This is a genomic window from Microbispora sp. H11081 (assembly GCF_012999535.1).
Classification (GTDB): Bacteria; Actinomycetota; Actinomycetes; order Streptosporangiales; family Streptosporangiaceae; genus Microbispora.
Window position 1 is genome coordinate 226,946 of sequence record NZ_JABBWV010000008.1, and the last position, 57,006, is coordinate 283,951.

General features: G+C 72.1%; 49 protein-coding genes and 4 pseudogenes. 18 read left to right on the plus strand and 35 right to left on the minus strand.

Going from position 1 to position 57,006, the window contains the following annotated elements:
• Positions 1-354 precede the first annotated feature (354 nt).
• The gene (locus HHX31_RS21665; RefSeq protein WP_169950140.1) at positions 355-1,353 is read right to left on the minus strand and encodes a phosphotransferase enzyme family protein; all 999 of its coding nucleotides are present in this window, start codon (positions 1,351-1,353) and stop codon (positions 355-357) included.
• Positions 1,354-1,544: 191 nt separating this feature from the next.
• Here HHX31_RS21665 and HHX31_RS21670 point away from each other — a divergent pair, with 191 nt between their 5' ends.
• The 3 genes from HHX31_RS21670 to HHX31_RS21680 are packed head-to-tail and all read left to right on the plus strand — an operon-like array spanning position 1,545 to position 4,755.
• A complete protein-coding gene (locus HHX31_RS21670; protein ID WP_169950141.1) occupies positions 1,545-2,087 on the plus strand; it encodes a PadR family transcriptional regulator in 543 nt (180 codons plus the stop codon).
• Positions 2,084-2,977 (plus strand): ABC transporter ATP-binding protein, encoded by an 894-nt coding sequence (locus tag HHX31_RS21675; protein WP_169950142.1) that lies wholly within the window; start codon positions 2,084-2,086, stop codon positions 2,975-2,977. The genes HHX31_RS21670 and HHX31_RS21675 overlap by 4 nt, the downstream gene beginning before the upstream one ends.
• Before the next feature lie 2 nt (positions 2,978-2,979).
• On the plus strand, positions 2,980-4,755 hold the full coding sequence (locus HHX31_RS21680) for an FtsX-like permease family protein (RefSeq protein WP_169950143.1): 1,776 nt from the start codon (positions 2,980-2,982) through the stop codon (positions 4,753-4,755).
• A 161-nt stretch (positions 4,756-4,916) separates the two neighbouring features.
• Here the strand turns inward: HHX31_RS21680 and HHX31_RS21685 are convergent, their stop codons facing one another.
• Complete coding sequence (locus tag HHX31_RS21685; protein WP_169950144.1) at positions 4,917-6,332, minus strand: cell wall metabolism sensor histidine kinase WalK; 1,416 nt, start codon at positions 6,330-6,332, stop codon at positions 4,917-4,919.
• Positions 6,329-7,894 (minus strand): cell wall metabolism sensor histidine kinase WalK, encoded by a 1,566-nt coding sequence (locus HHX31_RS21690; protein WP_169950145.1) that lies wholly within the window; start codon positions 7,892-7,894, stop codon positions 6,329-6,331. Before HHX31_RS21690 ends, HHX31_RS21685 begins: the two co-directional genes overlap by 4 nt.
• Positions 7,895-8,224: 330 nt before the next feature.
• On the opposite strand from HHX31_RS21690, the gene HHX31_RS21695 reads away from it, so the two are divergent.
• Entirely contained in the window at positions 8,225-11,080 is a 2,856-nt protein-coding gene (locus HHX31_RS21695) for an AAA family ATPase (protein ID WP_169950146.1), read from the plus strand.
• A gap of 158 nt (positions 11,081-11,238) precedes the next feature.
• Positions 11,239-12,114, plus strand: coding sequence for a sirohydrochlorin chelatase (locus HHX31_RS21700; protein WP_169950147.1), 876 nt, complete (start codon positions 11,239-11,241; stop codon positions 12,112-12,114).
• Positions 12,115-12,149: 35 nt separating this feature from the next.
• Here the strand turns inward: HHX31_RS21700 and HHX31_RS21705 are convergent, their stop codons facing one another.
• From HHX31_RS21705 to HHX31_RS21715, 3 genes are read right to left on the minus strand one after another with little or no spacing between them, the layout of a single operon-like run.
• Positions 12,150-12,512, minus strand: a complete 363-nt coding sequence (locus tag HHX31_RS21705; protein ID WP_169950148.1) for a DUF2203 domain-containing protein — start codon at positions 12,510-12,512, stop codon at positions 12,150-12,152.
• A gap of 34 nt (positions 12,513-12,546) precedes the next feature.
• The gene (locus HHX31_RS21710) at positions 12,547-12,918 is read right to left on the minus strand and encodes a VOC family protein (protein WP_169950149.1); all 372 of its coding nucleotides are present in this window, start codon (positions 12,916-12,918) and stop codon (positions 12,547-12,549) included.
• Positions 12,919-12,928: 10 nt separating this feature from the next.
• The gene (locus HHX31_RS21715; RefSeq protein ID WP_169950150.1) at positions 12,929-13,816 is read right to left on the minus strand and encodes a helix-turn-helix domain-containing protein; all 888 of its coding nucleotides are present in this window, start codon (positions 13,814-13,816) and stop codon (positions 12,929-12,931) included.
• 102 nt (positions 13,817-13,918) lie between these two features.
• On the opposite strand from HHX31_RS21715, the gene HHX31_RS21720 reads away from it, so the two are divergent.
• Positions 13,919-15,319, plus strand: coding sequence for an MFS transporter (locus HHX31_RS21720; RefSeq protein ID WP_169950151.1), 1,401 nt, complete (start codon positions 13,919-13,921; stop codon positions 15,317-15,319).
• Positions 15,320-15,359: 40 nt separating this feature from the next.
• Here the strand turns inward: HHX31_RS21720 and gdhA are convergent, their stop codons facing one another.
• From gdhA to HHX31_RS21735, 3 genes are all read right to left on the minus strand, one after another.
• Positions 15,360-16,703 (minus strand): NADP-specific glutamate dehydrogenase, encoded by a 1,344-nt coding sequence (gene gdhA / locus HHX31_RS21725; protein WP_169950152.1) that lies wholly within the window; start codon positions 16,701-16,703, stop codon positions 15,360-15,362.
• A gap of 66 nt (positions 16,704-16,769) precedes the next feature.
• Positions 16,770-17,702 (minus strand): GNAT family N-acetyltransferase, encoded by a 933-nt coding sequence (locus tag HHX31_RS21730; RefSeq protein ID WP_169950153.1) that lies wholly within the window; start codon positions 17,700-17,702, stop codon positions 16,770-16,772.
• 200 nt (positions 17,703-17,902) lie between these two features.
• Entirely contained in the window at positions 17,903-18,688 is a 786-nt protein-coding gene (locus tag HHX31_RS21735) for a hypothetical protein (protein WP_211590123.1), read from the minus strand.
• Positions 18,689-19,031: 343 nt separating this feature from the next.
• Here HHX31_RS21735 and HHX31_RS21740 point away from each other — a divergent pair, with 343 nt between their 5' ends.
• The gene (locus HHX31_RS21740) at positions 19,032-20,879 is read left to right on the plus strand and encodes a PQQ-dependent sugar dehydrogenase (protein ID WP_169950154.1); all 1,848 of its coding nucleotides are present in this window, start codon (positions 19,032-19,034) and stop codon (positions 20,877-20,879) included.
• 116 nt (positions 20,880-20,995) lie between these two features.
• Entirely contained in the window at positions 20,996-22,534 is a 1,539-nt protein-coding gene (locus HHX31_RS21745) for a PQQ-dependent sugar dehydrogenase (protein ID WP_169950155.1), read from the plus strand.
• Between the two features lie 12 nt (positions 22,535-22,546).
• Here the strand turns inward: HHX31_RS21745 and HHX31_RS21750 are convergent, their stop codons facing one another.
• From HHX31_RS21750 to HHX31_RS21760, 3 genes are all read right to left on the minus strand, one after another.
• The gene (locus HHX31_RS21750) at positions 22,547-23,320 is read right to left on the minus strand and encodes a thioesterase family protein (protein WP_169950156.1); all 774 of its coding nucleotides are present in this window, start codon (positions 23,318-23,320) and stop codon (positions 22,547-22,549) included.
• Between the two features lie 83 nt (positions 23,321-23,403).
• Positions 23,404-24,786 (minus strand): DEAD/DEAH box helicase, encoded by a 1,383-nt coding sequence (locus HHX31_RS21755; protein ID WP_396711435.1) that lies wholly within the window; start codon positions 24,784-24,786, stop codon positions 23,404-23,406.
• A gap of 387 nt (positions 24,787-25,173) precedes the next feature.
• Entirely contained in the window at positions 25,174-25,380 is a 207-nt protein-coding gene (locus HHX31_RS21760; protein WP_169950158.1) for a cold-shock protein, read from the minus strand.
• Between the two features lie 317 nt (positions 25,381-25,697).
• On the opposite strand from HHX31_RS21760, the gene HHX31_RS21765 reads away from it, so the two are divergent.
• The gene (locus HHX31_RS21765) at positions 25,698-26,669 is read left to right on the plus strand and encodes an aldo/keto reductase (RefSeq protein WP_169950159.1); all 972 of its coding nucleotides are present in this window, start codon (positions 25,698-25,700) and stop codon (positions 26,667-26,669) included.
• Positions 26,670-26,778: 109 nt separating this feature from the next.
• Here HHX31_RS21765 and HHX31_RS21770 read toward each other — a convergent pair whose 3' ends face one another.
• Positions 26,779-28,077, minus strand: a complete 1,299-nt coding sequence (locus HHX31_RS21770; protein ID WP_311932152.1) for a TIGR04013 family B12-binding domain/radical SAM domain-containing protein — start codon at positions 28,075-28,077, stop codon at positions 26,779-26,781.
• Positions 28,078-28,178: 101 nt separating this feature from the next.
• On the opposite strand from HHX31_RS21770, the gene HHX31_RS21775 reads away from it, so the two are divergent.
• The 4 genes from HHX31_RS21775 (at position 28,179) to HHX31_RS21790 (ending at position 33,218) form a co-directional block, all read left to right on the plus strand.
• On the plus strand, positions 28,179-28,727 hold the full coding sequence (locus tag HHX31_RS21775) for a GNAT family N-acetyltransferase (protein WP_169950160.1): 549 nt from the start codon (positions 28,179-28,181) through the stop codon (positions 28,725-28,727).
• A 21-nt stretch (positions 28,728-28,748) separates the two neighbouring features.
• Positions 28,749-29,672 carry an alpha/beta hydrolase family protein gene (locus tag HHX31_RS21780; RefSeq protein ID WP_169950161.1) on the plus strand — a complete coding sequence of 308 codons (924 nt, stop codon included), beginning with the start codon at positions 28,749-28,751 and terminating at the stop codon, positions 29,670-29,672.
• Between the two features lie 5 nt (positions 29,673-29,677).
• On the plus strand, positions 29,678-31,363 hold the full coding sequence (gene polX / locus HHX31_RS21785; RefSeq protein WP_169950162.1) for a DNA polymerase/3'-5' exonuclease PolX: 1,686 nt from the start codon (positions 29,678-29,680) through the stop codon (positions 31,361-31,363).
• Between the two features lie 289 nt (positions 31,364-31,652).
• Positions 31,653-33,218 carry a wax ester/triacylglycerol synthase family O-acyltransferase gene (locus tag HHX31_RS21790; protein ID WP_169950163.1) on the plus strand — a complete coding sequence of 522 codons (1,566 nt, stop codon included), beginning with the start codon at positions 31,653-31,655 and terminating at the stop codon, positions 33,216-33,218.
• 39 nt (positions 33,219-33,257) lie between these two features.
• Here HHX31_RS21790 and HHX31_RS21795 read toward each other — a convergent pair whose 3' ends face one another.
• The 15 genes from HHX31_RS21795 to HHX31_RS21865 all read right to left on the minus strand — a co-directional run bounded on the left by HHX31_RS21795 (position 33,258) and on the right by HHX31_RS21865 (position 46,587).
• Positions 33,258-33,863 (minus strand): TetR/AcrR family transcriptional regulator, encoded by a 606-nt coding sequence (locus HHX31_RS21795; protein WP_169950164.1) that lies wholly within the window; start codon positions 33,861-33,863, stop codon positions 33,258-33,260.
• A gap of 190 nt (positions 33,864-34,053) precedes the next feature.
• On the minus strand, positions 34,054-35,664 hold the full coding sequence (locus tag HHX31_RS21800) for a cation acetate symporter (RefSeq protein WP_169950165.1): 1,611 nt from the start codon (positions 35,662-35,664) through the stop codon (positions 34,054-34,056).
• Positions 35,661-36,005, minus strand: a complete 345-nt coding sequence (locus HHX31_RS21805; RefSeq protein WP_169950166.1) for a DUF485 domain-containing protein — start codon at positions 36,003-36,005, stop codon at positions 35,661-35,663. Before HHX31_RS21805 ends, HHX31_RS21800 begins: the two co-directional genes overlap by 4 nt.
• Before the next feature lie 207 nt (positions 36,006-36,212).
• A complete protein-coding gene (locus HHX31_RS21810; protein WP_311932153.1) occupies positions 36,213-37,688 on the minus strand; it encodes a cation acetate symporter in 1,476 nt (491 codons plus the stop codon).
• Positions 37,689-37,701: 13 nt separating this feature from the next.
• Positions 37,702-38,136, minus strand: coding sequence for a hypothetical protein (locus HHX31_RS21815; protein ID WP_249346234.1), 435 nt, complete (start codon positions 38,134-38,136; stop codon positions 37,702-37,704).
• A 16-nt stretch (positions 38,137-38,152) separates the two neighbouring features.
• Entirely contained in the window at positions 38,153-38,902 is a 750-nt protein-coding gene (locus HHX31_RS21820; RefSeq protein WP_169950167.1) for a LytTR family DNA-binding domain-containing protein, read from the minus strand.
• 109 nt (positions 38,903-39,011) lie between these two features.
• A complete protein-coding gene (locus HHX31_RS21825; RefSeq protein ID WP_169950168.1) occupies positions 39,012-39,605 on the minus strand; it encodes a Uma2 family endonuclease in 594 nt (197 codons plus the stop codon).
• A gap of 111 nt (positions 39,606-39,716) precedes the next feature.
• Entirely contained in the window at positions 39,717-40,895 is a 1,179-nt protein-coding gene (locus HHX31_RS21830) for a sensor histidine kinase (RefSeq protein ID WP_169950169.1), read from the minus strand.
• A 110-nt stretch (positions 40,896-41,005) separates the two neighbouring features.
• Positions 41,006-41,908, minus strand: a complete 903-nt coding sequence (locus HHX31_RS21835) for a haloalkane dehalogenase (protein ID WP_169950170.1) — start codon at positions 41,906-41,908, stop codon at positions 41,006-41,008.
• Positions 41,909-41,984: 76 nt separating this feature from the next.
• Positions 41,985-42,428, minus strand: coding sequence for an HIT family protein (locus HHX31_RS21840; protein ID WP_311932154.1), 444 nt, complete (start codon positions 42,426-42,428; stop codon positions 41,985-41,987).
• Positions 42,425-43,585: an acyl-CoA dehydrogenase family protein gene (locus tag HHX31_RS21845; protein WP_169950171.1), complete on the minus strand. Its 1,161-nt coding sequence runs from the start codon at positions 43,583-43,585 to the stop codon at positions 42,425-42,427. Before HHX31_RS21845 ends, HHX31_RS21840 begins: the two co-directional genes overlap by 4 nt.
• Positions 43,585-44,103 (minus strand): MaoC family dehydratase, encoded by a 519-nt coding sequence (locus tag HHX31_RS21850; protein ID WP_169950172.1) that lies wholly within the window; start codon positions 44,101-44,103, stop codon positions 43,585-43,587. The genes HHX31_RS21845 and HHX31_RS21850 overlap by 1 nt, the downstream gene beginning before the upstream one ends.
• 35 nt (positions 44,104-44,138) lie before the next feature.
• Positions 44,139-45,113 carry a YihY/virulence factor BrkB family protein gene (locus HHX31_RS21855; RefSeq protein ID WP_169950173.1) on the minus strand — a complete coding sequence of 325 codons (975 nt, stop codon included), beginning with the start codon at positions 45,111-45,113 and terminating at the stop codon, positions 44,139-44,141.
• Complete coding sequence (locus HHX31_RS21860) at positions 45,110-46,192, minus strand: DUF3618 domain-containing protein (RefSeq protein WP_169950174.1); 1,083 nt, start codon at positions 46,190-46,192, stop codon at positions 45,110-45,112. The genes HHX31_RS21855 and HHX31_RS21860 overlap by 4 nt, the downstream gene beginning before the upstream one ends.
• Positions 46,189-46,587 carry a phage holin family protein gene (locus HHX31_RS21865; RefSeq protein ID WP_169950175.1) on the minus strand — a complete coding sequence of 133 codons (399 nt, stop codon included), beginning with the start codon at positions 46,585-46,587 and terminating at the stop codon, positions 46,189-46,191. The genes HHX31_RS21860 and HHX31_RS21865 overlap by 4 nt, the downstream gene beginning before the upstream one ends.
• A 422-nt stretch (positions 46,588-47,009) precedes the next feature.
• Between HHX31_RS21865 and HHX31_RS21870 the strand changes: the two genes are divergently transcribed.
• Complete coding sequence (locus HHX31_RS21870; RefSeq protein WP_169950176.1) at positions 47,010-49,463, plus strand: glycoside hydrolase family 48 protein; 2,454 nt, start codon at positions 47,010-47,012, stop codon at positions 49,461-49,463.
• A gap of 153 nt (positions 49,464-49,616) precedes the next feature.
• A pseudogene (locus HHX31_RS21875) lies at positions 49,617-51,305 on the plus strand (glycoside hydrolase family 9 protein); the annotation flags it as partial.
• A gap of 11 nt (positions 51,306-51,316) precedes the next feature.
• On the opposite strand, the gene HHX31_RS35985 reads toward HHX31_RS21875, so the two are convergent.
• On the minus strand, positions 51,317-51,850 hold the full coding sequence (locus tag HHX31_RS35985; RefSeq protein WP_396711437.1) for a hypothetical protein: 534 nt from the start codon (positions 51,848-51,850) through the stop codon (positions 51,317-51,319).
• On the opposite strand from HHX31_RS35985, the pseudogene HHX31_RS35990 reads away from it, so the two are divergent.
• A pseudogene (locus HHX31_RS35990) lies at positions 51,732-52,013 on the plus strand (cellulose binding domain-containing protein); the annotation flags it as partial. The gene HHX31_RS35985 and the pseudogene HHX31_RS35990 overlap by 119 nt on opposite strands.
• Positions 52,014-52,192: 179 nt before the next feature.
• Here HHX31_RS35990 and HHX31_RS21880 read toward each other — a convergent pair.
• On the minus strand, positions 52,193-52,456 hold the full coding sequence (locus tag HHX31_RS21880; protein ID WP_169950178.1) for a hypothetical protein: 264 nt from the start codon (positions 52,454-52,456) through the stop codon (positions 52,193-52,195).
• Between the two features lie 824 nt (positions 52,457-53,280).
• On the opposite strand from HHX31_RS21880, the gene HHX31_RS21885 reads away from it, so the two are divergent.
• Positions 53,281-54,003, plus strand: a complete 723-nt coding sequence (locus HHX31_RS21885) for an ABC transporter substrate-binding protein (RefSeq protein ID WP_283244590.1) — start codon at positions 53,281-53,283, stop codon at positions 54,001-54,003.
• A 108-nt stretch (positions 54,004-54,111) separates the two neighbouring features.
• Positions 54,112-54,939, plus strand: coding sequence for an IclR family transcriptional regulator (locus tag HHX31_RS21890; protein ID WP_169950180.1), 828 nt, complete (start codon positions 54,112-54,114; stop codon positions 54,937-54,939).
• Here the strand turns inward: HHX31_RS21890 and HHX31_RS21895 are convergent.
• The 5 genes and pseudogenes from HHX31_RS21895 to HHX31_RS21905 all read right to left on the minus strand — a co-directional run.
• Entirely contained in the window at positions 54,869-55,246 is a 378-nt protein-coding gene (locus HHX31_RS21895) for a Zn-ribbon domain-containing OB-fold protein (protein WP_169950181.1), read from the minus strand. The two genes, HHX31_RS21890 and HHX31_RS21895, sit on opposite strands and share 71 nt — an antisense overlap.
• A gap of 11 nt (positions 55,247-55,257) precedes the next feature.
• Positions 55,258-55,584: a thiolase C-terminal domain-containing protein gene (locus HHX31_RS33755; RefSeq protein WP_211590129.1), complete on the minus strand. Its 327-nt coding sequence runs from the start codon at positions 55,582-55,584 to the stop codon at positions 55,258-55,260.
• A gap of 55 nt (positions 55,585-55,639) precedes the next feature.
• Positions 55,640-55,822, minus strand: a pseudogene (locus HHX31_RS35995) (thiolase); the annotation flags it as partial.
• Positions 55,749-56,408 (minus strand): hypothetical protein, encoded by a 660-nt coding sequence (locus HHX31_RS33760; RefSeq protein ID WP_211590131.1) that lies wholly within the window; start codon positions 56,406-56,408, stop codon positions 55,749-55,751. The gene HHX31_RS33760 and the pseudogene HHX31_RS35995, both read right to left, overlap by 74 nt.
• A pseudogene (locus HHX31_RS21905) lies at positions 56,401-57,006 on the minus strand (AMP-binding protein); the annotation flags it as partial. The gene HHX31_RS33760 and the pseudogene HHX31_RS21905, both read right to left, overlap by 8 nt.

Here is a 57,006-nt window from a genome sequence, read left to right on the forward strand (position 1 = left end):
CCAATGATCGCCTCACGCCGCCCCTCGCGCCGACCCCCCGACGCGCGCGGCGTACGCGGGCCAGTCGCCGTCGGGCAGGGACGGCCGGGCGTCGGGGGGCATGCCGGGACGGGCGAACCGTTCGGGCCGGTCTGGGCACGCGAGCGTGGGCCGCGGGTCGGCCGTCCACGCCTCCCCCGACTCCCCCGCCGCCCGCCCGTCCCGTTTCGCCTCCCGAGCCGTCGGACCCGGCGCAACACATCGCGTCGCGGACGGCGGCGAACACGTCGAGGGCGGCGTCGAGGGTGGCCAGGTCCTCGCGGAAGCCGTCCGAGTCGCCGTAGGGGAGGCCCACCCACCCGCCCGCCCGCGCCGTCATGATCCGCTGAGATAGCGCTCGGCCAGCTCGCAGCTGCCCAGGGTGTAACCGGCGCCGAGCTCCCCGGCGATGGCGGCGGCCGGATGGGAGCCGATCCAGGCGACGAGGAGAAGGCGGCGGAACATGATGAACGTCCAGATCTCGGCCTCGTCCTCCTTCGGCAGGCCGAGCACGGACCGGTAGCCGCGCACCCACGACTCCGCCATGTGCGGCACCTCGGGACGGTGCTCGATGAAGCTCAGGGCGGCGCCGAGGTCGTAGAGGTACCAGCCGAGGCCGCAGTCGTCGAAGTCGATGACGCCGATCCCCGCCTCGCCGTCCACGAGCAGGTTGGCCAGGCGGAGGTCGGCGTGGATGAGCCCGTACCGGTCCCGGCCTCTGCCGAACCGCTCCAGCCTGCGGCGCAGCTCGGCCTCCAGCCGGGCGAGCACGGCGTGCGCCTCCTTGTCCACTCCCACGCCGTCCTGCCACCTGCCCCACCGCGCCCGCGGGCCGAAGGCGGCGTCCAGGTCCCAGTGGAACCGGGTGAAGGACGCCGGCCTCCTCCAGGCGCGGGCGTGGCGGTGCATGCGGGCGGTGAGCGCGCCCAGCCGCTCGAACTCCTCCACCAGCCGGTCCTCGGCCGGCTCGGCGCCGGGCAGGAACTCGAACATCACGCAGTGGCGCGGCTCGAAGCCGGGGTCCTCCACCACGACGACCCGCGACCCGTCCGGGGCCGGCAAGACGCGGGGCGTGACGACGCCCGCCTCGTCGCGCAGCGCCTCCAGCCAGGAGAGCTCGCTGGCGATGGCCTCCGGCGAGTGGTAGCCGAGCCGGTGGACCCGCAGGATCGCCGTCGCGCCGTCGTCGTCGACCCTGAAGGTGGCGTTCTCCGACACGTTGAGCAGCGTCACGGAGGCGTCCGGGGACAGGCCGTACCGCTCCGCGGCGCGGCGGGCGACCCCCTCGACGCGGGTGAGGACGTCGCCGCCCCCGGACAGGTCGTGGACCCGCATGCGTTCTCCCAAAAGCCCTGTGCACGTGTCCGTCAGATCTTCCCCCGCGGTGTTCCCCGCACGGCCCATCGGGGTGCTCACGTCCGCCGGCCGGGCCCGTTCCTCTCGCGAACCGGGTCCGGGTGCACGGGGCCGGTTGACGCCCAATTGGCTAACCGCTATCTATTGGGGGTCGCAGAGGAGGGTGGCCCGTGCAGGACGTGGTGCTGGCGCTGCTCACCAAGGAGCCGTCGCACGGCTACGACCTGCGCCAGCGGCTGGCGGCAGCGCTCGGACCGCTGGGGGACGCGCTGAACGCGGGGCAGATCTATGTGACGCTCACGCGGCTGGAGAAGGCGGGTCTGGTCCTCCAGGAGCGTGAGGACGCGCCGGTGCGCGGCCCGCGGCGCAAGGTGTACGCGCTGACCGCGGCAGGGCAGCAGCGGGTGGCCGCGTGGATGGCCGAGAGCGCCGGGCCCAGAGCGGATGTGACGGAGTTTCATCTGAAGCTGGTGGCCGCCGCGGAGTCGGGCCTGACCGACCCGCTCGCGCTCGTGGACGCGCGGCGGCGGGAGCTGATGCGCAGCCTCGCCGAGGCCCAGCGCGCTGCCCTCGCTTACGACACGGTCTCGGAGGCCGGACTGCTTCTGGAGGGCATCACGCTCCGGCTGCAGGCCGATCTGCGCTGGTTGGAGGCGTGCGAGCGGACCTGGTCCGCCCGCGCCCCACGCGGGGAAGGCGAAGGAAACGGATGAAGACAGTCGTGCCTAGGGGCAGCGGCAGGAACAGGGGCAGGGGCAGGTCGTCGCGGAGTGAGACGGGCGACAGCCCGCGCTCGGGACCGGCCGGCCGCCGGCCCGCCGAGCCTGCCGGGCCGGCGTTGCGGGCCGTCGGCCTGACGCGCGTGTACGGAGAGGACGAGAGCCTGGTGTGGGCCGTCGACGGGGTCGACCTCGATGTCCCCGCGGGGCAGACGCTCGCCGTGACCGGGCCCAGCGGCTGCGGCAAGTCCACGCTGCTCCAGCTTCTCGGCGGGCTCGACCGGCCCAGTGAGGGCGAAGTGTGGCTCGGCGGCCTGCGCATCGATCACCTCGGCGAACGGGCGCTGGCCCGGCTGCGGCGCCGCTCCGTGGGGTTCGTCTTCCAGGCCTACCACCTGATGCACGAGCTGAGCGCGGCGCAGAACGTCGAGCTGCCCGCGCTGCTCGCCGGCGCCTCACCGCGGGCCGCCCGCCGCCGCGCCGCCGAACTGCTCCAGCAGGTCGGGCTCGCCGGCCGCGCCCGGCATCTGCCCTCCGAGCTCTCCGGCGGGCAGCGGCAGCGGGTCGCGGTCGCCCGCGCCCTCGCCAACGATCCGCTGGTCGTCCTCGCCGACGAGCCCACCGGCAACCTCGACAGCGCCGCGACCCACGACATCCTCCGGCTCTTCGACGAGCTGCGCGCCGCCGGCCAGACCCTGGTCATGGTCACCCACGACGAGCGCGTCGCCGCCACCGCGGACCGCGTCGTCTCCATGCGCGACGGGGCCGTGGCGGACGACACCCGCCTGGACGGCGACGGCCGCGGCACGAGGCACACCCACGGCTACGGCGGCGGCCACGGCGGCGGCACGGGGCTCGGCGCGCTGCTGCGCTGGGAGGACTGAGCATGGGACGCCTGTTGCTGACCTGGCGTCTGATCCGGCACGACCTGCGCCGCCGCCCCGACGAGGCCCTCGTGTTCCTGATCGCCGTCACCCTCGCCATCGCCTCCCTGACGCTCGGACTGACGGCCCGCAACGCCCTGGCCACGGCGTACCTGAAGACCCGCGCGGCCACCGCCGGTCCCGACATCACCGCCATCACGACGGACACGGACCCGTCCGGCCTGGCCGGACGTCTCGCGGACACGCCCGGCGTGGCCACGCAGGCCGACCCGATCTTCGCGTTCGACACCACCATCCGGGCACACGGCCAGGCCGCGCACTCCTCGGTCGAGGGACGTGGCAACGCACCGTCCGCCGTGGACCGGCCGCTGGTGACCTCCGGGACCTGGGTGCGTCCCGGCGGCGCCGTGGTCGAGCGCGGCTTCGCGCAGGCACTCGGCGTGCGCGTCGGCGACCGTGTCACCATCGTCAAACGCAGCTATCCGGTCGTCGGGATCGCGATCAGCGCGGCCACCCCGGTGTATCCGTGGAGCGACTGGGCCCAGGGGCCCGGGCCGTCCGACTACGGCGGCAGGATCTGGCTCACCACGGCCGACGCCCACGCGGCGGCGGGCCACACCCCCGGTGTCCACCTGATCCACCTGAAGCTGACCGACCCCACGGATCCCCACCGGTGGAGCGCCACCGTGTTCACCGACGACCGCAGGGGCGACTCCTGGGTGAACACCCACAACTGGCAGACCGTCCTCAATACGGACGCCGTAATGATCAGGAACATGCAGCCCGCCCTGGTCGTCGGCGGCTGGCTGCTCGCCGCGGCCGCGCTCGTCACCCTCGCCGCGCTCGCCACCGCGCGCGCCGCCCGCGACAACCGGCGTGCCGCACTGCTCAAGGCCGTCGGCGCCGGCCCGGGCACCGTCACCGCCGTACTGCTGGCGCCACACCTGCTGCTGACCTTCCTGTCCACCGCGCTCGGACTGACCGCGGGGACGCTGGCCGCGCCCCACCTGATCGATCCCAGCGCCGGGCTGCTCGACACCGCCGGCCCTCCGGACTCCGTCACCGTCTTCGCCGCGGTCTTCCTCGCCGTCGTGGTCGCCGTGACCGGTGCGCTCGGTCCCGCCGTACGCGCCGCCAGGGGCAGCACCGTCCAGACCCTGGCCGACCCGGCGCACACGCTCACGCGCCGCCCGCGCCTGAACGCCGTGACGGCCTACCTGCCCACCTCGCTGCTGCTCGGCGTCCGGCTGCTCGCCCGCCGGCCCGGCCGCGCCGTCCTGGCCTCCGCCGGCACGGCCGCCACCACCGTCATGGTCACCGCGCTGCTCACCTTCCACGCCGAACTCGACGCGACCCCCGCCGTCAGGCGGTTCGGCCCTCTCGAAGTGCGGACCGACCAGACCGGCCAGGTGCTGCTCGCCGTCACCTTCGCGCTGGTTGCGCTGTCCACGCTCAACACCCTGCTGCTCAGCTGGGGCACCGCCGTGCAGGCCCGGCGCGCCCTGACCATCACCCGCACCCTCGGCGCCACTCCCGGCCAGATCGTCGCCGCGCACTGCGTCACGCAACTCCTGCCCGCGGCGCCCGGAGTGGCGGCGGGCATTCCGGTCGGGCTCGGCCTGTACTGGTTCTTCGCCACACCGATCACGCCCCCGGGATCGTGGTTGCTCACCGCCGCGCTCGCCATCCTGCTGGCCGTCGCGGTGCTGACCGCGCTCCCCGCGTGGGCCCACACCCGCGTGCCCGCGGGACGCGTCCTCACCATGGAAGCCGCGTGACCGCCCTCCGGTCCTCACCCGGCGGGCCCGGCGGCCACCGCGGCCGAACGCGGGTCCTGGGGCGTCGGCGGCTCCTGGTCGTGGGCCGACGCCCTGGTGGACGCGGCGCTCCGGGCGGCGCATGACGACGGGCAGGTAGGAGCGGCGAGGCGCGGCCCGCGTCAGGTGGCCGGGGCGTCCGTCTCCGTAGTCACCGCCACCCCGGGCTGGGAGTCCAGTGGGAGGCGTACGACGAAGCGGGCGCCTTGGTCGCTGTCCCGTATGGTCAGCGTGCCCTCGTGGCGTTCGGCGATCAGACGGGCGATGGGGAGGCCGAGGCCGATTCCTCCGGCGTCCCTGCTGCGTGCGCTGTCCAGCCGCGTGAAGCGCTCGAACACCGTCTCGCGCTGGTCGGCGGCGATCCCGGCGCCGTCGTCGAGGACCTCCAGTGCCGCGACTCCCTTCGCGCAGCGCGCGTCGCCGTGCTCGCGCCGGAGCGTGACCGTGACGGTGGAGCAGGCGTGCCGCTGGGCGTTCTGGACCAGGTTGCAGACCAACTGCCGCAACTGCGCCCGGTCACCGTTGACGATCAGCCCAGGTGTGAGCTGGAGGACGAGCCGCCTTCTCACCTGGTGGCTCCTCATCTCCAGGGCGACGAGCTCGGCCAGGTCGACCGGCTGTCGCGGGCACGGGGCGCCGGCGTCGAACCGGGTGAGCGTCAGCAGACCGGCGGTGATCGACTGGAGACGCTCCACGCTGGGAAGGACGTCGTCGCACAGCTTGCTCAAATCGACGTCTTCGGCCGCCAGGAGGGCGTCCTCCAACTGGACGCGGATGGCGGTGATCGGGGTGCGGAGCTCGTGTGACGCGTCGGCGCAGAAGCGCCGCTGCTGTTCGAGCATGCGCTCCAGCCGTTCCAGCGTCTCGTTCACGCTCCGGGCCAGCCGGTAGATCTCGTCCTTGACCTTGGGGACGGGGACCCGGCGGCCCAGGTTGGTGCTCCGGATGTGGTCGAGCTGTGCCCGGATGGCGTCCACGGGTCTGAGCGAGCTGGCGACGGTGTGCCGCGCCCCACAGGCGACCGCCCCTGTGAAGACGGCCGTTCCCGCGACCAGGAGGGCCGCCATGCCCGGATAGACGAAGAACGGCAGCGTCGGTGCGGCGCTGTACACGGTCCAGTCGCCGTTGCGATACACCTGTTGCGCGACGACGATGTGGCAGCCGCCGGAGGGAAAGACGGCGGAGTCGCAGACCACGGCGGTCGCCACCCGCCTGGGGCTTTTCGGCGCGAAATGCGCCATCGGCGGCCGGTGCTGCAAGTCCCTGGTCGCGGCGACCACGTGTCCCCGCGGGTCGACCACCTGGACGGGGCGGATCAGGTTCTGCGGGATCGGCGGCAGCGGATTGACGAGCCGGCCGTGGTCGACGTCGTACGCGGTCAGCTCACCGACCGCCATCACCTCTTTGATGAGGTCCTCGGTGGCCATCCTGTTGAGGGCGAACAACAGCGCGATGGAGAACGCGATGCAGAGCACGCCGACCGCGATGCCGGTGAACAGCGCCAGGCGGGCGCGGATCGAACAGTTCTCAAGCTTCATGACGATCCCGTTCGATTCGGCCTGCCTCGGGGCAGCCGCAGGACGAAACGCGCCCCGCCGACTGTGCTTTCTTCGACGCTGAGGGTCCCCTGATGCGCCTGGGCGATGTCGCGGGCGATGGCCAGGCCCAGCCCGGTGCCGTGGCGGTCGAGCCTGCGGGCGTCGTCGAGCCGGATGAAGCGCTGGAACACCCGCTCGCGGTCGGCCTCGGCGATCCCCGGCCCGTCGTCGCTGACCGCGACCTCGACCGCGGTGGGCTCGGCCCGCACCTCGACGCACACCACACGCCTGGAGTGCCTTTGCGCGTTGTTCAGCAGGTTGGCGAGCAGCCGGCTGATCTGGGAAGGCACGGCCGTGACGGTGGCGCCGGGGGTGATGCGGAGCCGCACCGGGTGCCGATCCGCACGTCGCGCGATCTCGGCCTCGACCAGGGCCGCGAGGTCGAGCTGACGCCACTCGGCGGGCGGGCAGCCGGGCATGCGAGCGAGGCACAGGATGTCCTCGGTGATCGCCTGAAGCCGGTCCACCTGACCCAGAGTCGTCTCCAGCAGCGTCGGCAGCGGCACCCCGCCGGGATCCTGCTGCGCCGCCTCCAACTGCACCCGCAGCCCGGCGATGGGAGTGCGCAGTTCGTGGGCGACGTCCAACGCGAACTGCCGCTGGCGGCAGGCGAACTCCTCGAGTTCCTCCTTGGCCTTCCGCAGCCGCCCCAGGGCCTGATTGATCGCACGGCTCAACCGCGTGATCTCCTGCGCCCTCCTCGGCGCCGAGATGCCGGCGGACAGGTGGCCGAAGTCGACCAGGGAGACTTCGGCGCCCACCCTCTCCAGGGGGCGTAGCAGCCATCCGCTCATCTTCCAGGTGACCCAGGCGTTCAGGGCGATCAGCGCGGCGGCCCCGAGCGACACGGGCAACAGGAGACCGGGCCGCGCGAGGGCCTGCAGCGGCCGCCCCGCCTCGGCGACCATGCGGGACCCGGCGGAGAGGGCGGCGGTACACGCCGGCAGGTGACGTGCGGAGCCCGTCCCGGCGGCCCCGCACGGATCGCACCGCCATCGAATGGTCCCGGCTCTGGCCAGAAGGTACATCCCCCTTCCCGCCGGGAGGAGGGTGAGAGCGGTCATGGCGGCGGTGAGCAGGGTCATCTGTCCCCGGATCGAGCGGGGCGCCCAGCGCCCCCACAGGGCCGGCCGCCGCCGGTCCGGATGCCGGCAGCCGTTCTCACGCCTCATCGAGCCGGGTGACGACGCTCCGGCGAGGCCGGAGGTCTCGTGCGCGTGCCCGGTGCGGGCGTGGCCGGCGGAGCCGGTCGCGGAGGGCCGGTCCCGCGGCCGCTCGGCTCTCGGGGGGCGGGTGGGCCGCGGCGGGGATCCGTGTTCGCCGCTCTCCGCGCGAGCGGCCTTCGCGCGGTCCGCCCTGTCGCTCGTCTGGAGCGCGCGCCAGGCCACCGTCGACGACCCGCCGGTCGGCGCGTACGCGAGGCCTTTGGCGACGGCCGTCCACGCGAGCGGCGCGAACAGCGGCCACATGAGCATCAGCGATTTATCCGCCAGGTCCACCATCGCCATCCTTTCGAAACAGGGATTCGAGGGGGATGCCAGGCGCCTGAGAGGGCCGGGGAGGCGTGGCGCGTCGTCCGCCGCACACGTTTCCCTCGGTGCCGCCCAGTCGTGGGGCTCTTCCGCGTCAGCTCATGAGCTCATCAGCGAGAAGCGAGTTTACGAATACGATCCTGAACGGCGGGCGAGCGTGGCGTATCACACATCTGTGTAGCCTTACGCTCCTGCTCGCGACCCTGTGATCAGCCGTACGGCCTCGCCCCGCTGGGCGATGGACGGGCGCACCGCGCGGTCCGGTTGCGTGGCCGCGCGCGCCGGGTGTCTCATGGATTCATGGGGGATCCATCCCAGAATGTCCCTGATGCGGTAGAAGATCCCGGTTTTCGGGAGGCATCCTGGCCTGGGTGGCGCGGCCGTGCCCGGGAGTGGGGGCTCGTCGCCGGCCTGCTCAGGGCGGCGCGGGTGGGCAGGGGCGGGGTCGTACTGGTGGAGGGCCGGCCGGGCGTCGGCAAGAGCCGCATGCTCGACGTGGCCGCCGCCACCGCGACCAGGTCGGGGTTCCGCGTGGCCCGCGGCGTCGCGGACGAACTGGCCCAGCTGATGCCGCTGGCCCCGCTGATCTCGGCGCTCAAGGAGTCGGGCTGCCCCCTGCGCGCCGGCGACAGCGGCGGTGAGCCCGGCCCGGTCGACCGGCGGTTGCTGTTGCTCGAACATCTGCATGAACCGCTGGAGACGCTCGTGGCGCACGGGCCCGTGCTGCTCACCGTGGACGACGCGCACTGGGCCGACCCCATGACTCTGCTGGCGCTGCGGTCGCTGACCGTGGACTTCGCCTCCTCTCCGCTCATCTGGATGGTGGCCCGTACGACCGGCGGCGGCGACGCCCTCCGCCTCGACCGCGTGTTCAACGCGCTGGAACGCGAGGGCGCGACGCGGATCCGGCTGGGGGCTCTGGACGATGCGGCGGTGGCCGAGGTGGTCACCGACGTCCTCGGGGCGGCGCCCGAGCCGGACGTGCTGGCCCTGGCCGGCATCGCGGACGCCAACCCCTTCCTGCTCGTCGACCTCATCGAGAAGCTCAGACGCGAGGGCGGGTTCCGGATCGCCGACGGCCGCGCGCGGCTGGTGTCGACCCGGCTGCCGCCGGCTCAGGCGGTCACCCGGGAGCGCCTGGAGGACCTGTCCCGGCCGACCAGGCACATGCTCCAGGTCGCCGGGATCCTGGGCCGTTCCTTCTCGGTCAAGGACCTGGCCGAGATGCTCGGCGAATCGACGGGCGATCTGCTGCCCATGCTGGAGGAGGCGATGTCGGCGCGCATCGTCGAATCCGCCGGGCACGAACTGGCGTTCCGGCACGAACTCCTGTGGGAGGCGGTGACGGAGACGCTGTCCAGCGCCGTCCGGCGGGCCCTGCACCGCGAGGCAGGGGAAATACTGCTCAAACGCGGCGGATCGGCCATTCCCGCCGCCGCGCACCTCATCCGCAGCGCCGGCCACGGTGACGTGTTCGCCCTGCTCGCGCTGGACCGGGCGGCGCGGGAGGTGCTGCGGTCCTCGCCACAGACCGCCGCCGATCTCGCCCTCCGGGCGCTGGAGCTGACCGACGCCTCCGATCCCGACTGGGTGGGCCGGGCCGCCGTCGCGGTGGACGCCCTGACGGCCGTCGGGCGGCTGGGCGAGGCCGCCGATCTCGCTCGTCCCGCGCTCGGCAGGGCTCCCCCCGTGTGGGCGCATCGCCTGCGCTGCGCGCTGGCGTACATCCTGCTTCTGAGCGGCCGGCCGGCCGACGCCGTGTCCCAGGCCGAAAGCCTGCTCAGCCGGGAGGACGTCTCCCGCGACCTTCGCGACGTCGCCGAGTGGACGGTGTTCTGGGGGCTCATCTGCCTGAACGACGTGAGAGAGGGACAACGGCGAGCGCAGGCCGTCCTCGCCGATCGCGACAAGCGTTCCGGCACGGCCGTGATGGGCGCCCTGCTGATGCTCTCACGGTGCGCCCTGATCGACGGACGGCTCGACGACTCGTTCACGCATCTGCACGAGGCCCTGCGGATCGGCGGCAGCGGCACCGTGGAGGCCGTCCAGCGGCCGTACGCACGGCTGCTGCTTGGTCATCTGCACCGGTGCCTGTGTCAGTTCGAGGCGGCCGACCTGGCCATCCGGGCGGCCGAGGAGGAGATCGAGGCCCTCGGCGTCACCGTGCTGGCCGCGCAGCCTGCGCTCTTCCGCGCCCGCGTGAAACTGGCCGCCGCCCGGCTCCACGACGCCGCCGCCGAGGCCGAGGCCGGAATGAGGATCGCGGACGACATGGGCACGCACGAGTCCATCCGCGTGGGGCTGTCGATACTCGCGTACATCGCCGTGCGGCGCGGCGACATGAACGCCGCGGGCCGGAACATCAGGAAGTACGCGCGCGAGCGCGGCGGCGCCGGAATGCTCTTCGGATCGGCGTGCGGGTGGGTGGAGGCCGTCGTCGCCGAGGCCCAGGGTGATCGCGAACGTGCGATGGACATCTTCGGCCCCGCCTACACCGACGCGGAGAGACGGCAATGGATGCTCGTCACGGCGCCCCTCGCGGCGGCCTGGATGACCAGGCTCGCGCTGGCCTCGGGGAACCGGGCGTACGCGCAGACCATCGTCGACATGGCCGGCCGCCTCGCACGCAAGAACCCCGCCTACCCCGTTTTCGCCGCCGCCGCCGCGCACGCTCGCGGCCTGCTCCGGGCCGACCCCGCCGACCTCGCCTTCGCCGCCGCCAACCACCCGCAACTGTGGGAGCGCGCCTCGGCCGCCGAGGACCTCGGGGTCCTGCTTACGACGTCCGGCGCCGCCGCCGACCGCGAGCGGGCCATCACCAGCCTCGACCAGGCGCACGACGGCTACCAGCAGATCGGCGCCCTCCGGGACGCGGCCCGCACGCGGGCGCGCCTGCGCGCACTCGGCGTCCGGCGCCGCCACTGGGTCCGGTCACACCAGCGGGAAGTCGGATGGGGCAGCCTCACCGACACGGAACGCGCGGTGGCGAAGCTGATCGCCCAGGGATTGACCAATCGTCAGGCCGCCGCCCGGATGTTCCTGTCTCCGCACACGGTCTCGGCCCATCTTCGCCGGATCTTCACCAAGCTCGACATCGCGTCCCGGGCCGAACTCGCCCGCATCTTCGCCGAAGAGTGCCCTGACCGGGACTCCTAAGCGGCGGGGCCGCGAACGCCGCCGTGACGTTCGGCGGCGCAGACCTCATCCAGAGGACGCGTCATGTGACGATCATGTAAACCGGATAGATCACCAAGACGCAACAAGCCGCGCGTTGGTTCTGCTATTCGACCAGATTCGCCCTAGAATCCGCCGATGTGAACGAAGGTCACGAGGACCCCCCGAAGCTCCCCATCAGGGAGCGCTCTCCTCGGCCAGGGACCGGCCGTCACCGCCGGCCGCTCCCCGCCGACCTGCCGTCCGACGCGCCCGCCCTGGTCCTCGCGGTGCCGGGCAGGGCGGGGGACCCGGTGGGGCCGTACGGGGACGTGGCCATGGAGGTCGCCTCCATCGTCAGGATCGACAACCCGCAGATCGACCTTCGCATCGTCTCGCTGGCGGACGGCGGCGCCGATCTCACCAAGGAGTTCACCTCCATCGCCGCGCAGCGGTCCGCCGACGGACCCGGCGCGGTGGTCGTCCCGCTCGTCACCGGCCCCCACCCGCGCGTGCTGCGCGCCGTACGGGACGCCGTGACGCAGAGCGAGACCACGGTGCGGATCACCGAGCCGCTCGGCCCGCACCCGCTGCTGGCCGAGGCCCTGCACGTCCGCCTGGCCGAGGCGGGCCTGGCCCGCGCCGACCGGATGCGGCTGTTCAACGTCTCCTCCCCCGTCGACGGGATCATCGTCGCGACCGCCGGGGGCGACGAGGCCGCCAGGGGCGCCGACGCGACGGCCGTCCTGCTCGCCGCCCGCCTGACGCTCCCCGTCGTCCCTGCCGCGCTGGACGGCCAGCCGAGCGTCCGCGACGCCGCCGAGCGCCTGCGCAACATCGGCGCCAACCGGCTGGCCATGGTGCCGTACGTCATCGGGCCCGAGACCGACCGCGACCGCATCACGACGGCCGCCGAGTCGATCGGCGCCGGGTGCGCCGAACCGCTCGGCGCGCACGAGTCCGTGGCCCGCATGGTCTGCGTCCGGTACGGCGCGGCCTTCGGCGAGATCGAGGGCTTCGACGACCTGTCCGACTGACCGGCGCCCGCCGGAAGCCGGAAGGGCCCGCGGGGTCAGGGCAGCGGGCGGCGGCCGGGGAAGCCGAGGTCGCTGCGGTGGTACCAGCCCAGGGCGGTCTCCCCCTCCAGCCAGCACAGCCGCACGGACACCTCGCCGAGCACGGCGGGGAAGTCGACGAGCAGCGGGGCGACGCCCTTGATCTCGATCTCCTCGGCGTCGAACCAGCTCAGGATCTCGTCCATCCGCGCCTCAAGGCCCTTGGCCTCCGGCAGGCCGCCGAGAGGCGAGGCGCCCGCGTGCCGCAGGTCGTGGGTGAGCTCGGCCAGGTCGGCGCGTACGGCGACGAACTCCCGGGCGTGCTGGAGCACCGCCGGCATCAACGATTCGGCCTCGTCGACCGTGAAGATCCTCGCCACCCTCCGGACGCTATCGCATCGGCCCGCGGGAGGCTCACAGGCGGCGGCGCAGCAGGCAGAACTCGTTGCCCTCCGGGTCGGCGAGCACGTGCCAGTCCTCCTCGCCGGTCTGGCCCACGTCGGCCGGCACCGCGCCGAGCTTCAGCAGGCGCTCCAGCTCGGCCTCCTGGTCGCGGTCGGTGGGGTTGACGTCGATGTGCAGGCGCAGCTTGTCCCGCTTGGGCTCCGGCACCGGCTCGAAGATGATCGTCGGCTGGAGACCGCCGAAGCCGACGCCCGGCGGGCCGATCTCCACACAGCCGTCCTCGCGCCCGATCACCTCGAAACCCAGCACCTCGCACCAGAAGGCGGCGAGCCGCTCCGCGTCCTCGCAGTCGAGGACGAGCTCACTGATTCGACAGGCCATGGGCCGGACTTTACCCCTGGACCACCGGCTCATGCCGTGGGCAGTGGACGGCCTCCGGATGGGCAAGCAGCCACTCGATGCGGTCGCGGCTCTCGTCGTCGGCCGGCGTGTGGACCACGAGCCGGGTCTCCGGCGGCGCCGCCAGCGCCATGCTGGTGGACGCCAGGCGGACCATCCCCACCGCGGAGTGCTGGTACAGCTTCATCCGCGGCCCCGGCCTGGCCACGTCGTGCTTCGCCCACATCCGGGCGAAGTCGGGGCTGGCCGCCGACAGCCGGCTGACGAAGTTCGTCCACACCGGCTCGCCCACGTGCCTGCCGAAGGACGCCCGCAGGGTGGCGACCATCCTGGGGTACTCCTCCTCCTTGTTCACCAGCGGGCAGCAGCACTCCGGGACCGTGAACACGCGCCACAGGACGTTGCGCTCGCCCCGGGGGCAGGAGACCAGTGACACGAAGATCCGGGCGTACGCGGCGTTCCAGGCAAGCAGGTCATACCTAGCGTTGTGGACGTACGCCGGAAGCGGGTCGAGCTGGCGCAGGATCGTGTGCACCTCGGCGTCGAGGCCTTCCTCGTCGTCCACGGGGCCGGCGACCTCCGGCAGCTCGGCCAGCCGGTAGAGGTGCTCCCGCTCGGCCGCGTCCAGCCTCAGCGTCCGCGCGATCGCGTCCAGCACCTGCACCGACGCGTTGATGGGACGGCCCTGTTCCAGCCAGGTGTACCAGGTCACGCCCACCCCGGCGAGCTGGGCGACCTCCTCCCGCCGCAGCCCCGGCGTACGGCGGCGCAGCCCGGGCGGCAGCCCGACGTCCTCGGGCCGGATCCGCTCGCGCCTGCTGCGCAGGTAGGCTGCGAGCTCCTCACGCCTGGTGTTCCTTGTGCGGGTCCCCGTCGTCACCTCCCCATCCTCGCAAGCGAGGGGCCGGGTTGCCAGGTGGTGGCACTACCAGTATCCGCAGGCTCTCGGCACCGGTATCACCCCGGCCGCATCGTTGCCTGCATGACCACTGTCACCACCCGCGCGCCGGCCGCGCGGCGGACCCCGTCCTCCGCTCTGCTGCTCACCGTCATCCTGGCGGGGCAGTTCATGGCCATCCTCGACTCCACCATCGTCAACGTCGCCGCGCCCACGATGCGCGCCGATCTCGGGGCCACCGGCTCCGGGCTGCAACTCGTCATCTCCGGCTACACCGTCGCGTACGCCATGCTGCTGATCACCGGGGCGCGCCTCGGGGGGCTGCTCGGCTACCGGCGGCTGTTCCTCACCGGGCTCGCGGTGTTCACGGCCGCGTCGCTCATGTGCGGGCTCGCCCCGTCGACCGGCGTGCTGATCGCCTTCCGGCTCGTGCAGGGCGCGGGAGCCGCCCTGATGGTGCCGCAGGTGCTCAGCCTGATCCAGGTCACCTTCGACGGCGCCTCGCGGGGGCGGGCGCTCGGCGTCTACGCCACGGTCATCTCGGCCGGCGCGGTCGTCGGGCAGGTGCTCGGCGGGCTGCTGGTGACCGCCGACCTGTTCGGCACGGCCTGGCGGCCGGTCTTCCTGGTCAACGTGCCGATCGGGCTCGCCCTGCTGGCCGTCGGAGCGCGGAGGCTGCCCGCCGAGCACGTGCGGCGTGAGCAGGGTCTCGACGTGCCCGGCCTGGTCACCCTGTCGCTCGCGGTCTGCCTGCTGGTCGTGCCGCTCGTGCTCGGGCACGAGCAGAACTGGCCGCTGTGGGGGTGGATCTCCATGGGACTCGCGGTCCTCGCGTTCTGCGCGTTCCTGCTCGTGGAGCGGCGTACGGCGCATCCGCTCGTCCCCGGCCGGCTGCTGCGCGCGCCCGGTGTGTCCGCCGCCGCGTCCGGCATCTTCCTCGTGATGGCGGCGTACGGCGGCTGGCTGTTCGTCATGGCCCTCCACCTGCAGGGCGGCCTCGGCGACAGCGCCCTGCGGGCGGGCTGCCTGTTCATCCCCGCGGCCGCCGCCTTCGGGCTCACCAGCCTCAACTGGAAGCGGCTGCCGGCCCGCCTGCACCGGCCGGTGATCGTCGCCGCCGCCGTCGTCACCGCCGCGGGCGAGCTGGCCCTGGCGGCGGCGCTGGCCGGCGGCGGCCACGGCGAGCCGCTGCTGGAGATCAGCTTCGCGGCCATCGGAGCCGGGATGGCGGCCATGTACAGCCCGCTCATGGCGGTGGCGCTGGCCCGGGTCGCGCCCGCCGACGTGTCCGACGCCAGCGGCCTGCTGGCGATGATGCTCCAGCTCGGCCAGGTGGTCGGCGTGGCCGTCTTCGGCACGCTGTTCCTCAGCCTCACCCCATCCGCGCACGCCGCCGTGGTGACGTCGGTCTCGCTGGCCGTGGTCTCGCTGGCCGCCGGCGGGTGCGCGCTGCCTCTCCTGCGCACCCGCCGGGACCAGGGATGAGCACCCGCCCGAGCGCCCGCCCGAGCACCCGGGCGGGCGCTCAGATGAGTCCGAGGGCGAGCATGGCGTCCGCCACCCGCCGGAAGCCGTCGATGTTGGCGCCCGCCACGTAGTCGCCCGGCATGCCGTACGTGTCGGCGGTCTCCAGGCATCGGGCGTGGATGTCGCTCATGATCTCCTGGAGCCGCCGCTCGGAGAACTCGAGCGTCCACGAGTCGCGGCTGGCGTTCTGCTGCATCTCCAGCGCGCTGGTGGCCACGCCGCCCGCGTTGGCGGCCTTGCCGGGGCCGAAGGCGACGCCGGCCTCCCGGAACACCCGGATGCCCTCGGGCATGGTGGGCATGTTGGCCCCCTCGCCGATCGCGACGCAGCCGCCCCGCACCAGCACCTCGGCGTCCTTGCCGGTGATCTCGTTCTGGGTGGCCGACGGCAGCGCCACCTCGCAGGGCACCTCCCACAGGCTGCGCCCGGACACGAACGCCGCCCCGCCGCCCCGCCGCTCGGCGTAGACGCTGAGGCGGCGGCGCTCGACCTCCTTGATCTGCTTGAGGAGACCGAGGTCGATGCCCTTCTCGTCCACCACGTAGCCGGAGGAGTCCGAGCAGGCCACGACGACGCCGCCCAGCTCGGTCACCTTCTCGATGGCGTAGATGGCGACGTTTCCGGAGCCCGAGACGATCGTCCGCTTGCCGTCGAACGAGGTGCCCCGCGCCTTGAGCATCTCCTCCACGAAGAACGCGCAGCCGTAGCCGGTGGCCTCGGTGCGGACCTGGGCGCCGCCGTAGGACAGCCCCTTGCCGGTGATCACTCCGGACTCGTACCGGTTGGTGATGCGCTTGTACTGGCCGAACAGGTAGCCGATCTCCCGCTGACCGACGCCGATGTCCCCGGCGGGCACGTCGGTGTACTCACCGATATGCCGGTACAGCTCGGTCATGAAGCTCTGGCAGAAGCGCATGATCTCCCGGTCGGAGCGGCCCTTCGGGTCGAAGTCCGCGCCTCCCTTGCCCGCGCCTATCGGCAGGCCGGTCAGGCTGTTCTTGAAGATCTGCTCCACGGCCAGGAACTTGATGATCCCGAGGTAGACCGAGGGGTGGAAGCGCAGCCCGCCCTTGTACGGCCCGAGGGCACTGTTGAACTCGACCCGGAAGCCTCGGTTGATGTGCACCTCACCCTGGTCGTCGTCCCAGGGCACCCGGAAGATGATCTGCCGCTCCGGCTCGAAGATCCGCTCAATGATCTTCTGCTCGGCGTACTCGGGGTGCTTGCCGAGGACCGGGCCGATGCTCTCAAGCACCTCGCGTACGGCCTGGTGGAACTCCGTCTCGCCCGGATTGCGGCGCAGGACGTTGTCGTACACCGCCTCGAGCCTCTCGTGCAGCATCAACTCTCCTTATTTCTGTTTCCTCCATATCACAGTAGAGGCATCCGGGTTGTGAGCAACGCGGTCTCAAGATCCGGGACGCAGGAGGGCCCGCCAGACGTCGATCACGAGCACGGAGCGCATGCCCACCGACCGGTAGAGGCCGAGCGCGGGGGTCGTGTTGTTGCCGTCCACGTGCAGGATCGTGCCCGCCCGGCCGCGCCGCTCGTCGGCCTCGAAGGCCCACGTGAGCAGCAGCCGGCCGAGACCGCGCCCGCGGAAGGCCGGGCGCGTCGCGAGCGTACGGACATAGCCGCAGTTCTCGTCGGGCACGAAGTGGTTCGTCCCGAGCAGCATGGCCGCGGGCTCGCCGTGCACGCGGGCCAGCAGAAGTTGCGTCCAGTCGTTCGCGCTTGACGCCTCCATCTCCCCGGCCCACTCCTCGAACGTCGCAGGCACGAACCCGAAGTGCTCGGCGAACGCCTCCTGCTGGACGGCGTGCGCCGCGCGCAGCACCTCCCCGCCGCCGGGCGAGCCCGCCTCGACCGTCACCCCGGGCAGGGAGAGGGGTCGTACGCCGGAGTGGTCGGCCCGCATGCGGTGGAAGCTCGTCGCGGGCGCGAAGCCGCGCTCCTTGGCGGCCTCGCGCATGACCGTGTCCTGCTCGTAGACGCTGACGTCCACCACGGCGTGGTCGTGCCCGGCCTCGCGGGCGAGGTGGCCTGCGCGGCCGAGCACCAGGTCCCACAGCAGCGCCGCCGCGCCCGGCTCCCTGGCCTGCACGTCGATGTCCACGTTGTCGCTTCCGCCCTTGCGCCTGGCGTAGCCCCAGCCGAGGAGCCGCCCGCCCGAGCCGATCACCCAGCTGTCGCGCTCCAGGTCCAGCTCACCGAGGGTGTCGGCGATGTCGTCGAGCGTCCAGTCGGGCTTGCCCGTCACCTGGATGTCGTGCTCGGCGACCAGGTCGTGGATCGCCGCCGCGTCGCCGGACACCGGACGCCGGATGTCGTAGTCGTTCATGCCGCTGTTTCTACGCATCGCGACTTGTGGGCGGCTTGCCGAGGAGTTGGCGGCGCCCCGCGCATCCCCAGGGACCTCGGAGCCGGTTGCCTACCGGGGGACGGCGGCGGGTTCGAACAGCACCCTGGCCCGCACCTGCCGGAACCCGCTCCGTTCGAGATCGGCCGTCGCCTCCGCCCGATGCGCGTCCACGTCGGCGATCACCTCCATGGCACCGCCGCCGAGCAGCGCCCGGACCGCCTCGGCCAGGAGTTCACCCCGGGCCGCCCCGTCGAGCACGCCGAGATAGACGACGAGGGATAGCACGCGTCCCCCGCCGTTCCGGCCAGGCCGATCGGCTCTCCCGCGTCCAGCGCCACCCGCCATCGGCAGAGCGGCCCCGTCCACCAGGCCAGCGGATCCGTGGCCGTGTCGACGCCGGCGACCGCCCGCGCGATCTCGGCGCCCGTCAGCAGGTCCGGCTCCGCGATCCGCGCAACCAGGGCGCGGATCTCCGCCGCGCCGCCGGCCGGGCGGAAGGTGTACCGCCCGGAGGGCGCCGGGGGCGGCGTGCCCGTCCACGAGTATCTGAGCCGCTCACCACGCTCGGCCAGGCCGGCGAGGCGGGCCGCGGCCATCGGCGCCTCCACCACGGCGAGGACCTCCGGCCTGTCGCGCCAGTGCGGCGGCAGGGCGGCGTAGTACGCCCCCGGCCCGCCGAGCGCCTGGTGCGCGGCGCGCAGCAGCGCGGCGCCCACCTCCGGCTCGGCGTCCAGGTCGAAACGCTCCAGCCAGGGAGCGCCGGCGGCGCCCGGCGGCAGGAGCCAGGCCGCCCGGCCGACGACACGCCCGGCACGCAGGGCGACCCAGGTGTTCTCGGGCCGGTAGCCGCCGCCGGCGATGCCCTCGGCATAGCCGACCTGGCGCAACTGGGGCAGCGGATCGGGCATGGAGTCGAACAGGCTCTCCTCGCCCGCGACCAGCGGGCGGATGACCACGTCGGTCATTGGTTGATCCTCCGGGAAGGCGGACGCCCCGGATCAGATCCGCGCGGACGCCGGAACGCGGACGGGGCGCAGAACATCGGACATTGTTCTGACCTCCCTCCGGCTCGACGGCGTACCCGGAACCTACTCGCCGCGTTCGCGGGCCGCAAGACCGCCGATCATCGGGACGCCCGCGATCGCGCCGGCCTGCCGCGGGCCGCGTGAAAGTTTCCCGGGCGGGACCCGGACGGCGGGCGTACGCGCAGGTCGGAGAACAGGCGCCCACCGGGCGGTTGCCCCGGGCACGGCGGGCGCTTTCGATGACCTTGAGCCGGAAGCCCCCGTCCCGCCCCGGGAGCATGTGATGCCCAAGCGACTGTCCGCGGCATTCTCCGTCGTCGTCTGCGCCGTGGTCGCCGCGGCGGCGCTCGTCGTGACCAGGCCGGCCCCGGCGGACGCGGGGACGGGCGGGTTCGACTTCACGCGGGCGCAGATCGTCGCGACGAACCTGCGGGTGCCCTGGGGCATGGCCTTCCTCCCCGACGGCAGCGCGCTCGTCTCGGAACGCGACACCGCGATCATCGTGCGGGTGCGTCCCGGATCCTCGCCGGAACAGGTGGCCATGGTCCCGAACGTGAAGCCGGGCGGCGAGGGCGGCCTGCTCGGCCTCGCGCTCTCCCCCACGTTCGCGCAGGACCAGATGGTCTACGCGTACTACACCAGCGCATCGGACAACCGGGTGGTCCGGTTCAGGCTCGGCGCCCCGCAGAGCCAGCAGGTGATCCTCGCCGGCATCCCCCGGGGCCAGTCGCGCAACGGCGGGCGCATCGCGTTCGGCCCGGACGGCCTGCTGTACGTGGCCACAGGCGACGCCGGATACCCGGCGAACGCCCAGGGATCGAGCCTCGGCGGCAAGATCCTGCGCGTCACCCGGGACGGCGCGGTCCCAGCGACCAACCCGTACTCCGGCTCGCCCGTCTACAGCTACGGCCACAGCAACGTCCAGGGGCTCGCCTGGGACGAGGCCGACCGGCTGTACGCCACCGAACTCGGCCAGAACACCACCGACGAGATCAACCACATCCTGCCGGGACGCAACTACGGCTGGCCCTCCTGCGAGGGCGTGTGCGGCAACCCCAACCTCGTGAACCCCCTGGTGACCTGGAACTCGGCCGAGGCCTCGCCCAGCGGCCTCGCCCACGCCAACGGCACGCTCTTCGCCGCCGCCCTCGCCGGCAAGCGGCTGTGGACGGTGCCGGTCAGCGGAGGCGTCAGGACGGGCGATCCTGCGGCCGAACTGCGGGGCTCGCCGGGCCGGCTGCGCACCGTGGCGGTCGGGCCCGACGGATGGCTCTGGGTGACGACGAGCAACCGCGACGGCAGGGGGGCGGCCGGCCCCGGCGACGACCTGGTCCTCCGGATCCCGCCGGTCGGCACGTGGCCGCCGGGGAGTTCGTCGCCCTCGCCGTCGCCCATCCCGTCGCCAACGCCGTCACCCTCGTCGCCCGGCGGCCAGTCGCCGTGCCCCTCCCCCTCGTCGAGCCCTCCGCCGCCGAGCCCGTCGCCTTCTCCCAGCCCGTCGCCTTCTGCCAGCCCGTCGCCTTCTGCCAGCCCGTCGGCGTCCCCCAGCGCCTCCGCCTCCGCCAACCCTTCGCCCTCCCCCAGCCCTTCACCGTCCCCAAGCCCGTCGCCCAGCCCTTCCCCCAGTCCGTCGGCGTCGCCCAGCCCGTCGGCGTGTCCCTCGCCGTCGCCAAGCCCTTCACCGTCGCCGAGCCCCTCGCCGTGCCCCTCCCCCTCGCTCGGCGCGTCACCCTCGCCGTCGCCCTGGCCGTCGGTGTCGGCGAGCCCGTCGCCGTGCGCCTCGCCGTCACCCGCCGCGTCGCCCTCGCCCAGCCCGGCGCCCAGCCGGACGTGTGAGGCGACGATCCGGCTCTACCTGACGTGGGCGGCGGCCCCGTGGGGCGAGCTGACGGTGCGGAACACGGGAGTCCTGCCGATCAACTCGTGGATCGTCACCTTCACGGTCCCCGCCGGTCTGACCTACGTGCACATGGGGGACGGCAACTACGCCCCGCCGGGAACCACGGTGACCGTCACCAGCCTGTCTTACAACGGAGTGCTGCCGCCGGGCGCGTCGATCACGCGGCAGTTCGCGATCGGCTGGAACAGCGGCGCCGTCCAGGCGCCGACGGCCACCTGCACCGCCATCTGACGCCCGCCCGTCCCGCCCGCGCCCCGGCCCCGTACGCGTGTCGGCCGGGGCGCGGGCGCGGCGGAGGTGTTCGATCGGACCTGAGCCGGAAACCACGTATCGACCTGGAGCCTTCGATGTCCAAGCCTCTCGCCACGGCACTCGCGGCCGCACTCGGCGCGGTGCTCGCCTCCGCCGCGCTCGTCGCGACCGGGCCCGCTCCGGCGGGCGCGGCCACCGGCGGATTCGACTTCACCCGGGCGCAGGCCGCCACCACGGGCCTCCGGGCGCCCTGGGGCATGGCCTTCCTCCCCGACGGCAGCGCCCTCGTCTCGGAACGCGACACCGCGACCATCGCGCAGGTGCGACCAGGATCCGCGCCCGTGCGGGTGGCCACCGTCCCGAACGTGTCGCCGGGGGGCGAGGGCGGCCTGCTCGGCATCGCCGTCTCCCCCTCCTACGCCCAGGACCAGTGGGTCTACGCCTATTTCACCTCCGCCTCCGACAACCGGGTGGTCCGGTTCAGGCTCGGCTCCCCGCAGACCCAGCAGGCGATCCTCACGGGCATCCCCCGCGCCCAGTTCCACAACGGCGGGCGCATCGCGTTCGGCCCCGACGGCATGCTGTACGTCAGCACCGGCGACGCGGGGACCACCGCCAACGCCCAGGACCTGAACAGCACCGGCGGCAAGATCCTCCGGATGCGGCCCGACGGCACGGTCCCGGCGGACAACCCGTTCTCCGGCTCGCGGGTCTACAGCTACGGCCACCGCAACGTGCAGGGGCTCGCCTGGGACGAGAGCGGCCGGCTGTACGCCACCGAGTTCGGCCAGAACACCACGGACGAGATCAACCACATCCAGCCGGGACGCAACTACGGCTGGCCGGTCTGCGAGGGCGTGTGCGGCGACTCGCGCTACACCAACCCCATCCAGACCTGGAGCACCTCGGAGGCCTCGCCCAGCGGCCTCGCCTACGCCAACGGCACGCTCTTCGCCGCGGCGCTGCGCGGGACGCGGCTGTGGGCGGTCCCGGTCAGCGGGGGCAGCAGGTCGGGCACGCCGGTGAGCGAGTTCCAGGGCACGTACGGACGCCTGCGCGCCGTGACCGTGGGCCCGGACGGATGGCTCTGGGTGGCGACGAGCAACCGCGACGGCAGGGGGACCCCGGCCGCCGACGACGACCGGATCATCCGCGTCCCGCCGGCGGGCGGCCCCTCGCCGTCGCCGAGCCCTTCACCGAGCCCTTCACCGAGCCCTTCACCGTCGGCCAGCCCGTCGCCGTCACCGTCGCCGAGTCCCTCGCCGTCGCCCAGCGTCTCTCCCTCCGCCCGCCCCTCGCCCGGCGTCTCGCCGTCGGCCGGTCCGCGCGCGTGCTCGGCGTCGTACCAGGTGGTCAACCAGTGGCAGGGCGGCTTCCAGGGCGAGCTGACGGTGCGCAACACGGGAACCGCGGCGACGTCGTCGTGGACCGTCACCCTGACCTTCCCCAACGGCCAGCGCGTCACGCAGATGTGGGGCGGGCTCTTCACCCAGTCGGGTGCGACGGTCACCGTCACCAACGAGTCCTGGAACGGCACGCTCGCGCCGAACGCGTCGACGACGGCCGGTTTCCTCGCGAGCTGGTCCGGCGGCGCCAACGGGACCCCGGCGCCCGTGACCTGTACGGCCGCCTGACGCCCGCCCGGGTCAGCGTGGCCCGACGAAGAGGGTCTGGGTGGCCGTGCCGACCTCGCCCGACTGGTCGAACAGCGTGGTGCGGGTGAGCCCGCGCCCCTGCGGCCCGATCGTCGTGGCGGCGTCCAGGCAGATCCACTCCCCTTCGGGGGCGCGGAACAGCGAGATGGTGAGGTCCACGTTGGCGAAGAGATAGGCGTCGAAGTCCAGGACGCCGCTGATGCCGCTGGCGCTGTCGGCGAACATCGCGAGCCGTTCCAGCGGCGTGATGTCCTCGCCCTCGACCAGTGGCACCCGGGCCCTGCCCCACGCCACGGCGGGCCCGGGCTCGTCCGCTGAGCCCTTGACGAACCGCCAGTCCGTGGCCCTGCCGTACCCGAAGCCCCGGGCGATCCAGGAGCCGGCGTCATCGGGGACGGGCGGCGGGACCGGCGCGGGCGGCGGCGCGGCCTCGCTGGCCGGGCTGCCGGCTTCCCTGATGCGCCAGACGGTCGCCCTGACCAGCTCACGCCCGCCGGAGACGACGGAGGCGCCGAGACACTGCACCCGCCTGCCGTCCCTGATCATCTCGGTGCGCACGTCCACCTCGGCCACCGGCACGGGCGCGAACACGTCCACCGCCAGCCGGGCCGCCGCAGGCCCGGGAAAGCGGCCGGGGACGCGGGCGATCTCGTGCACCAGCAGCGCGGTGACCGGCCCCATGTGCTGATGTCCCGGATCCCACGGCCCTTGGGTGTGCTCCGTCGCCTGGTACCGGCCCTCGCCGAGCGGGACGTACATCGCCATGGAACAAGATTCTAGAGGCGGTCACGAAGCGCGGCCGGGCCCGGTCGGGCCCGGCCGGTCAGGACGTGACCCCACGTCCACCGCTATCTGTAGCGCCTGGTGCTCCGTCCCGGCCTGCGGCTCGCGACCGGTGCGCTGATGGTCACGGGGATCCCCGAGGGGGCCTGGGCGCCCGTGATGCGCTGGAGTTCGGCCTCGCCGGAGCAGACCTGGCTGGTCTGCGGGACGATCCCGGCGTCGGCCATCAACCGGGCCATCGCACGGCGCTGGTTGGGCAGGACGAGGGTGACGACGCTGCCGGACTCGCCGGCGCGGGCGGTGCGGCCGCCGCGGTGCAGGTAGTCCTTGGGGTCGCTGGGCGGGTCGACGTTGACGACGAGGTCGAGGTTGTCGACGTGGATGCCGCGCGCCGCGACGTTGGTCGCCACCAGCACCGTGACGTGACCGGTCTTGAACTGGGCGAGGGTGCGGGTGCGCTGGGGCTGGGACTTGCCCCCGTGGAGCGCGGCGGCGCGCACGCCGCTGTCCAGCAGGTTCTGGGTGAGCCGGTCCACGGCGTGCTTGGTGTCCAGGAACATGATCACCCTGCCGTCGCGGGCGGCGATCTCCACAGTGGTGGCCAGCTTGTCGGCGCCCTGGATGTGCAGCACGTGGTGCTCCATCGTGGTCACCGCGCCCGCCGAGGGGTCGACCGAGTGGACCACGGGATCGGTCAGGTAGCGGCGCACCAGCAGGTCGACGTTGCGGTCCAGCGTGGCGGAGAACAGCATCCGCTGGCCCGAGGGGCGCACCTGGTCGAGGAGGTAGGTGATCTGCGGCATGAAGCCCATGTCGGCCATCTGGTCGGCCTCGTCCAGCACGGTGATGCCGACCTGGTCGAGGCGGCAGTCGCCACGCTCGATGAGGTCCCTGAGCCGTCCGGGGGTCGCGACGACGACCTCGGCGCCCTCACGCAGGGCGCCGGCCTGCCGGCCGATCGACATGCCGCCGACGACGGCGGCCATCCGCAGCCGCAGCGACCGGGCGTACGGAGTGAGCGCGTCGGTGACCTGCTGGGCCAGTTCCCGGGTGGGGACGAGGATCAGGGCCAGCGGCCGCCGCGACTCCGCGCGCTGTCCGAAGGTGCGGGCGAGCAGGGCCAGGCCGAAGGCGAGGGTCTTGCCCGACCCGGTGCGGCCCCGCCCGAGGACGTCCCGGCCCGCCAGGGAGTTCGGCAGCGTGGCCGCCTGGATCGGGAACGGCTCGTGCACACCCTGGCTGGTGAGCGTCTTGTTCAGCGCGGGCGGCATGCCCAGTTCGGCGAACGTCGCGGCCTCCGGCAGGGCCGGGGTGACGCTGACCGGCAGCGCGAACTCCCCCTGGAGCCCGGCGGGGCGCCGGCCGTGCCCGCCGCCGGAACGCCCGGGTGCGCCGGAACGGCTCAGCGTCTGCCCGCCGAATCGGTCGCCCCTGCCGGAGCCGCCCATGCGGGAGGAGGAGGAGGAATAGCGATCGTGCTTGCGAGTTGCGTGGTTCATGGAGAACCTTCCTGGATGCGGCACGTGCCAGGTGAATCCAGGCGCCATGAACGGCACAAGAATGGCGAGCACGAACCGGAAAATACGAGCCGTCAGGGAACTATCCGGGCTCGTGTGTGTCGAAATAATCGGCACTTGCCGAAATGAGCTGCTGCGGCGATGCCGATCAGCGGGCTGGAGCGGACTGATGCCCGGCCCGGACCTCAGTGGTCCGTCCGGTGTGCCGCGAAAGAGCGAACCTGCCCTGTGAGGCCGTCACGGCGTAGTGGACGGCCGGAAGCGACACCGGGGCCCACACCCTGACGGCGCGGGCCCCGGTCGCGTGACGCGCCGGCGTCAGGCGGCGACGATGTTCTCCGCCTGCGGGCCCTTCTGGCCCTGCGTGACGTCGAAGGCGACCTTCTGGCCCTCGCGCAGCTCACGGTAGCCGCCGTTGGAGACGATGTTGGAGTAGTGCGCGAAGACGTCGGCGCCGCCGCCGTCCTGCTCGATGAAGCCGAAGCCCTTTTCTGCGTTGAACCACTTCACGGTGCCAGAAGCCATGGAGATCTCCTTAGTCAGGTGTCAAGCCGAAACCCGCATCGGGCGGGTTCCGCGTCGCCGCGATAGGCCCACACCCGGAGAAGACCGGAAAACAAAAATGCACCTGAGGTTACATACCGTCAGGTGCACACAAGTTTTATGGGTACCACAACTGCAACTGAAATCAGATTAGCACACGAAGCGCGATGCCACGAATCCCGCGCCGCCGGCGGCGCCGTTCGACTCGCTCTCGCCCGCCACTTCGCCGCCGCGGACGCCTCCGGACGATCAGCCGACGGCCCTCCCCCGCCACATGATGGGCGAAATAAGGTGCTGACATGAAATATCGACGACTCGGCACCACCGGCCTCAAGGTCAGCAGGATCTGCCTCGGCATGATGAGCTACGGAGAGCCGGCCAAGGGGGGCGGCTGGGCCCTGAACGAGGAGCAGGCCGAGCCCATCGTGCGCCGGGCGGCCGAGGGCGGCGTGACCTTCTTCGACACCGCGGACATCTACTCGGGCGGCGTCAGCGAGGAGGTCACCGGACGGCTGCTGCGGAGGATCTTCCCCCGGCGCGACGACTACGTGCTCGCCACCAAGGTCTACTTCCCGATGGGCGAGGGCCGCAACGACTACGGCCTGTCGCGCAAGCACGTCATGTCGGCCATCGACGCCTCCCTCACCCGCCTCGGCACCGACCACGTCGACCTCTACCAGATCCACCGGTGGGACCCGACGACACCCGTCGAGGAGACCATGGAGGCGCTCCACGACATCGTCAAGGCCGGCAAGGCCCGCTACATCGGCGCCTCCAGCATGTGGGCCTGGCAGTTCGCGAAGGCCCAGCACGCGGCGGACAAGCGCGGCTGGACCCGGTTCGTCTCGATGCAGAACCACTACAACCTGCTGCACCGGGAGGAGGAGCGGGAGATGGTCCCGCTGTGCGCCGACCAGGGCGTGGGGCTCATCCCGTGGAGCCCGCTCGCCCGCGGCCTGCTGGCCCGCGCGGGCACGCAGGCCGACACCGCGCGGCAGGTCGGCGACGGCCCCCGGCAGGAGCAGCTGTACGGCGGGGGCGACGCGGCCATCCTGGACCGGGTGGCGCGGACGGCGGCCGACCGCGGCGTGGCCCCGGCGACCGTGGCCCTCGCCTGGCTGCTCAGCCGGCCCGCCGTGGTGGCCCCGATCGTGGGCGCCACCAAGGACGGCCACGTGGACGACGCGCTCGCCGCGGTGGACCTGGAGCTCACCGACAAGGAGATCGCCTTCCTGGAGGAGCCCTACCAGACCCGGCCGCAGCAGTTCTGAGCCACGCCTCCCGCCGGGCCCTACCGGGGCTCGGCCGGGAAGCGTCCGGCGGATGCCGCCCACGCGCGGCATGGGCCGGGCTCCGCCGGACACCACCCGGCGGCGGACGTCAGCGGTCGGTGGTGCGGCGGCGCCGGGCGCGGCGCGGGTACGCCTTGGCCGTCTCGGCCAGCCGCGCAGCGTGCTCGGCCTGCTTGCGCCAGTGCCCGTACGCGTCGCCGCGCTGGGCGAGCCGGTCCAGCTCGCGCATCGTGTCCAGCGGGATGAACGCGGGCTCGGCGTCCCGCCACGGCGTGCCGGGCAGCGGCATGAAGGTGTGGGTGTGGATGCGCGCCCCGAGATCGGCCAGGTCGGCGGCGAGCCGCAGCGACGCGTCCTGGTCCTCCGGCGACTCTCCCGGCAGCCCGAAGATGAAGTCGACGTTCGGGCGGAAGCCGTGCTCCACGGCGATGCGCACGGCGTCGCGGACCGGCCCGCTGCCGTGGCCGCGCCCGGCCTCGGCCAGCACGCGGTCGGAGCCCGACTGCGCTCCGATGATGATGTTGTCGTTCGCCACGTATCGCTTGAGCAGCCGCATCGCCTCGGGCGTCACGTGCTCGGGGCGGATCTCCGAGGGGAAGCTGCCGAAGAACACCCGCCCGTTCGCCGGCAGCTCCTCCTTCACCCCCGCAAGCAGTTCCTCCACGGCGTCCAGCGCCGGCTCCGTCCCCTGCGTGCCGTACGAGAGGGAGGTGGGGGTGATGAAGCGGACGTCGCGCAGGCCGTGGGCCGCCATCTTGCGGACGTGCTCGCGCACGCTGTCCACGCCGCGGTGCCGGAACCTGCCGCCGAACATGAAAGGCGTCTGGCAGAAGCGGCACGTGTAGGCGCAGCCGCGCGTGATCTCGATCGGCCCGAAGTGGCGGCGCCGGTCGGGAAAGGACGGGAAGGCGTCGAGCGGCAGTTGCGGGGCGGGCGGCGTGCGCAGGGCGACGCCGTCGGCGTCGCGCACCGCCAGGCCGGGCACGGTGGTGAGCGGCCGGTCCGCGCGCAGCGCCTCGACCAGCGCGACGATCGTCGGCTCGCCCTCGCCGATCGCGGCGAGATCCCAGCCGGCGTCGAGGACCTGCTGCGGCTCGGCGGTGGCGTGCACCCCGCCGGCGATGTGCAGGACCCTGGGATCGTCGGCGATGGCGCGCACGGCGGCCAGTTCGGCGGCCATCGCCTCGGCGTCGGGCGAGTAGAACGACCACAGGACCAGCACCCGGTCCGCCGGGCTCTCCGCGATGTGCGCCGCGGTCTCCTCCGGGGTGGTCCCGAGCCGCAGGTCGCACTCCGCCTTGGCGGTCTCCAACGCGCCGAGCAGCGCGTTCACGCCGTACGTCACGGCCTTGCGGTGGCGGACCACCACGGACACATCGAGGCTCACCCCTGGCAGGGTAGTGCCACCGCCCGCCGCCTCCGGCACCACCGGAACGCCCGGTGGAAAACGCGTTGCCCGCGGGCGGGCGCGGCAGGCAGGCTGGCGGGATGCTGATCCGACGGGAGACCCCCGGCGACGTCGATTCCGTCCGCGCGGTCGTCGCCGCCGCGTTCGCGCCCACCCAGGCGGTCCCCGGCCACGGCGGCGCGGACGGGCCGCCGGTCGAGGTGAGGTTGCTCGACGAGTTGCGCGCCGACCCCGGCTGGCTGCCGGAGCTGTCGCTCGTCGCGCCCGCGCCGGGCGGCGGGATCGCGGGCCACGTCGTCTGCACGAGGGCCCACGTGGACGCCGTGCCGGTGCTCGGGCTCGGGACGCTGGCCGTGCATCCCGACCACCAGCGGCGGGGTGTGGGCTCCGCGCTCGTGCACGCCGTGCTCGGGGCCGCCGAGGCGCTGGGCGAACCGCTGGTCGCGCTGCTCGGCGACCCCGCGTACTACTCGCGCTTCGGCTTCGAGCACTCGCGGACGTACGGCGTGACGGCCCCCGAGCCGCAGTGGGGGAAGTACTTCCAGGTCCGGGTCTTCGGACGACCGGTCCCCCCGCCTCGTGGGCGGTTCTCCTACGCGGCGCCCTTTTCCAGGGTTGACGGCGGGTGACCGGTGTGACATGCAGCTCTTGTGAAGAAGATCCCGACGTGGCTCGTGCTCGTCGCCCTGGCGACCGGCTGCCAGGGCACCGCGGAGTCCGCGCCGCCGCCCCCCGCCCGCTCCTCGGCCACGATCGTCTCCCAGGAGGCCGTGGACGAGCGGACGGACAAACTGGTGATCGAATCCCCGGCGACGGGCGGGCCGCGCTCTGTGTGGGTGCTGAAGCCCGTCGGCTGGAAGCCGGGGTCCACCGGCTGGCGCGGGCTGTACCTGCTGCACGGCTGCTGCGCGGGCGGCGCCTGGGACTGGCTCAGGACCGGTGAGGTGGCCCGGCTGACCACCCGCCTCGACGCCGTCGTCGTCGTCCCCGAGGGCGGTTCCATGGGCTGGTACGCCGACTGGCGCGACGGCCCCGGCTGGGAGACGTTCCACATGACCGAGGTGCCCCGCCTGGTCGAGCCGAGGTACGGCGTCGGCACGCGCCGCGCGGTCGCCGGTTTCTCCATGGGCGGTCTCGGCGCGTTCGCCTACGCGGCCAGGCACCCGGGGGTGTTCGAGGCCGCCGCGTCGTTCTCCGGGGTGCTCGACACCCGCGAGGACGTCCGCGGCTACCGGTCGTTCATGGCGGACAACGGCGTGGACACCGAGGACCTGTGGGGTGAGCCGAGCGCCTGGGCGGAGCACAATCCCGCCGACCTGGCCGGGCGGCTGAAGGGCCTGCGCCTCTACGCGTCCAGCGGCGACGGCGAGCCGGGCCCGCTGGACCCCGGTGGCCCTGGCGACGGGGTGATCGACCACACCGAGGCCGCGATCATGCGGCAGAACCGGAACTTCGCCAGGGCCGCCGAGAAGGCCGGAGTGAAGGTGACGACGGATTTCTACGGAAACGGCACGCATACCTGGGCGTACTGGATGCGTTCGTTCGAACGCGCGCTGCCGCTTCTTCTACCCTGAGACGCATGGGACGGGCCAATGACGAGGCGGCGGCCGCGCTGCAGGAGTACGCCGAGCTCTTCGCGCTGAACGGCGGGGACGCCTTCCGTGTGCGCAGCTACCAGAGGGCGGCCAAGTCCATCGCGGGCTTCCCCGAGGACCTCACCGGGGAGAGCCTGCGGTCGATCCCCGGCGTGGGCGAGGCGATCGCCAAGAAGATCGAGGAGTTCCTGGAGCGCGGGAGCTTCCGCCAGCTCGACGACCTGCGCGCCCGGGTGCCCGAGGGGGTCCGCAGGCTGACCCGGATCCCGTCGCTCGGCCCGAAGAAGGCGCTGTTCCTGTTCCAGGAACTCGGCGTCGACTCCCCCGCCGCGCTCGCCGAGGCGATCCGGGCCGGCCGCCTGAACGGCCTGCGCGGCTTCGGCGCCAAGACAGAGGAGAACCTGCTTAAGGGCATCGAGCACATGGAGCGCTCGGGCGGCCGGGTCCACCTCGGCGTCGCGGCCGACCTGGCCGACCGGGTCATCGCGTCGCTGCCCGCCGACCGCATCGCCTTCGCCGGGTCGCTGCGCCGGATGAGCGAGACCATCGGCGACATCGACGTGCTCGCCGTGGGCGACCCCGCCCTGATGGAGCTGTTCGCGCGGCAGCCGTATGTCACCGAGGTCATCGCGAAGGGCGAGCGGAAGACCTCGGTCAGGACCGACCGCGGCCTCCAGGTGGACCTGCGGCTGGTCCCCGCCGAGTCGTGGGGCGCGGCGATGATCTATTTCACCGGCAGCAAGGAGCACAACGTCCGCATCCGGGAGATGGCGGTCAAGAAGGGCTGGAAGCTGTCGGAGTACGGCCTGTTCGACGGCGACCGCGTCATCGCCTCGGAGACCGAGGAGGAGATCTACAACGCGCTCGGCATGCAGTGGGTGCCTCCCACGCTGCGCGAGGACGGCGGCGAGGTGGAGGCCGCGCTGCGCGACGAGCTGCCGCGCCTGGTCGAGCTGCACGACCTGCGGGGCGACCTGCACACCCACACCGACCTGACCGACGGGATCGCCTCGCTGGAGGACATGGTCGCCGCCGCCGCGATGCGCGGCTACTCCTACTACGCGGTGACCGACCACGCACCCGACCTGGTCATGCAGCGGATGACCCTCGACAAGGCGCTCGCCCAGCGCGCCCGCATCGCCGAGCTGCAGAAGAGCTACCCGGCCATGCGGTTGCTGCACGGCAGCGAGCTGAACATCGCCCCGGACGGCTCGGTCGACTGGCCGGCCGAGGTGCTCGCCGGCTTCGACGTCTGCGTCGCGTCGGTGCACTCGCACTTCACCCAGTCGCGGGAGGAGATGACCCGCCGCTTCATCGCGGCGTGCGAGAACCCGCACGTCCACGTCATCGGCCACCCGACGACCCGGAAGATCGGCAAGCGGCCGCCGGTGGACGCGGACTGGGAGACGGTGTTCCGCGCCGCCGCCAGGACCGGCACGATCATGGAGATCGACTCCTACCCCGACCGCGCCGACCTGCCCTCCGACCTGGTGCGGCTCGCCCGTCACCACGGCGTGAAGTTCTCGATCGACAGCGACTCCCACGCGATCCCCCACCTGGCCCACCAGAGGTTCGGCGTCGGCATCGCGCAGCGGGCCTGGCTCACCCCCGACGACGTGGTCAACACCTGGCCCCTCGACCGCCTGCTGGCCCACCTGGGCAGGGCCTGACCACACCGCTCGGCCGCCCCTTGAGCCATGAGCCGGGCGGAGCGCGGAGTCCCTCGGGCAGGTCACGGTCGCGCCTGAACATCCCCGGGCGGCACGTGGGAGAAATGCGCCGGTAACCGTCCGCGGCGATGATGGTCGCGGCGCGTGGCCGGGTGGTCGCCGCGCGCCGCGGCTCGCCGCGAACGCGGGAACGACCGCCGGGCGACGGCACAGCCGACCGGAGCCGGGCGGAGAAACGGGCCCGCCGACCGGCGGCGGATGGGGGCGGCGTGAGCGGGAGGATGACGAGATGCGCCAGTTGACGGCACTCGACGCGCAGTTCCTGAGCGTCGAGTCGGCGACGACCGCCGCCCATGTGGCGGGTGTCACCGTGCTCGACCCGTCGACCTCGCCGTCCGGCGCCCTGACGAGGGAGGCGCTGGTCGCCCTGCTGCGCGAGCGGCTCCATCTGGTGCCGCCGCTGCGGATGCGGCTGGCCGACGTGCCCTTCGGGCTCGACCGGCCGTACTGGCTCGACGACCCGGACGTGGACCTCGACGCGCACGTGCACGAGACCATCCTTCCCGCGCCCGGCGGCGAGCGGGAACTGGCGGCGTACGTGGCGGGCGTGCACGCGCGGCGGCTCGACCGGGCGCGGCCTCTGTGGGAGGCGCACCTCGTCCACGGCCTCGCGGGCGGCCGCTGCGCCCTCTACATGAAGGTGCACCACTGCGCGATCGACGGCGTGTCCGGTTCGGAGATCCTGGCCGCGCTGCTCGACCCGTCCCCGCATGGGCACCGGGTGGACCCGCCCGCCGCCCCTGCGCAGCCCGCGTCTTCTGGGCCTCCCAGCCTGCTCGCGATGCTCGCCGGGGCGGTCACCCGGTCGATCGTCCAGCCGGTGGAGGCGTTCTGCTCGCTCGCCCGCGCCGCCGCCGACCTGGACACGATCCCCGTGGTCGCGGCGCTGCCCGACGCCCGGCTCGTGGCCCAGGCCGCCCGCGCGCTCGCGGGCGACTCGCGCCCGCTGCCCGAGACGCCGCCGCTGGCCGCGCCGCGCACGCCGTTCAACGGCCCGATCTCCGGCGCACGCGAGGTCGCCTTCGGCTCCGTGCCGCTGACGGAGGTCAGGAGGGTGGCCAGGGCCTTCGGCATGGGCCCGAACGACGTGGTGATGACGCTGTGCGCCTCGGCGCTACGGCGGTGGCTGATCGCCCACGACGCGCTGCCCGACCGGCCGCTCGTGGCCGCCGTGCCGGTGGCCCTGCGGTCCCGTACGCAGGGCGCGGACGGGTCGTCCCGCGAGAGCGGGCGGGTCGGCAACCGCATCTCGGCGATGATCACACCGCTGGCCACCGACGTCGCCTGCCCCGAGGAGCGGCTGACTGCCGTGCGCTCCGCGCTCGCGACCGCCAAGCGGCGCTTCGCCGTGTCCCACCGCACCTGGCTGGACGACGTGTGCGCGATGGTGCCGAACGCCTTCGCGGCGCTGGCCACGCCCGTGGTGTTCCGCCTCGCGGGCGTCGCGGGGGCCGGCGTCAACCTCATCGTGTCGAACGTGCCGGGTCCCCGGGTGCCGTTGTATCTCCGCGGCGCCCGCATGCTGTCCTACCACCCGCTGTCGGTGGTCACCGACGCCACCGGCGGGCTCAGCGTCACCTGCGCGTCCTACGGGGACCGGCTGGACTTCGGCGTCGTCGCCTGCCCCACCCGGGTGCCGGACGTCTGGAGCGTGATCGACCACCTGCGCGAGGCGATGGACGAACTCCTGGCCCTGCTCGACGGCTCCCAGAACGGCGTGGCCCGCCACGAGGACTCGCGTTCCTTGCCGCCCGGGGAGGAGCGGCGGGAGCGGCAGGACATGGTGCCCGCCTGACCCGGGAGGAAGACCGGCCTCCCGTCGGTGCGGGCCTCCTCAGTGCAGCGCGCCCGCGATCAGCTCCGCGACCGCGTCGGGGTCGATGTGGTGGCCGGTGAGCAGGCAGATGCTCTCCTGGTAGAGCAGGACCGCGGCGAAGGTCGCGGCGGCGGCCTCCAGCCGTGCGGCGTCGCCGCGCCCGCCCGGCAGGGCGAGTTCCAGCGCGAACCTGGCCCGGTGGATGATCTCGGCGTTGAGGCGGCCGAGCCGCTCCCGTACGGACAGGTGGGTGTCGGCCTCGCGGAACAGGATGCGGCGCATCGCGGGGGACGCGTGCAGCGGCAGCCTGCGGGCGAGGCGCGACAACGCGCCCGCCGCGTCGCCGGGGACCGCCTCGACCTCCTCCTCGACCACCACGGCGCGCTCGTCCACCAGCGCGATCAGCACGTCGATCTTGCGGGGGAAGTAGTGGAAGACCAGGCCCTTGGGCACGCCGGCCAGTTCGGCGATGCGCGCGGTCGGCGTGGCCTCGTAGCCGCCGTCCGCGAACAGTTCCTCGGCGGCGTCGAGGATGCGGGTGCGGGCGTCGCCGTCGGGCGGCTGCCCCCCTCTCCGCGAACGTGAACGTGACCACGCCTTGGCGGTCTGGAGAGGGCTGTCCACGGACCGAACGATAACCAGAGTGGGTGCCCCAACACCATGACGTAAGGGACAGGGCAGGCATACGCCCGGCCGTGCGGCTCGCTGCTGTGGGCGGGCGCGGCGCGCACGGCCGGGCGTAAGGGGGTGGCCGGCTCCCCGGCGGCGATGGACGGCGCCGCCGGGAGGCCGGACGTACGGCCGGAAACGGGTGTCAGTGGCTGCTGGCCTTCTCGGCGCCGAGCCCGGTCAGCGCGCGGACCTCGATCTCGGCGTACTTCTCCGCGTTGTGCTCCTTGCTCAGGATCGTGCCGAGGTAGCCGCACAGGAAGCCGATCGGGATCGAGAAGATGCCCGGGTTCGACAGCGGGATCAGGTGGAAGTCGGCGTCGGGGAACATCGCCGTCGGCGCGCCCGAGACGACCGGCGAGAAGATCACCAGCACCACGGCGGAGACCAGGCCGCCGTAGATGGCCGAGACCGCGCCCGCCGTGTTGAACCTCTTCCAGAACAGGCTGTACAGGATCGCCGGCAGGTTGCCCGACGCGGCGACCGCGAAGGCCAGCGAGACGAGGAAGGCCACGTTGAGCGACTGGGCGAAGATGCTCAGCGCGATCGCGACCGCGCCGATCACGAACGCGGAGATCCGGGCGACCACGACCTCCTGGCGCTCGGTGGCGCCACCCCGCTTGAACACATGGGCGTACAGGTCGTGGGCGAAGCTGGAGGAGGACGCGAGGGTCAGGCCCGCGACGACCGCGAGGATCGTGGCGAACGCGACCGCCGCGATGACCGCCAGCAGGACCGTGCCGCCGACGTCGCCGAAGAGGTCCTGGCCCACCTGCTGCGCGAGCAGCGGGGCCGCCGTGTTGCCCGCCTTGTCGGCCTCGGCGATCGTCTTCGAGCCCACCACGGCGGCGGCGCCGAAGCCGAGCACCAGCGTCAGCAGGTAGAACACGCCGATGATGCCGATGCCCCACATGACCGACTTGCGGGCGTCCCTGGCGGTCGGGACCGTGTAGAAGCGGATGAGCACGTGCGGCAGGCCGGCGGTGCCGAGCACCAGGGCCAGGCCGAGGCTGATCAGGTCGATCTTGCCCCAGACGCCCTGGGCGTCGGTGCCGTACTTGAGGCCGGGCTTGAGGAACGCCTCGCCCTTGCCGCTCGCGGCCGCGGCGTCGCCGAGTAGCCCGGACAGGTTGAAGCCGAACTTGCCGAGCACGAGCAGGGTGATCAGCGCCGCGCCGACCATCAGCATGACGGCCTTGACGATCTGCACCCAGGTGGTGCCCTTCATGCCGCCGAACACGACATAGATGATCATCAGCAGGCCGACCGCGATGATCGTCCAGACCTTGCCCGCCGCGGAGTGCACGCCGAGCAGCAGACCGACGAGCGCGCCCGCGCCGACCATCTGCGCGAGCAGGTAGAAGATGCTCACGACGATCGTGGACACGCCGGCCGCCGTACGGACCGGGCGCGGCGACATCCGGAACGCCAGCACGTCGGCCATCGTGTACTTGCCGGAGTTGCGCATGAGCTCGGCGACGAGCAGCAGCGCCACCAGCCAGGCGACGAGGAAGCCGATCGAGTAGAGGAAGCCGTCGTAGCCCGACAGCGCGATGATGCCGGCGATGCCGAGGAACGACGCGGCCGACATGTAGTCGCCGCCGATCGCCAGGCCGTTCTGCAGCCCGCTGAACGAACGGCCGCCCGCGTAGAAGTCCGACGCGCTCTTGGTGTTGCGGCTCGCCCAGAAGGTGATCGCCAGCGTGCCGGCGACGAAGATGACAAAGAGGATCGTGGACAGCGTCTCGTGACTCACTTGGCGCCCTCCCCGACCTCGTCGCGGCGCTCGGCCTCGCCCCGCAGTTCGTCGGCGATCGGGTCGAGCTTGGCCGCCGCGTGCCGCGAGTACGCCCAGGCGATCAAGAACGTCGACACGAACTGCAGCACGCCGAAGACGAGGGCGACGTTGATGTTGCCGAACAGCTTGGCGCCCATGAAGTCACGGGCGAACCCGGACAGCACAACGTAGAGCAGGTACCACGCCAGGAAGGCGACGGTCATGGGGAAGGCCCAGGAACGGTAGCGACGGCGCAGCTCCTGGAACTGCTCACCCGCTTGTATACGCTCGTAAACCGATGGATCGTGCTGGACGGTCACAAGTTCTCCTCCGGCAAAGTGATCTGAATCACTTCAACGTAGGAGCGCGGCGCGCCCGCCGACGAGCCCCGTTGCCCGCCGCGTCGCCCAGCCGTACCGCCCGCTCGGTCACCTGGCGCGTCCGTGCGACGAATGGTCGTTTGGACGCGCCGAGCGGTCGCGCCCGGGGAGTATGGCGAGGGCCCGCGTGCGCCGGACGACGGCGGGCTACATGAACCGCGGGCGCCAGTCGCCTCGGTCGACGTTCAGCGTCTCCGGCGTGTGCAGGCGGACCATGGTGCGCGCGACGCCGCGCGGCACCCGCGACGGCGTCAGCAGCGAGACCACCACCATGACCGTGAACGACACCGGCACCGTCCAGGCCGCGGGCTGGGCCAGCAGCGACCCCGCCCAGCCGGTGTGTGGGCCTCCGGTGATCGTGACCACGACCGCCACGCAGGCCAGCCCTCCGCCGGCCAGCAGCCCCGCCATCGCGCCGGCCGTCGTCAGCCTCCGCCACCAGATGCCGAGCACGAGCAGCGGGCAGAACGACGAGGCGGCCACGGCGAACGCCAGCCCCACCACGGTCGCGACCGGCAGCGACCGCGCCGCGCCGGCCAGCGCGAGCGGCACGAGCACCGCGAGCACGGTCGCGACGCGGAACGCGCGCACCCCGCCGCGCAGGATGTCCTGCGCGATCACCCCGGCGACCGACACCGTCAGCCCCGACGACGTCGACAGGAACGCGGCGAACGCCCCCGCCGTCACCAGCGCGGTCAGGAAGTCGCCCACCGGCCCGCCGACCAGGTGGCCGGGCAGCGCGAGGACCACGGTGTCGCTCTCCGGCATGCCGTAGACGTGCCCGAGGTAGCCGTACACGGCGGGCATCACGTAGAAGGCGCCGAGCAGCGTCAGCACGATGAGCGTGGTGCGGCGGGCGGCCCTGCCGTCGGGGTTGGTGTAGAAGCGGACGAGCACGTGCGGCAGCCCCATCGTGCCGAGGAACGTCGCGATGATCAGCGAGTACGTCTCGTAGACGGGGTGCTCGCGGCCGTGCAGCGGCAGCGCCCACTCGTCCCCGGGGGCGAGCCCCGGCGTCCCGTCTGACCACCAGGCCACGAGCATGAACGCGAGCGGCACCGCCAGCGCGGTCAGCTTGAGCCAGTACTGGAAGGCCTGGACGAAGGTGATCGACCGCATGCCGCCCGACAGCACGTTGGTCGCGACCACCGCCGCCACCAGCAGGCTGCCCGCCCACGGCGGCGCCCCGGTGATCGTACGGAAGACCAGCCCGGCGCTCTGGAACTGCGGCATGAGATACAGCCAGCCGATCAGCACGACGAGCACGCTCGACAGCCGCCGCACCGCCATCGACTCCAGCCGCGCCTCGGCGAAGTCCGGCAGGGTGTAGGCCCCCGACCGCCGCAGCGGCGCCGACACCAGCACGAGCAGCACGAGGTAGCCGCCGGTCCAGCCGACCGGCAGCCACAGCATGTCCGCGCCGAAGGTGAGGATCAGCCCCGCGATGCCGAGGAAGGAGGCCGCCGACAGGTACTCGCCTCCGATCGCCGAGGCGTTCCACAGCGGCGACACCGTCCGCGAGGCGACGTAGAAGTCCGACGTGGTGCGGGACATCCGGATGCCGAACGCGCCGACGAGGACGGTCGCCAGCATCACCAGGACGACCGCCGCGATCTGGCTCACCCGGGTGCCATCCTCACCGGCGCTCCATGAGCTCGGCGAAGTCCCGCTCGTTGCGCTCGGCCTGCCGCACGTACAGCCACGCGCCCACGACGAGCGCCGGGTAGATCAGCCCGGCCAGCACCACCCACGGCAGCGGCAACCCGAACACCTGGGCCTCGCGCAACTCCGGGGCCAGCAGGAACAGCAGCGGCAGACCACCCACGACGCAGGCCATCACGGTGCACACGAACAACGCCAGCCGGAACTGGGTCCGCACCAGGGAGCCCATGTAGACCTCGCCCAGGCGGGTCTGCTCGTCGATCTCCCGGGTGAGCGGGTGCCGCGGCCTGCGCGCCGCCGCCGTCCGGGGGCTGGTCACCGTCACCCTGCGGGCCTTGCCGCCCGGCGCGGCCGCCTCGCCCTGTCCGCGCGCGCCCGCCCCCGCCCTGCGGGGCTTGCCCGTCACCACGGGGACTCCGCGGCGCTCACCGGGCCTGGCCCTTCCTTGCCCGGCGGACGAGCAGGTCGCGCAGCTCCCGGGTGTGCCGGCGACTCACCGGGATCTCGGTGTCGCCCACCCGCACCACGCACTTGCCCGAGTCGATGTGCAGCTCGTCGATGTGCTTGACCGCGACCAGATGGCTGCGGTGGACGCGCAGGAACCCGGCCGACGCCCAGCGTTCCTCCAGCGTGGCGAGCGGGATGCGGACCAGGTGGCTGCCGGTCGCCGTATGCAGCCGCGCGTAGTCGCCCTGCGCCTCCACATAACGCACCTCGGTGCTGGCCACGAACCGGGTGACGCCGCCCAGCTCGACCGGGATCGTGTCCGCCTGCGGCCCCTCCCCCGGCTCTCCCCTGCTGCCGCACACCCGGCGGATCGCCTCGGACAGCCGCTCCGGCCGTACGGGCTTGAGGAGGTAGTCCTCCGCCTTCAGCTCGAACGCGTCCACCGCGTGGGCCTCGTACGCGGTCACGAACACGATCTTCGGGGGACGGGTGAACTGGGTCAGCAGCCGCCCCAGCACCACCCCGTCGAGCCCGCGCATGCGGATGTCGAGGAAGACCGCGTCCACCGGCCTGCCGTCCGCGATGGCGCGGTCGAGCAGCCGCAGCGCGGCGGCCCCGTCGCGGGCGGTGAGCACGTCGCCGATGCGGGGGTCCGCGCGCAACAGGTAGGCGACGTCCTCCAGCGCGGGCTGCTCGTCGTCCACAGCCAGAACCCGCAGACCGCTCACGATCACCCCTCTCACCCACCGATCCATTAGAGAGTGATGACCGGAACGTGCGGAAGTCAACGCCTCCTCATCACGACCGCATCACGGCTCGGATCGCGGCGGGCAGAGGTCAGCCCGGACGGCGGCGGAGCAGCGCCCCGGGGTCGACCGTCACCCGGAACGGCTCGTCGAGCGTCACCGGCTCACCCACCCGCACGTCGTGACGCTGGCGATACTCCCCCGCGGCGAGTTCGAAGACGAGGAGGCGCGGCTCCGGCTGATCGAGGCGGACCACCCAGTAGAAGGGGATGCCGATGCTCGCGTAGACCTGACGCTTGGTGATCATGTCACGGGTGATCGCGTCCTTGCCGGTGATCTCGGTGACGATCAGGATGTCGTGCCCCTTGAGCAGGTCGTAGCCGCCCTCGGCCAGCTTGCCCGGCACGGTGACCAGATCGGGACTGCGGTAGCCGGACAACGGGCCCGGGACGTCGACGTCGACCGGCCCGATGGTGATCAGATCCAGCCCGGCGTCCTCGGCCGCGTCATTCAGCAGGCGCATGAGCCGGTTGGCGACGTACTGGTGCTCGGGTGCGGGGGAGTTCTTGACGAGGAGGTTTCCGTCCTCGATCTCGTACCGGAATCCTTCCGGCAGGTCGCGCGTGTCGTCCCGGGTCCACGGGCGCGCGGTCCCGTGCCGGCCGAACTCGATTGTCACGCTCATCAGCCTGGAACCTCCGAGCAAGGGGCGGCCCGACCAGTGCGAACACTAACAGTAACGAGAAGGATACGCACAGCTCTTCGAATCGCCAGGAGTAGAGCGGACGATCCCCGGTCAGGTCTGGACGCTGGGGTGATACTTGGGAATCCGTACGGCGACCTTGGTGCCTGCACCCTCGCCCGTCTCCACCACGAGGCCGTACTCGTCGCCGTAGACCTGGCGCAGCCGCTCGTCCACGTTGGCCACGCCGATGCCGCCCGCGCCCGAGCGGTCCTCCCCCGCCAGCACCCGCCGCAGCCGTTCCGGGTCCATGCCGACACCGTCGTCCTCGACGGTGATGACGCACTCCGCGCCCGCGTCCTCGGCGACGATCGTGATCCGCCCCACGCCCGGCTTGGCCTCTAGGCCGTGCCGTACGGCGTTCTCCACGAGCGGCTGCAGGCACAGGAACGGCACGGCCACCGGCAGCACCTCGGGCGCGATGCGCAGCGTGACCTGGAGCTGGTCGCCGAACCTGGCCCGCTCCAGGGTGAGGTAGCGGTCGATCGAGCGCAGCTCCTCGGCCAGGGTGGTGAAGTCGCCGTGCCGCCGGAAGGAGTAGCGGGTGAAGTCGGCGAACTCCAGCAGCAGCTCCCTGGCCTGCTCCGGGTCGGTGCGGACGAACGACGCGATGGTGGTCAGCGAGTTGTAGATGAAGTGGGGCGAGATCTGCGCCCGCAGGGCCCGGACCTCCGCCTCCATCAGCATGGTGCGGGAGCGGTCGAGCTCGGCCAGCTCCAGCTGGGAGTCCACCCACCGAGCGACCTCCTGCGCCGCCCGCACGAGCCCGGCCGAGGCGTGGTCGCCGTACGCCGCGAGCGAGCCGACGACGCGGTCGTCGGTGGTGAGCGGGACGACGACGGCCTGCCTGACCGGGCATTCCGGCCGGGCGCAGTCGAGCGCGAGCACCTGGGTGCGGCCGTCCTTCAGCGTCTCCGCGGCGTACTCGAAGGCGTCGGCCGCGTGGTGGTCGCCCGCCCCGTCGTAGACGAGCAGTTCCTCGACGCTGGTGACGGCGATGGCCGGGGAGCCGAGCAGCTCGCGCAGGTGCCGCGACGCCTTGAGCGCCCCGGCCTGGGTGAGCCCGGCGCGCAGCGGCGGCGCGGCCAGCGACGCGGTGTGCAGCGTCTCGAAGGTCGCCCGCTCGGCGGGGCTGCTGCCGAGGTCGCGCCGGCCGCGCAGCACCCGCCACAGCACGACGGCCGGCACGGCGACGAGGACGGCGACGACGAGCGCGGTGACGACCGGTTCCACGCCGCCGGAGCCTACCTTCCGCCCGCCCCTCGCCCGCTCACGCGGCGGTGAACGGTCGTCATCGCGCGCCGGAACGCCCGGACGGGCGCGTCGCAGCCCTTTCAGGCTTATCAGGCAGGTGTCCGGTGGGCGAACGCGGCGACGGCCTCGCCCAACACGCGACCCGCGTCCTCCTGCAGGAAGTGACCGGCCCCGGCGATGACGGGATGGTCGAGCCCGGCCGCGCCGCGCATGGTCCTCTTCAGGATCGGCGCCATGCCGCCGGTGATGGGGTCGCGGTCGGAGAACGCGACGAGGAACGGCAGGTCGAGGCGGGTGAGCGTCTCCCACGCGGCGCGGTTGGCGGGGGCGGCCGGGTCGCCGGGCGTGATCGGCACCAGGCCCGGCATCGCCCGCGGCCCCGCCTTGAACTCCTCCGAGGGGAACGGCGCGTCGTAGGCCCGCCGTACGGGCTCGGGCAGTTCGGTGACGCAGCCGGACTGGACGAACCTGGCGACGTCGAGCACGGGCGCCTTCTCGACGGCCTCCCTGAAGCGGTGCCACACCTCGGGCATGGGGATGTCACCGGTCGGCAGGCCGGTGTTGGCGGCGACGACCCGGGCGAACCGGTCCGGATGCTCGGCGACGAGCCGCAGCCCGATCAGCCCGCCCCAGTCCTGGCCCACCAGCGTCACGCGCCGGAGGTCGAGCGCGTCGAAGGCGAACGACCGCACCCACTCCACGTGCCGGGCGTACGTGTGGTCCTCCGGGCGGGACGGCTTGTCGGAGCGGCCGAAGCCCACCAGGTCGGGGGCGACCGCCCGGCAGCCCGCATCGGCCAGCACGGCCATGACGTGCCGGTAGAGGAACGACCAGCTCGGCTCGCCGTGCAGCAGCAGCACCGGCGGGCCGTCCGCGGGACCCGCCTCGACGTACGCCATCCGCGCGCCGCCGGTCACCGCGGCGTAGCGGGGTTCGAAGGGGAAGCCGGGCAGCTCGGCGAAGCGCTCGTCAGGGGTCCGTAGGAAGTCCACAGGCTGACACCTTTACAACGTAGATTCATAACTCGAAGGTCGGGTGCGGACGTGCCGGATCCCGGCGGGAGGCGGCCTACGCGTCCGGCCGCAGGGCCTGGGAGTCGAGCGCTTCGCGGATGCGGGCGGCGTAGTCCTCCATCTCGGCGTCGCCGTCGTACTTGACCCGGGGCCAGAAGAAGCCGCGCAGGCCGTCCTTGCGGTTGCGCGGCACGACGTGGACGTGCAGGTGGGGCACGCTCTGACTGATCCGGTTGTTCATCGCGACGAACGTGCCGGCCGCGCCGGTGCCCGCCTCGACCGCCCGCGTGACGGCCTGGACCCGGCCGAAGAACGGCCCGACCGATTCCGCCGGCAGGTCCGGCAGGGTCTCGGCGTGGCCGCGCGGGACGACGAGCACGTGTCCCTTGAACACCGGCCGGACGTCGAGGAAGGCCGCCGCGACCTCGTCGTCCAGCACCACGTGGGCGGGGCGCTCCCCCGCCGCGATCTCACAGAACAGGCAGCCGTCCACGGTCACCAGCCCAGTGTGGCGTCGCCCTCGACGAGAGCCCTGGCGATGATCAGCCGCTGCACGTCGTTGGTGCCCTCGCCGATCGCCATGAGCGGCGCGTCCCGGTAGAGGCGCTCGACCACGAACTCCTGCGAGTAGCCGTACCCGCCGTGGATCCGCATCGCCTCCATCGTCGCCCGCAGCGCCACCTCCGAGGCGAAGTACTTCGCCATCGCGGCCTCGCTGCGCACCGGCCCCGCCTCCGACCTCGTCGCCGCCCAGTACGTCATGAGCCTGGCCGCCTGGATCTCGGTCGCCATGTCGGCCAGTTTCAGCTGGATCGCCTGGAACCCCGCGATCGGCTGCCCGAACGCGTGCCGTTCACGGGCGTAGTTCAGCGCCGCCTCGTAGGCGCACTGGGCCACGCCGACGGCCCGGGCGGCGATGTTAAGGCGGCCGAGTTCGAGCGCCGAAAGCACCTGCTGCATGCCGCGGCCCTCCACGCCGCCGAGCAGCCGGGACGCCGGCACGCGCACGCCGTCGAGGACGACCTCGCACGTCTCCGTGCCCTTGTAGCCCAGCTTGGGCAGGTCACGGCTGATGGTCAGTCCCTCGCTGCCGGCGTCCACCAGCAGCACCGACATCCCGCGGTGGGCGGGCGTCTCGGCCGAGGTCTTCACCAGGACGGGCAGCGGGTCGGCGTGCCGCGCGTTGGTGATCCACGTCTTGGTCCCGGTGACGACGTAGTGGTCGCCGTCGCGGACCGCCCGGGTGGCGATGCCCTGCAGGTCGGTGCCCGCGCCCGGCTCGGTCAGCGCGATCCCGGTGCGGCGCGCTCCCGTCGCGAGATCGGGCAGGTAGTGGCCGCGCTGCTCCTCGGTGCCGTACTTGGCGATCATCCAGGCGGACAGCGAGTGGGAGCCGAGCACCCCCGCCACACCCATCCAGCCCCTGGCGATCTCCTCGAACACGAGGGCGAACGACACCCGGTCGAGGTCCAGCCCGCCGTACTCCTCCGGGATCGTGATGCCGAACAGCCCCAGTTGCCCGAACCGCTCGACGATCTCCGCCGGGTAGCGGCCGGTGCGCTCCCACTCCGGCGCGACGGGGACGATCTCCTTGTCCACGAACTCCCGCAGCGTCCGCCGGAACAGCCGCTGGTCCTCGTTCAGTTCGAAGTCCATCAGACCTCCATCGGGCCGGTCTTGGCGCGCGGGAAGTAGCCCTTGTCGTGCGGCGCGTCCCGCTTGTAGACCATCACCGCGCGCCGCCAGGACATCACCTCGTCGCCGTCCTGGTTCAGCCCCCGGGTCCGGCAGGTGACGACGCCGGCGTACGGCCGGGACTTCGACTCGCGCTTGTCCACCACCATCGACTCGGCGTAGAGCGTGTCGCCCACGAAGACCGGATGGGTCAGCCGGATCTCCTCCCAGCCGAGGTTCATCATGGCCGTCTGGCTGACGTCGATGACCGACAGCCCGAGCACGATCGCCACCGAGAGCCCCGAGTTCACGATGATCTTCCCGGCCGGGGACCCGGCGGCGAAGTGCGCGTTGAAGTGGTTCTGGTTGGTGTTCATCGTCAGCAGCGTGAACCAGGTGTTGTCGGCCTCGCTGATCGTGCGGCCGAGCGGGTGCTGGTAGACGTCGCCGACCACGAAGTCCTCGTAGTAACGCCCGATGCGGGCTTCATGGACCGTCACACCAGAATACTATTCTGGATCTTCCCGCCGGAGCCTCATCTACGGGCGGGAGCCTCGTCCAGGCCTGCCTCGGGTTCGGGGTCCTTCGGGGGATCGCGGGGGTCGACGTACGGCTCCGCGGGGGACTCACCATCCGCGATCTTGCGGCCGCGCTGGAGTTCGGCGTCGAGTTCGGCGCCGACGAGGATGACGATGTTCGACAGCCACAGCCAGACGAGGAAGACGACCACGGCCGCGAGCGTGCCGTACGTCTTGTTGTAGGAGCCGAACCGCGCGACGTACAGCCCGAAACCGGCGGACACCACCACCCAGGCCACGACGGCGAAGACGCTGCCGGGGCTCAGCCACCGCACGCCGGGGTGGCGGACGTTGGGCGCGGCGTAGTAGAGCAGCGTGATCATGCCCGCCGCGAGCAGCACGAGTACCGGCCACTTCACGACGCCCCAGACCGTGACCGCCGTCGGCCCGAGGCCGATCACGTTTCCGGCGATCTCGGCGAGGCGTCCGGTGAAGGTGACGGCGATGGCGGAGGCCGCCATGAGGATCACCAGCAGGAGCGTCAGCCCCACCCTGAGTGGCGTCACCTTCCAGAACGGACGGCCCTCGCGGATGTCGAAGATCGCGTTGGTCGCCCGGATGAACGCGCCCATGTAGCCGGAGGCCGCCCACAGCGCGAGCAGCAGACCGGTGATCGCGAACACCCCAGCGGTGCCCTCGTGCTGCTGGACGTTGGCGAGGCCGGTCCGCAGCATCTCCTGGACCGGCCCCGGCGTCAGCGACTTGATGTTCCCGAGCAGCGGATCCGTGGCGCTCTGGCCCAGCAGGCCCAGTATCGACACCAGCACGATCAGCCCGGGGAAGATCGAGAGGACGGCGTAGTACGTCAGCGAGGCCGCCCAATCGGGAACGTTGTCCTCCTTGAACTCCTTGGCCGTGCGTTTGACGACTCCGATCCAGTCGCGACGCGACAGCCTTTCGAGCGGCCCCTGCTCGTCCTCGGGGTCGGTCATCGGTGGGCGAACCTCCGCATGAGCGTGTGACGTGACCGCGGGAACAGCCGCCGGCCGGCGAACACGCGGGGACGGCCGGACAACAGGCCCCGCGTTCCCCTGCCGCCGAACACGGCCCTGCGGCCGGACCTGCCCGTCCCGCCGAACATGGCCTTCCGGCCGGACATGCGCGTGAGGCCCGGCAAGCGCCCGAGACCCGGCATGCCGGACAGGCGCTTGAGGCCCGGCGTGCGCTTACGGCCGGACATGCCGGTGAGGCCGGGCATGCGCGTGCGGCCCGACGCGCGAAGGCCGCCGAACGCCCCCTTCCCCGCCCGCCCGTTCCCGGTCCAGAGCCGGCCCATGCCACCGGATCTGGTCTTGGCGGTGAAGACCCGATGACCGCGCGTCGGCCTGGTCTTGGCGGTGAAGACCCGATAGCCGCCCGTCGGCCTGCCGATCGTGCCGGAGGTCTTGAATCTGCGCGTCCCCGCGCCCATCCGGCCCGCGCCGAGCCCACGGATCATCCCCTGCATGCCCTGCCCCGGCGTACGGCCCTGGCTCCGGGGGAGGCGGCGGAGCAGCAGCAACGCGGTGCCCGCGGCTCCGGCGGCGGCGATCAGCCCGGACCGGCGCCTCGCCTGCTCCCCGACCATGCCCGCGGCACCGCGCACGCGCTCCGGCGTGGCCTCGCGCATCCGGCCCGCGGCACCGCGCACCCGCTCCGGCGCGGCCTCGCGCATCCGGCCGGTGACACCGGCGACCTTGGCCCGCGCGGCGGCGGCGGTCGCGTGCACGCGCTCCTGCGCCCGCGCCTTCACGTCGGCCTTGGCGGCCAGCGCCTCGATGGTGTCGCCGAGGTGATCGCGGGTCCTCTCGATCTCCTGGCGGACCTCGGCGATCTCGTCGTGCCCCTTCTTCTCCGCGCCCTCGCGCCTGGTCCCGGTGTCCCGGGCCGCGGCGACGGGCTCGGGGCCGGGCCGCGACTGCCGCACGGCGTTCAGCGACTCCGGCTCGGTGACCGGCTCGGACACGTCCTGTCTGTGCACACCCACGGCGCCGGCGTTAGGCCGGGCCGCTCCGGGTTCGGTCTCGGTCATCTGCGCGCACTCTCCTTCATGACGTCGATGTCCGCTTTGAGGCTGCGCATCGCCTCGTCGGGAGTGGGCGGCGTCGCACGGGACACCTGCTCCTTGCCGACCAGGGCGAGCAGCCCGGCGAGCGCCAGCAGCGCGACGCCGATGATCAGGGCGCTGGCCCAGGCGGGCAGCACCAGCGCGAGGGCCAGGATCGCCGTGGCCACGAGGGCTCCCGCGCCGAAGAACGCGACGACACCCGCGGCGCCGAGCAGTCCCGCGCCCATGCCCGCGCGTCTGCCCTTGCGCGTCATCTCCAGCCGCGCCAGCCGCAGTTCGTCGCGGATCAGCCGGGAGACGTCCTCGGACAGCCGCCGGACGAGTTCGCCCGTGGACGGCGACTCCTTCTGGATGGTCATGGCCCTTGCCTCCCTTCCAGGTTGGGGAGCGCCTACCCGCAGCCGAGGGCCCTAACCACCGGCCCCGGCGGGGTGAACCCTGGAGCCGAGACAGATGAAAGTTTCAGTTATGAATTCGTGGAAGGTCTGTCAGGGAGCGGCAAAAGGCCAGCAAGGGGCCCCGGCTCACGGGGCGGCCGGATCGCCGCGTGAGGCGTCGGCAACCTGTCATTGACATAGAGGGGGCGCAATCCACACCCTGTGGTGGGAGCGCTCCCATGTTACCGGTTCAGATTCACCTTTGCCCGCATCGGCCGTGAGATTCGCTACCTGGCATTTCTTCGCCCGATGCTCCCACCCCCAACCACGTTGGAGACCCTCCAAAAATGAGAACGAGAGCTCTTAGTACGGGAGCGCTCCCACGATCGCGGAGACCACTCGCCATGTTGGCGGCGGCCACCGTGAGCGGCGGCCTCCTCGTCGGGCTGGCGCAGACCCCAGCGTCCGCCGCCGTGGCCTGCGACGTCCAGTATGCGCTCAACTCCTGGGGTTCCGGCTCGGGCGGTTTCACGGCCAGCCTGGACATCAAGAACCTGGGCGACCCGATCACCAGCTGGACGCTCAGGTTCACCTTCCCCAACGGGCAGCAGCTGTCCAACGGCTGGTCGGCCAACTGGAGCCAGAGCGGCAGCACCGTCACGGCCACGAACATGTCCTGGAACGGAAACATCCCGTCCGGTTCGACGACCAACATCGGGTTCCAGGGCACGTGGAACGGGAGCAACAACAAGCCCACCTCGTTCTCCATCAACGGGGTGACCTGTGGCGCGACCGTGAGCCCCTCCCCGAGCCCGAGCCCGAGCCCCTCCCCGAGCCCGAGCCCGAGCCCCTCCCCGAGCCCGAGCCCCTCCCCGAGCCCGAGCCCGAGCCCTTCCCCGTCGGCCTCGCCCTCCGCGTCTCCGTCGGCGTCTCCGTCGGCGTCGCCCTCGGCGAGCCCCTCGCCGGGCACGAGCCAGTACGTCCAGAACTTCCTCGCGATGTACAACAAGATCCACGACCCGGCCAACGGGTACTTCTCGCCCGAGGGCGTGCCGTACCACTCGGTCGAGACGTTCCTCGTGGAAGCGCCTGACCACGGCCACGAGACCACCTCCGAGGCGTACAGCTACTACCTGTGGCTGGAGGCGATGTACGGCAAGGTCACGGGTGACTGGACGAAGTTCAACACCGCGTGGCAGTCGATGGAGAAGTACATCATCCCGTCGCACGCCGACCAGCCCACCAACGACAAGTACGACGCCAGCAAGCCGGCGACGTACGCGGGCGAGTGGAACGAGATCAGCAACTACCCCTCGCGGCTCGACAGCGGCGTCAGCGTCGGCACCGACCCGATCGCGAGCGAGCTGAGAAGCGCGTACGGCACCTCCGACATCTACGGCATGCACTGGCTGCTGGACGTCGACAACGTCTACGGCTACGGCCGCTGTGGCGACGGCACCACCAAGCCGGCGTACATCAACACCTACCAGCGCGGTCCCGAGGAGTCGGTCTTCGAGACGATTCCGCAGCCGTCGTGCGACACCTTCGCCTTCGGTGGCAGGAACGGGTACCTCGACCTGTTCACGGGTGACTCCTCGTACGCGAAGCAGTGGAAGTACACGAACGCGCCGGACGCCGACGCCCGCGCCGTCCAGGCCGCCTACTGGGCGCTGACCTGGGCGACCGAGCAGGGCAAGCAGTCGCAGATCTCCACCTCCGTGGCCAACGCCGCGAAGATGGGCGACTACCTGCGCTACGCGATGTACGACAAGTACTTCAAGCAGCCCAACTGCAGCAGCACCTCCTGCCCGGCGGGCAACGGCAAGAACTCGTCGAACTACCTGCTGTCCTGGTACTACGCCTGGGGCGGCGCGTACGACACGTCGGCCGGCTGGGCGTGGCGCATCGGCTCCAGCCACAACCACTCGGGCTACCAGAACCCGATGGCGGCCTGGGTGCTGTCGAACGTGAACTCGCTGAAGCCCAAGGGCTCGACCGCCGTCAGCGACTGGTCGACCAGCCTCACCCGCCAGCTGCAGTTCTACAAGTGGCTGCAGTCGGCCGAGGGCGGCATCGCCGGCGGTGCGACCAACAGCTGGGAGGGCCACTACGCCAGCCCGCCGTCGAGCCTGCCGAAGTTCTTCGGCATGGCCTACGACTGGCAGCCGGTCTACCACGACCCGCCGTCCAACCAGTGGTTCGGCTTCCAGGCGTGGTCGATGGAGCGCGTGGCCGAGCTCTACTACGCCACGGGCAACGCGGACGCCAAGGCGATCCTCGACAAGTGGGTCACCTGGGCGCTGTCCGGCACCACGGTGAACGCCGACGGCAGCTTCCAGATCCCGTCGACGCTGCGGTGGACCGGCCAGCCGGACTCCAGCTTCAGCGGCACCGGGATGCCGCCGGCCAACTCCGGTCTGCACGTGTCCATCGTCGACTACACCAACGACGTCGGTGTGGCCGGTTCGTACGCCAAGACGCTGATGTTCTACGCGGCCAAGGCGAACCACACGCAGGCCAAGAACACGGCCAAGGCCCTGCTCGACGGCATCTGGAAGAACAACCAGGACGCCAAGGGCGTCTCGGTGCCCGAGACCAAAGCCGACTACAACCGCATCGACGACCCGATCTACGTCCCGTCCGGCTGGACCGGCACGATGCCGAACGGCGACACGATCAACAGCAACTCGACCTTCATCTCCATCCGGTCCTTCCTCAAGAACGACCCGGACTGGCCGAAGGTCCAGTCGTACCTGAACGGCGGATCCGCGCCGGTCTTCCACTACCACCGGTTCTGGGCACAGGTCGACGTGGCGACCGCGCTCGGACAGTACGGCCTGCTCTTCCCCAACGGCTGAGCCGGTCTCGTTGAGCCGGGGTGCGGTGTCGCCTGACCCTTCACCGCACCCCAAGGAAGTGTCCCTGCGGGACACGACCGAACATGCCGGGGCGCGGCGGCGCCTGACCCGCCGCCGCGCCCCCGTCCCCCCACTCTTGCGAGGCACATCCCCATGCGGCGTACGTTCCCGGCGCTGGCGGCGCTGATCGTCTCCACAGCGGTCGTCCCGGCCGCCGTCCCCACCTCGGCCTCTGCCGCCCCCGCGTACAACTACGGCGAGGCGTTGCAGAAGTCGCTCTTCTTCTACGAGGCGCAGCAGTCCGGCAAGCTGCCGTCCACCAACCGCGTCACCTGGCGTGGCGACTCCGCCCTGAACGACGGCCAGGACGTCGGGCTCGACCTGACCGGCGGCTGGTACGACGCCGGCGACCACGTGAAGTTCGGCCTGCCGATGGCGGCGAGCACCACGATGCTCGCGTGGGGCGCGGTCGAGTACCGCGACGCCTACGCGTCGTCGGGGCAGCTCACCTACCTGCTGAACAACCTGCGGTTCGTCAACGACTACTTCGTCAAGGCGCACCCCTCCCCCAACGTCCTGTACGGGCAGGTGGGCAGCGGCAACCCCGACCACGCCTGGTGGGGGGCGGCCGAGGTGCTGCCGATGAGCAGGCCCTCGTACAAGATCGACTCCTCGTGCGGCGGGTCCGACCTCGCCGGGGAGACCGCGGCCGCGATGGCGGCGTCCTCCATGGTCTTCCGGCCGACCGACCCGACGTACGCCGACAAGCTGCTCACGCACGCCAAGCAGCTTTACTCGTTCGCCGACACGGTGCGGGGCAAGTACAGCGACTGCATCACCGACGCCGCCAACTTCTACAAGTCCTGGAGCGGCTACAACGACGAACTGGTGTGGGGCGCCATCTGGCTCTACCGGGCCACCCAGGACGCCTCCTACCTCGCGAAGGCCGAGTCGTACTACGCCAACCTCGGGACCGAGTCGCAGTCGACGACCAAGTCGTACAAGTGGACGATCGCCTGGGACGACAAGTCGTACGGCTGTTACGCGCTGCTGGCGAAGCTGACCGGCAAGCAGCAGTACGTCGACGACGCCAACCGCTGGCTCGACTTCTGGACGGTCGGTGTCAACGGCCAGCGGGTGAACTACTCCCCCGGCGGCCAGGCCGTGCTCGACACGTGGGGCTCGCTGCGTTACGCCGCGAACACCTCCTTCGTGGCGCTCGTCTACAGCGACTGGCTGACCGACTCCACCCGCAAGGCGCGCTACCACGACTTCGCCGTCCGGCAGATCAACTACGCGCTCGGCGACAACCCACGCAAGTCGTCCTATGTGGTCGGCTTCGGCAGCAACCCGCCGCGTAACCCGCATCACCGGACCGCGCACGGCACCTGGACCAACAACCTGAACGGCGAGCCCGCGCAGAGCCGCCACATCCTGTACGGCGCGCTGGTCGGCGGTCCCAAGTCACCGGACGACTCCTACACCGACAGCCGGGCCGACTACACGATGAACGAGGTCGCCACCGACTACAACGCCGGCTTCACCAGCGCGCTGGTCCGGCTGTACAAGGAGTACGGCGGCACGCCGCTGGCGAACTTCCCGGTCGCGGAGACCCCCGACGGCCCGGAGATCTACCTCCAGGCGGCGCTCAACGCCAGCGGCCAGAACTTCACCGAGATCAAGACGATGGTCTACAACCACTCGGCCTGGCCCGCCCGCGCGCTGACCGACGGGTCGTTCCGCTACTACTTCACCCTCGACGGCGACACCACACCGAGCCAGATCACCCTGACGGCGAACTACAACCAGTGCAAGCCGCCGACCGGGCCGACGCAGTTCTCGGGCAAGGTCTACTACGTCACGATCGACTGCTCCGGCCAGGTCATCGCCCCGCAGGGACAGTCGGAGTCGCGGCGCGAGGTGCAGTTCCGCATCGCCAGCGCGGGCACGTGGGACCCGTCGAACGACTGGTCGTTCACCGGGGTGTCCACCACGCCGTCCACGCCGGTGACGGTGCAGAACATGACGCTGTACTCGGGGTCCACCAAGATCTGGGGCAACGCGCCGGGCACCGAGCCTTCGCCGTCCCCCAGCCCCTCGGTCTCCCCGTCCCCCAGCCCGTCGCCGTCGCCGTCGGCCAGTCCTTCCGCCTCGCCGTCGCCTTCACCGTCACCGTCGCCTTCACCTTCGCCCAGCCCGTCGCCTTCGCCGTCACCTTCACCGTCGCCCAGCCCTTCGCCCATCACGGGTAAGGCGTGCACGGCCACGTACAAGGTCACCAACTCGTGGCCCGGCGGCTTCCAGGCGGACGTCACCGTGAGCAACTCCGGCAGCACGGCCATCTCCGGGTGGACGGTGGGGTGGTCGTTCCCGAGCGGCCAGACCATCACCCAGTTGTGGAGCGGCACCGTCAGCCAGAGCGGGTCGAACGTCACGGTGCAGAACCTGTCCTGGAACGGCAACCTGGGCTCCGGCGCCAGTACGAGCTTCGGCTTCACCGGCAACGGCTCGGGCACCGCCCCCTCGGCCCTTACCTGCACTCCCGCGTAGCCCGCGCTCCCGGGCTCGCCCAAGTCGCCCGCCTTCCCCGGACGGACCCCTCTTCGGGGAAGGCGGTGCACCAACCCGTGTCACACAGCGAAGATCCCCCGGGACAGCCGTCCCGGGGGATCTTCGTCTTCTTCACCTGAACATGAGGCGGCCGGGCAGGTCACGCCGTGCCGGGCCGGTCACCACAACTCGGGAGGCAGGTTGACGTCGCCGACGCGGTCGTAGATGACGGTCTCGTCGGCCAGCCTGACGACCACCACACGGCGAGCGAGCCCCGCTCTCTCCAGCGCCTTCGCCGACTCCACGGCGTTCTTCGCGTAGTGGTAGCGGTCGCGGCTACCGGTGAACGGGCTCTCCCTGTCGCACCTGACCTCATAGCGGTCGTCCGGCCATGGGTAGCCAAGCCCGTCGGTACTGCGGCGCTCGGTAGCGGTCGCGGTCATTGCACAGCACACCTCTCTTGTCGCGGAGGAACCCCCGCCAGAAAGACCCCCCTGCCCCCCGGTGCCCAAGTATTCCTCATATGCAACAGATGTTTCACGGCACCCCTGGGACAAAGGGCCGAGGACAGCACGATGTCACGCGATGGGCAGCCCGGCGCGGACCGCGGTGATCACGCCGGACCCCGCCTCGTGGCTCTCCGAAGGTCAGACGTCGGCGAGCCGGGCGGCGAGGACCCGCGGAGCGGTCAGCATGACCTCGTGGTCTCCGGGGAAACGGACGACCCGGGTGCCCGGCAGGCGCGAGGAGAAGTAGGGTGCCAGTCCTCCTCGGGTCGCGTGCCGCGGACGTCACTGGTGCCGACAAGGTAGGCGGTGGGCAGCCCGAGCCGGTGGAAGGTGGGCAGGGGCACAGGGTCGAGCAGCGGCGCCAGGGGTTGCGGCCTCCAGTGCCTGCGATAGAGGTCCCGCGCGACGTCGTACGTCACCATCGGGAAGAAGGAGGCGCGCACCGCGTCGAAGGGGGGGCAGATAAGCGGTCTCCCCGCGGGCCATGGCTTCCTCCAGCACGGCCCGGGCCGCCGGGGGGACCTCGTCGAGCACGCGCTGCCCGTCGCGGAGCACGACGCCGGCGACGAAGACCCCGCGATCGCCGCGACGCTGCCCCGCAGCCTGCCGCAGTTCACGTTCGCCGCCGCGGTCCTGCTCGTCCTCTACCTGCGGCCGGACGGACTCGCGAGCCTTCCCCAGGCCGTGCGGCCGCTGATCCGCCGGCTGCGCCGCGCCACCGCCACGCCTACTAGGGGTTCCTGGCGACCCGGTTCATCCTGGAGAAGGACGCCCAGGCGAAGATCGGCGTGATCGCGCTGAACAACGAGCTCACCGCCGACTACGTCACGGGCATCAAGAAGGCGCTCGGCGCCGACCGCGAGGCCCAGCTCGTGAAGGTCGTCAGCTACGACGTGGCGAACCCGGACGTCAGCGCGCAGCTCCTGGAGCTCAAGGACGCCGGCGTGACGGCGGTCATCAGCAACCTCGCCGGCCTGCAGGGCGTCTCCGCGCCGAAGTATCTCAAGCAGATCGGCTGGAAGCCGATCTGGTTCGTCCAGGCGCTCAACAGCTCGCGCACCGCCATCCTCGAACCGGCCGGGCTGGACAACGTGAAGGGCTTCTACTCCACGCAGTGGGCCAAGGACCCGGCGGACGCCCGGTGGGCGGACGACCCCGCCATCACGCGCTACCGTGAGGTCATCACCAAGCACGCCTCGGACGTCAAGCCCGCCGACGACAAGGCTCTGTTCGGGTACGCCGCCGGTCAGGCGTTCGCCGACGCGCTGAAGCGGATGAAGAGCCCCACTCGCGCGGCCCTCGTCGAGGCGATAGACAGTACGACGGATCTTGCACTGGATACGCTGCTGCCGGGCGTCCGTCTCAACGGCGGCGCAGGGGGACGGCTTGTGAACCAGTACCAGATCTCGCAGTTCGACGGGGAGCAGTGGCAGCCAGTGGGCGATGTCGTCGACATCAGCCGGACGGATGCCGTCACGTAGCGTTCTCTTCCGCCGTGATGCCCGGGGCGGCCACCCGCCGCCCCGGGCATCGCGGGCTTGCCGCAGATATTCCACACAGATCCCAGACAGACCCGGAAGGGCACCTCAATGGCATCGGAAACGGCGCGACCACGCACGGTCTACACGGTCGAGGCGGTCGCGAGTGCGCTGGACCTCCTGGGGGCGTTCGAGGCACCACCGCACACGTTCGGCATGGCCGAGCTCTCCCGGCGGCTCGGCATGACGAAGAACCAGGTTTTCCGCCTGCTGCGAACGATGGAGGACAAGGGCTTCGTCCTGCGCGTAGAGGACGGCTACACCCTGGGCATGCGCGTCTTCGAGCTCGCGTCGACCGCCACGCACGGACACGACCTGCTGAAGGCGGCGGCCCGGCCGGAGCTCGAAGCGCTGTGCGCGGAGACCGGCGAGACCGCCTATCTTCTCGTCGCGCAGGGCAAGTCCAGGGCGCTGTGCCTCGACGTGATCGAAAGCCCGGAACTGATCCGGGGAGTCCTCGAACCCGGGGTCGTGTTACCGCTGCACGCCGGCGGCGCGGCCAAGGTGCTGCTCGCGTTCCTCAGCCCGGAGGACAGGGAGGCGTACTTCACCGAGCAGCCCGTCGAGCGGTTCACCGAGCACACGCTGACGCCGGACGAGCTGCGCCGCGCCGTCGAGGAGATCAGACAGCGCGGCTACGCGACCGTGCGGGAGGAACACGTGATCGGCGCCGACGCCATCGGGGTGCCCATCTGGAACCACACCGGTGGCGTCGTCGCCGCTCTGGGCCTCGTCGGGCCCTCCTACCGGGTGAGACCGCGCCTGTCGCGCGATCTCCCCGGCATCATCATGGAAACCGCCGCCCGCGTCACCGCGAAGCTGGGCGGCCAGCCGGACAGAAGACCGGATGGGGGCTCCCGTCCTGCCATCGCACCGTGACCCGGTCGCCGATCGCGTGGTCGAGCCCGTCCAGCCGCGCGAGCAGCCGGGGGCCCTCGTCCAGGTCGACCAGGCCGACCGCGTACGGGGGCGGCACGCCGAGACCCGTGCTCACGTGCACGACGGTGAACGAATAGAGGGTCCCGGTGCCCGCCGTCTCGGCCGGCGCCACCCGGCCGGACTCGCAGCGCAGGCAGAACGGCCGGGGGTAGAACTGGTGGTGCCCGCACTCCTCGCAGCGCTGCACCCGCAGTACGCCGTCCGCGGTGCCCTGCCAGAACCAGGTGGTGAGCGGATCCTCGTCCATCGGTCGCCTCCTCAGTCTTGTGCCAGGATCACGGTGGAGGCCGCCGAGTAGCAGCCGCCGACGGCGTGGACCAGGCCGACGCGGTGGCGGGGGACCTGGCGTTCGCCCGCCTCGCCGCGGATCTGGCGGACCGCCTCGACCAGCAGTTGCACGCCGAGCGCGCCCGGGTGGTTGTACGACAGCCCACCGCCCGACGTCATTCTGGGCAGTTCACCGCCGGGCCCCAGCCGGCCCCCGGAGACGAACTCCCCGCCCTCGCCCTTGCCGCAGAAGCCGAGGTCCTTGAAGGCGAGCAGCGGCGTGATCGTGAAGGAGTCGTAGGGCTCGGTGAAGTCCACGTCCTCCGGGGCCGATCCCGGCCATCGCGAACGCCTCCCTGCCGGAGACCGCGCCCGCCGAGACGGTGAGGTCCGGCATCTGCGATATCTGCCAGTGGGTGTGGCTCTCCCCCGCGCCCAGGACGCGCACCGGTCGCTTCGCCGCGCCGGCGGCCACGGCGCGGCTAGTGACGACCACCGCGCCGCCGCCGTCGGTGACCAGGCAGCAGTCCAGCCGGCGCAGCGGCGTGGAGATCATGCGAGGAGAGGACGTCGTCGATGGTCAGCGGCGTGCGGGCCCAGGCCTTGGGGTTGAGCCGCGCCCAGTCGCGGGCGGCGACCGCGACCTCGGCCAGGTGCTCGGGGCGGGTGCCGTACACGTGCATGTGCCTGGCCGCGATCAGCGCGTAGTGGCCGATCCGCCGGGGCAGCCCGTGCGGGGCCTGGAACTGGCCGACGAGGGTGTAGGGGTCCGGCGCCTCGCCGAGCCGCCGGACCTTGCGGCTGCGCTGCCGCGACGCGTAGGCGACCAGCGCCACCTCGCAGCGGCCCGCGGCGACCGCGAGCACGGCGTGGTGGACGAACGTGGCGAAGGCGGCGCCGCCCAGGTCGGTGGAGTCGGCGTAGCGGGGCTGGATGCCGAGGTACTCGCCGACCTGCACCGATCCCATGTCGCCCATGTAGTTGACGAAGAGCCCGTCCACGTCCTTCAGGCCGAGCCCGGCCTCGGCCAGGGCCTCGCGGGCGGCGAGCGCCACCATGGACAGCTCCGTGTGGCCGGTGACCTCGCCCAGCGGCGCCTCGGCGACCCCGCTGACGTACACGTCCCGCATCCGTTCACGCATCGGAGTTCCCCTCGTGCGCGAGGACCAGCGCCTGCCTGCGGATCTTGCCCGACTCGTCGCGGGGCATCCTGGCCACGAACTCGTAGGTCTTGGGGACCTTGTAGGCGGACAGGCGGGCCCGCAGGTGCGCGTCGAGCTCGGCGGGGGCCCGCTCGGGATCGTGGCCCGCCGCCAGTTCCACGACCGCGTGCACCCGCTTCCCCCACTCCTCGTCGGCCAGCCCGACGACGGCGACGTCCCGTACGGCCGGATGGCTGGAGATCGCCGACTCCACCTCGGCCGGATAGACGTTGGCGCCCCCGGTGACGATCAGGTCGAGGCGCCGGTCGGCGAGGTAGAGGTAGCCCTCCTCGTCCAGCCACCCCAGATCGCCCATGGCGACTAGGCCGTCCGGCGTCGCGGGCGGGGCGGAGGCGCCCACGTAGTGGAACGTCGGCCCCTCGACGTCCGTCCTGCGCATGTAGTCCGTCCTGCGCATGTAGACGGTGCCGACCGTGCCGGGCGGGACCTCGGCGCCGTCGTCGTCGAGTATCCGGATCTCGGTGAGGTCGGGCCGGCCGACGCTGCCCGGCCTGGCCAGCCACTCGTCCCCCGATCG

Excerpts from the sequence above, each read along its gene's own strand:
- HHX31_RS21665 (WP_169950140.1), bottom strand. The coding sequence starts at position 1,353 with ATGCGGGTCCACGACCTGTCCGGGGGCGGCGACGTCCTCACCCGCGTC.
- HHX31_RS21675 (WP_169950142.1), top strand. The coding sequence starts at position 2,084 with ATGAAGACAGTCGTGCCTAGGGGCAGCGGCAGGAACAGGGGCAGGGGC.
- HHX31_RS21680 (WP_169950143.1), top strand. The coding sequence starts at position 2,980 with ATGGGACGCCTGTTGCTGACCTGGCGTCTGATCCGGCACGACCTGCGC.
- HHX31_RS21685 (WP_169950144.1), bottom strand. The coding sequence starts at position 6,332 with ATGAAGCTTGAGAACTGTTCGATCCGCGCCCGCCTGGCGCTGTTCACC.
- HHX31_RS21690 (WP_169950145.1), bottom strand. The coding sequence starts at position 7,894 with ATGGTGGACCTGGCGGATAAATCGCTGATGCTCATGTGGCCGCTGTTC.
- HHX31_RS21695 (WP_169950146.1), top strand. The coding sequence starts at position 8,225 with ATGGGGGATCCATCCCAGAATGTCCCTGATGCGGTAGAAGATCCCGGT.
- HHX31_RS21710 (WP_169950149.1), bottom strand. The coding sequence starts at position 12,918 with ATGGCCTGTCGAATCAGTGAGCTCGTCCTCGACTGCGAGGACGCGGAG.
- HHX31_RS21720 (WP_169950151.1), top strand. The coding sequence starts at position 13,919 with ATGACCACTGTCACCACCCGCGCGCCGGCCGCGCGGCGGACCCCGTCC.
- gdhA (WP_169950152.1), bottom strand. The coding sequence starts at position 16,703 with ATGCTGCACGAGAGGCTCGAGGCGGTGTACGACAACGTCCTGCGCCGC.
- HHX31_RS21730 (WP_169950153.1), bottom strand. The coding sequence starts at position 17,702 with ATGAACGACTACGACATCCGGCGTCCGGTGTCCGGCGACGCGGCGGCG.
- HHX31_RS21735 (WP_211590123.1), bottom strand. The coding sequence starts at position 18,688 with ATGACCGACGTGGTCATCCGCCCGCTGGTCGCGGGCGAGGAGAGCCTG.
- HHX31_RS21740 (WP_169950154.1), top strand. The coding sequence starts at position 19,032 with ATGCCCAAGCGACTGTCCGCGGCATTCTCCGTCGTCGTCTGCGCCGTG.
- HHX31_RS21745 (WP_169950155.1), top strand. The coding sequence starts at position 20,996 with ATGTCCAAGCCTCTCGCCACGGCACTCGCGGCCGCACTCGGCGCGGTG.
- HHX31_RS21750 (WP_169950156.1), bottom strand. The coding sequence starts at position 23,320 with ATGGCGATGTACGTCCCGCTCGGCGAGGGCCGGTACCAGGCGACGGAG.
- HHX31_RS21755 (WP_396711435.1), bottom strand. The coding sequence starts at position 24,786 with ATGGGCGGCTCCGGCAGGGGCGACCGATTCGGCGGGCAGACGCTGAGC.
- HHX31_RS21760 (WP_169950158.1), bottom strand. The coding sequence starts at position 25,380 with ATGGCTTCTGGCACCGTGAAGTGGTTCAACGCAGAAAAGGGCTTCGGC.
- HHX31_RS21765 (WP_169950159.1), top strand. The coding sequence starts at position 25,698 with ATGAAATATCGACGACTCGGCACCACCGGCCTCAAGGTCAGCAGGATC.
- HHX31_RS21775 (WP_169950160.1), top strand. The coding sequence starts at position 28,179 with ATGCTGATCCGACGGGAGACCCCCGGCGACGTCGATTCCGTCCGCGCG.
- polX (WP_169950162.1), top strand. The coding sequence starts at position 29,678 with ATGGGACGGGCCAATGACGAGGCGGCGGCCGCGCTGCAGGAGTACGCC.
- HHX31_RS21790 (WP_169950163.1), top strand. The coding sequence starts at position 31,653 with ATGCGCCAGTTGACGGCACTCGACGCGCAGTTCCTGAGCGTCGAGTCG.
- HHX31_RS21825 (WP_169950168.1), bottom strand. The coding sequence starts at position 39,605 with ATGAGCGTGACAATCGAGTTCGGCCGGCACGGGACCGCGCGCCCGTGG.
- HHX31_RS21845 (WP_169950171.1), bottom strand. The coding sequence starts at position 43,585 with ATGGACTTCGAACTGAACGAGGACCAGCGGCTGTTCCGGCGGACGCTG.
- HHX31_RS21855 (WP_169950173.1), bottom strand. The coding sequence starts at position 45,113 with ATGACCGACCCCGAGGACGAGCAGGGGCCGCTCGAAAGGCTGTCGCGT.
- HHX31_RS21860 (WP_169950174.1), bottom strand. The coding sequence starts at position 46,192 with ATGACCGAGACCGAACCCGGAGCGGCCCGGCCTAACGCCGGCGCCGTG.
- HHX31_RS21865 (WP_169950175.1), bottom strand. The coding sequence starts at position 46,587 with ATGACCATCCAGAAGGAGTCGCCGTCCACGGGCGAACTCGTCCGGCGG.
- HHX31_RS21870 (WP_169950176.1), top strand. The coding sequence starts at position 47,010 with ATGTTGGCGGCGGCCACCGTGAGCGGCGGCCTCCTCGTCGGGCTGGCG.
- HHX31_RS35985 (WP_396711437.1), bottom strand. The coding sequence starts at position 51,850 with ATGGTCTGGCCGCTCGGGAACGACCACCCCACCGTCCACCCGGAGATG.
- HHX31_RS21880 (WP_169950178.1), bottom strand. The coding sequence starts at position 52,456 with ATGACCGCGACCGCTACCGAGCGCCGCAGTACCGACGGGCTTGGCTAC.
- HHX31_RS21890 (WP_169950180.1), top strand. The coding sequence starts at position 54,112 with ATGGCATCGGAAACGGCGCGACCACGCACGGTCTACACGGTCGAGGCG.
- HHX31_RS21895 (WP_169950181.1), bottom strand. The coding sequence starts at position 55,246 with ATGGACGAGGATCCGCTCACCACCTGGTTCTGGCAGGGCACCGCGGAC.
- HHX31_RS33760 (WP_211590131.1), bottom strand. The coding sequence starts at position 56,408 with ATGCGTGAACGGATGCGGGACGTGTACGTCAGCGGGGTCGCCGAGGCG.